Genomic DNA, 53,333 nt, shown 5'->3' on the forward strand with positions numbered 1-53,333 from the left:
AGGGTGATGAGAAGCACCTGGGGAGGGGGTGGGCGCGTCCGATCGCTACGCGCTCCTCTTGTCTCGGCGTCCGACGGCCGCCTGGGGTCCTACCCCCACCGGAGGGTGATGAGAAGCACCTGGGGAGGGGGTGGGCGCGTCCGATCGCTACGCGCTCCTCTTGTCTCGGCGTCCGACGGCCGCCTGGGGTCCTACCCGCACCAGAGGGTGATGAGAAGCACCTGGGGAGGGGAGATGACCCGGTGAAAGGGCTGGTCAGTGGTGGCGTTCGCGGTGGAGGTCGCGGAGGAGGGCGATCTCGGCTCCGTGGTGCAGTACCTCCTGGTTGACCCACCAGGCGATGTCGATGAAGGGTTCTTCCGCGTCGCTGCCGTGTGGGTAGGTGCAGTACCCCACGGTGTCGAGTGCGGCGTCGTCGACGCTCAGCAGTGCCTTCCGCCATGCGGCGGCTGCGGTGTCGAATGCGGCGACTGCCTCCTCCGCGTCCCCGGTGACGGGATAGTCGTCGCGGGTCCGCGTGCGGCTGCCGGCGGTGTGGTCGGCGCGCAGGGTCAGCATTTCGCTGAGGTGGCTGAGGCGCCACGCGATGGTGGTGAAGGGCGGCGGCCAGGGGTGCGGGTAAGTAGCCGCGTCACGGCCCCATTCGCCGGTACCGGCGAGGAGCGTGGCACGCGGGCCGGGCCCCTCAGTTCGCCGCCGCACCGACCAGCACCCCGCCACCGGCTCCCACAGGTATTCCTCGCCGGTCATGGGCCCGACCTTGGTGTCCGTCCCGTCGCCACTGTCCATGACCGGTCCTGACATGCGGTTGGTGAGGCGCTCACGCGCGAAGTCGAACTGCTGCACCAGCGGGACCAGACGGGGTGGGATCACAACTCACTCCTGCGACGAACTGCGGGGACTCCTGGCTAACGCGCCACCCTTTCAGAGCAGGTTCCGACACCGCGTGTCATTTTCCGCGAGCGTCAGTCGCCGTCAAAGAGGAGCGCGTAGCGATCTGATGCGCCCTACCGCCTTCCCAGGTGCTTCTCGTCGACTTCTGGTGCGGGTAGGACCCCGGACGGCCGCCGGACGCTGAGACCTGAGGAGCGCGTAGCGATCGGACGCGCAGGCAGCGCCCCGCCCCCGGCTTTCCGGCTGGCCCGGGTGGGGGTGGGCCACCCGCGACCAGGTCCTGGATCCCTGATGGCCCCTGCCCGTGATCGTGAACCAGTGGACCGTTCTTTTGGGGGCTTCCCGACAGTCCTTGGCTTTCCGGGGCGGGACGGCCTGTCAAGGGTGGAGCGCAGCGACATCGCGAAGCGACGCGACGAAGGAGCGCCCTTGACAGGCCGGCCCGACCCGGAGAGACAGTGGGACTGACGGGAAACCCCCAAACCCTCTCTGATGAGCCCCGAGGGAATCAGGCCCCCGAAGCCCCCGACCGCCCGCTCACCTCGCACCTCGCCCGGCCGTTCACTCCGCCCTCACCCACGCACCCGTAGGGTGACACCAGCACCAAATCGGTGCGTATCGCATCAAAGGACCCGGAGTGGACCACCAGCAGCCCAGCCCACCTACCCCCACACCTCCTCCCACACCACCCCCTTCCACGCCCCCTCCCTCTCCCCCTCCCACACCACCTCCCCCTCCCCCTTCCGCGCCGTTTCCGCCGCCCCGCCGTGCGGCCGACTGGATGTTCGGTGGGGTGTACGGGACGGTGCTGGCCAGTGGGCTGTTGGCCGCGCTGGACCAGGAGGGTGGGGACTACACCCCGTTCTACGACGCCAGCTGGGTGCTCGTCACCGCGGCCACCGCCGGGCTCGCGCACGGCTACTCGCACCACATGGCCACCCATCAGCAGGGCTCCGCAGGACACCGGTGGCGGCTGCTGCTCCGGGCCCTGTGGAACGAGTGGCCGATGATCGCGGCCACCCTTCCCACCGTGCTGCTCCTCGTCCTCGCCGGACTGGCCGGCTGGGACTCGTACGGCGTGACCGCCGTCGGTCTCGGCCTGAACACCGCCCTGCTGTTCGCCTGGGGCTCGTTCGTGGCCATCCGGGTCGGCTACCGGCTGCGCTCCTCGCTGCTCATCGGCCTGGCCGACGCCACGATCGGGCTGGCCATCATCGTGGCCAACGCCCTCATCAAATAGGGAAACGAAGCAGTAGGTAGAGGGGGAGCCCCACAGAGCAGCAGGGAACGAGAACCACCTCAATCCGGCAGCTGTGCCTCCGCCTCCGCCAGGATCTCCGTCACCCGGGCGCCGAACTCCGCGCCCCGCGGGTCCGGCACGCCCGTCCGGGCCGCGGTGAGCAGCGCGTCCAAGGCGCGCCCGTAGGCGCCCGGTACGTCGTTCCAGCCGGGCAGCGTGTGGATGCCCTCGGTCCCGCGCAGCTCCAGCCCCACCCCGGCCGCCGCTTTCGGCGCGCCCAGGCTGAGCACGGCGGTGCTGGCGGCGCCGGAGGCGTGCCGCAGGGCGAGCTGGACCACGTCGGAGGGGCCGCGGGTGGCACTGACCGAGGTGACTTCGCCGAGGATCGGGACCAGGACGGAGAGCGCGTGCGGGCCGACGTCCCACAGCCCGCCCTTGGCCTTGCGCCACGGCGAGGCGGCGTAGGCGCTGGGCGTGCCGTCGGGCGGGAAGACGGCGCCGAGCCAGTGGGCGGCCGCGGTGAACCAGCCGGGGCGGGCGGCCCGTTCCGCGACCCAGCCCGCGGTGGGCTCGGCGAAGCGGAGGGTGAAGAAGACCACGGAGGCGACCTGGTGCCGCGCAGCGGCGTCGGCGACGGCCCGGGCGTCCTCGACGGTCGTCGCGACGGGTTTGTCGAGCAGCAGGTGACAGCCGGCGGCGGCCGCGCGCACGGCGAGCGGGGCCTGGACGTCCGGTGGCAGGGCGAAGGCCACGGCGTCACAGTCGGCGAACAGCTCGTCGGGGTCTTCGTACACCTTCACCCCGTACTCCTGCGCCAGCTCGGCGGCGGCCTCGGGGCGGCGGCCCCATACTCCCGCGAACTCCGAGCCGGTGTGCGCGGCGAGCGCGGGGGCGTGGGTACGGTGCGCCCAGGGCCCGGTGCCCAGCAGTCCGACCCGGGGTCGGCGACCTGCGGCGGCACTCTCGGCGACACGCGCGGCCGGGCTCGCGGCCGGGCTCGCGGCCGGGCTCACGGCAGGCTCTCCGGCAGAGGTCACATCAGACAAAATGCTCACCCGCCCAGTCTGCCCCACTCGGACAGGTGTACCTCCCGCAACCCGCGACCCACCCGCACAACCCACTCGACCTGCGGCGCAAACCTCGGTAACACGGGGTTCACACATGGGCAACGGAAGGGAAATCGCGGGCGGGCACGCTGCGGTCATCACCGCAGCGATGAAGCAGCGACCAGCAGCACCCGCAGAGTCTGAGGATGGGGCCCGTGAGCTACAAGGCTGAGTACATCTGGATCGACGGCACCGAGCCGACGGCGAAGCTTCGCTCCAAGACGAAGATCCTGGCCGACGGCGACGCGCTGCCGATCTGGGGCTTCGACGGATCGAGCACGAACCAGGCCGAGGGCCACGCCTCCGACCGCGTCCTCCAGCCGGTCTTCTCCTGCCCGGACCCGATCCGCGGCGGGGACAACGTCCTCGTGCTGTGCGAGGTCATGAACATCGACATGACCCCGCACGAGTCGAACACCCGCGCCCTGCTGCGTCCCATCGCCGAGAAGTTCGCGGGGCAGGAGCCGATCTTCGGCATCGAGCAGGAGTACACCTTCTTCGACGGCACCCGCCCGCTCGGCTTCCCGGTCAACGGCTTCCCGGCCGCGCAGGGCGGCTACTACTGCGGCGTCGGCTCGGACGAGATCTTCGGCCGCGAGATCGTCGAGAAGCACCTGGACCACTGCCTGGCGGCGGGCCTGAGCATCTCCGGCATCAACGCCGAGGTCATGCCCGGCCAGTGGGAGTTCCAGGTCGGTCCCGTGGGCCCGCTGGAGGTCTCCGACCAGCTGTGGATCGCGCGCTGGCTGCTCTACCGCACCGCCGAGGACTTCAACGTCTCCGCGACGCTGAACCCGAAGCCGGTCAAGGGCGACTGGAACGGCGCGGGCGCGCACACCAACTTCTCCACGAAGGCGATGCGCGAGAGCTACCCCGCGATCATCTCCGCGTGCGAGGCGCTGGGCGAGGGCAGCAAGCCGCTCGACCACGTGAAGAACTACGGCGCCGGCATCGACGAGCGCCTGACGGGTCTGCACGAGACCGCCCCGTGGAACGAGTTCAGCTACGGCGTCTCGGACCGCGGCGCCTCGGTCCGCATCCCGTGGCAGGTGGAGAAGGACGGCAAGGGCTACATCGAGGACCGCCGCCCGAACGCCAACGTGGACCCGTACGTGGTGACCCGTCTCATCACGGACACCTGCTGCACGGGCCTGGAGAAGGACGGCCTGGTCTAGGCACAGGCCTCAGCCCCGCTTCACGCTCCAACTCACTACCTGCACGCTGTCGACGCCCGCCATGCCCCTCCAGGCCTGGCGGGCGTCGCCGCGTTATGTCCCTTGTTGAGGCGAGTCGCTGGAGGGAATATGGGATTCCACTCCATCAGGTGAGACGCGCCCTGCCCCCGGGCCGACGCGTCTGCTTGAATGGCACCATGGCCAGCCACTCGTACACCTCGTCAGGTCGCAGCGACCTCGAGCCGTTCTGGCCCTCCCGTCAGGACCACGATTTCGACCGGGTGTGTTGCCGCGCGAAGAACGCGCCGGCCCTCTAAAGCCTCCGGGATCTCCCAGCCGAGCTGCCCCAGGCCTTCGGTCTGCGCGGAACGACACCGATGACGTACGTACGCACGTCTCCTGCCGACTCCTCCGCGTGAAAGAGCTGACCACTCATGGCGAACACCCGCTCCCTGACCTCCGCTGCGACCGCCCCCGCCCACCTGACCTTCCCGCCCGGTCCGCGCCACCGGCTGCGGTCCGTGGACCGGGACGAAGCATCCCCGGTGGCGGACCTGCTTCCGCCCGGTGCCACCTGGCTGCCCGCGCCCCAGCACACGCTCCCGGCGCTGCCGGGCCGGCCGCCGATGGTCGGCTACCTGGTCCTGGTGCCTGCCGACCAGCAGCAGCCGCTCGCTTTCACCCCGCACGCCGTGGCCGCCCCGGCGGCGCCCGTCCCGTCCGTACCGCCCGTACCGTCCGTACCGCCCGTCCCGTCCCCACCGGACGGCGACGCCCTGGTCCGCATCGATGCGGCCCGGCGCACCGCCGAGGTCGACGGTCGGGTGCTCGACCTGACCTACCTGGAGTTCGAACTCCTGGCCCACCTGGTGAAGCACCCGCACCGGGTGCACAGCCGGGACCAGTTGGTCACCACGGTCTGGGGCTACGGCCATGTCGGCGACGGCCGGACCGTGGACGTCCACATCGCCCGCCTGCGCCGCAAGCTGGGTGCCGCGCACCGCGGTGCCATCCAGACCGTGCGCCGGGTGGGTTACAAGTACGCGCCCTGAGCTTGCGCGCCGGGCCCGTACTCCCGAGCGGAGTACGGGCCCGGCGGCCGTACGACGACGTACTACGCCGTTCTACCCGTACTACCCGTGCTACCCGGCCTTGGCCCGGCGCGCGGCGGCGAAGCCGAGCAGCAGGTCGAACGCCAGGAACACGAGCAGGCTGATCCCGAGCATCGGCACGAACCAGCCGACCACGGCGGTCACCGCGGCCAGCGGCAGCACCACGGTCACCGGCAGCTTCCGCCAGGCACCGCGCGGTTGGGCGCGGCCGACGGAGAGCCTGCGGTCCTTGGTCGGGCGGCGCAGCCACCACATCCGGTAGCCCCAGAAGACGAGGAACATCAGCCCGAGGGCGAGTGCGGCCAGCGCGATCTGGTTGGCGAGCCCGAAGGTCAGGCCCATGTGCAGGTCGATGCCGAAGCGGGTCATCTGGGCGAGCACGGGGTAGTCGGCGAAGCGCAGTTCGTCCATGACCCGGCCGTCGGCAGGGTCGACGGCGACCGCGTCCAGGTGTACGGGCACCTGCTTGTCCTGCTCCTTGACCACGTACCCCTTGCCCTTGGCGGGCAGGGTCACGCGGAGGCTCTCGGTGACCCCGGCGGCCCGGGCGGCCTCCACGGCCCGGTCGATGCCGATGTCCGCCGTGGGCGCGGGCGGGGGCATCTCGGTGCCCTCGGGCATGGTGTGCCCCGCATGCTCTCCCCCAGCTACCGCTGGGAGGTGCCCCGACGCGCCGCCCGTTTCCGCGCCCGGGTTCAGCTGGGCGGAGACGGCCGGGGTGGCCCCGCCGAGGGAGTCCTGGAGCTGCCCGATGTTCTCACCGGCGTACTTCGACCAGGTCAGGCCCGTGGCGGAGAGGACGACGAGTCCGGCGGCCGACCAGAGCCCGACGGCGCCGTGCCAGGACAGGGTCCGGCGCCGGCCGGAGGCCCTGCGGTCCGGGAGGACGAGTTCTGCCGTGCGCTTGCGGCGGCGGCCGATCCACAGGGCGAGTCCGCCGAGGGCGACCACCCACAGCCAGCTCGCGGCGAGTTCGCTGTAGTTCCGGCCGAACTCCCCGAGCTGGAGGCTGGCGTGGAACTCGCTCAGCCAGGCCCGCAGCGGCAGTGCGTCGCCGGAGGTGGCGAGCTGTCCGCGTACCTCGGCCGTATACGGGTCGACGAACACGGTGAGGGTCTCGCCCGCGGGGAGCCCCTCGCTCTCCATGATCACCCGGGTGGTCGCCTCGGCCTCGGGCGCGGGCCACACGGACACGATCTCGCCCTGGGGCGCGGCGCCCTTGGCCGCCTCCACCTGGGCGCTGAGCGGCAGGGCGCTCTCGCCGACGCGGGCGACGGTCAGCTCGTCGGCGTAGACGATCTTCTCGGCCTGCCACGAGGCGGCGTAGAGCAGGCCGGTGGCGGCGGTGAGGAACAGCAGCGGGGCGATCAGCAGGCCCGCGTAGAAGTGCACGCGCAGGAGCAGCGGCCGCAGGGCGGCCCAGCCGCCGCTGCGGCGCTTGGCGGCGTCGGCCGGGTCGGGCAGGTCAGCCGAGTCGGCCGGGTCGGGCGTGCCGACCGGTTCGGATGGGCCGGCCGCGGTCGATATCGCGGCCGGGTCGGTGGATGCGGCGTCCGGGGTCCGGACGTCCTGGGCGTCGTCAAGGGACATGGTGGTCCTCGGTGTTGGCGGAGGCATGGGGAGTCGACCCCGGGCCTCGCCCCCTCGCTCAGGCGCGGGCAGGACGGCCGGGGGCCGTGGTGCGGAAGGCTCGGTCCGCGGGCGGGCCGCGCCGCACCACGGCGTAGGCGTGCACGGCCCCGCGCAGGCTGCGCGGCCGCTCGTACGAGGGCCGGGGCGCGGGCGGGACCGGCGGGGCGGCGGCCGCGCTCGCCCCGGCCAGGGCGAGCGCGCGGGACAGCGGCCGGGCCGCGTGCAGTGCGGCGGCGCCCAGGGTCCGGGCCAGCCGGAAGACGGCGGCCTCGCCCCACGCCAGCCAGGCGGCGCAGAACAGTCCGGCCAGCGCGTGCGCGGCGATCATGCCGACTCCGCCGTGCCCGGCCATGCCGGCGATGTCGGCGATGCCGCCGGACGCTTCGGGAGCCGTCCCGCCCCCGTGCATGCCGGGCATACCGTGCATGCCGGTCATGTGGTGGTGCATCGCGCCGGGCGCGGGCTTCGCCGCCCGGCTCCCGGAGAAGAGGAGGTGCAGCAGTCCCTGGACGGTGAGCACCGCGGCGGCGATCCCGACCGGTCCGCGCCGGCGGCCGGCGGCGGCCCAGGCCAGTGCGCCGGTCACCGCGAAAGCACCCGGAAGCCCTGCCAAGGGAACATCGGTGCCGGACATGCACGAATGCCCCACCGCACCCAAAGCCGTACACACCGCCGCGAACATCGCGGCTCGCGTGGCGCGCATCGGCGCGGGGGGCTGGGACATGGCCGGAACATGCTCGCACGGGGCCCGGTGGTGTCCGCCAGAGGGCCGTATCCGATCATGGGCGGGTGAAGCCAATGCCACTGGGAGCCGTGTACGCGGGCGGGGTCCAGCTCGGGGCGTACGCGCTGGAGCGGCTGGGGCAGGAGGGGCGGGAGCGACTGCTCCGGGAGTGCTCGACGAATGTCGACAATCTCGCCGCCGGTCGCTGGGAGACGCTGCTGACCAGCGCTCTCGTCGTCGAAGAGCCCATGCCCCTGCCGTACGCGCTGCTGCTCGTCGCCGTCCTCGGATACGCCGAGTACGCGTACGGCGCCTGGTGGACGGCCGCGGTGTTCCTGTTCGGGCACGCCTCGGCGACCCTCCTCGTATACGGCGTCCTGCGCAGGACGACCGATCCGGGCACGCGACGCGCGCTGGACGTGGGGACGAGCTACGGGTTCAACGCCGTACTCGGTGCGCTGACCTCGGCCCTGCCGCGCGGGGTGGTCCGCACGACCGCCCGGGTCGGGCTGCTGGCGCTCGCCGCGGCGCCGGTCGTCACACGGGGGCGGACCTTCACGGACGCCGGGCATCTGGCGGCGCTCGGTATCGGCGTCGGGGTCTCACTGGCCCTCGATTGTCTTTCCGATGCGAAACATCTGAAAATTGCATGAACTGCATGAATCACCTGGAGCCACCACGATGACCGCCACCCCCACCCCCGCCGCCACCGTCGCCAACCTCCGCGACCTCGGCGGCACCCCGCTCTCCGGCGGCCGCACCGTCCGTCCCGGCCTGGTGCTGCGCTCCGGCCAGCTCGACCGGCTCGACCTCGGCGCGGACCCGGTGGTGGCCGCGCTGGGGCTGCGGACGGTCATCGACTTCCGCACCGACGCCGAGCGCGCCGACCGCCCCGACCGGGTGCCGGCCGGAGCCCGGCTCCTGGTCGCCGACGTGCTGGCGGACAAGGTGAACGCGGGCTCGGGCCGGATGCCCGCCGCCGCCCAGCTCAAGGACCTGCTGTCCGACCCGGTCGTCGCGGAGGAGCACCTGGGCGGCGGCAAGGCGCAGGTCCTGTTCGGCGACGTGTACCGCTCCTTCGTGCACTCGGCCTCCGCCCAGGCCGCGTACCGCCTGCTGCTCACGGAGGCCGCCGACCCGGCGGCCGGGCCGCTGCTCTTCCACTGCACGGCCGGCAAGGACCGCACCGGCTGGGGCGCCACGGTCATCCTGTCGCTGCTCGGCGCCGACGACGAGACGCTGATGGCCGAGTACCTGTCGGTGAATCCGGCGGTCAAGCAGGCCTTCGCCCCGATGATCGAGGGCTTCACGGCGGCCGGCGGGGACCCGGAGATCGCGCTCGCGCTGATCGGCGTCTTCCCCTCCTACCTGGAGGCCGCGCTGGCCGAGGTGGAGACGCGCTACGGCTCGATGGAGAAGTACGTGCGCGAGGGGCTCGGCGTCTCCGACGAGACGGTCGAGGCCCTGCGCGCCCGTCTGGTGTAGTCGCGGGAGGGCACACCGGGGAGGGCGCGTGCACAGGGCACGGGTGACCATCCGACGATTCGCTCGTTCTGCTGAACGTGACTGCGCCGGATACCGCCACCCTCGTCCCGTGTCCCGATGTCGAGCAGGCCGAGGCCGCCATCGTGGAGCACTATCCGCGGCTGGTGCGGCTCGCCTACCTGGTGCTGCCGCCCGCCTTCGGCCGCAACCGCCGGGTGCTCACCGCCCACTCGCTGGTCCAGCGGTCGCTGCCGCGCGGGCGGCGGGACGGGGCGGGGGCGGCCGCCGTGCGGGGCGGGGTCCCGGGCCAGCGCGGCGGCGAGGGTGAGGCGGGCTACGCGTACGTGCGGCTGCGCGTGCTGCGCGCCGCCCTGGAGGCCGGGGTTCCGCTGACCTTCCGGGCCCTGCCGCGGCGTGCGCAGCTGCCCCCGGTGCTGCCGCAGGTGTGGGGGCTGCGGCTGTTCCCCCGTTCCGGCGGGGCGGAGGAGCTGGCCCTCGACCAGTGGCTGGCCACCCTGGACGGTCCCGGCCGGGCCGCGTGCGTGCTGCGGGCGCTGGAGCGGCTGCCCGAGCCGGAGGTGCTGCGGGTGCTGGACGAGGCGGGGGTCGCGGACCCGGCGGCCGCGGTCGCGGAGTCCGGTGATCCGGCGAACGACGCCCTGTTCGCCTCCCCGGAGTTCGACCCGTGCGTGCTCCAGGCCCGGCCCACCGACCTGTTGCGGCGGCGCCGGCTCGCGCGTGCCGCGCTGGCCGCCGGGGTCGCCCTCGCGGCGTGCGGGGCGCTGCTCGCGCTGCCGGGCGGCGGCTGGGGCTCGGACGGGGCCGCCGCCCCCTTGTACTCGCGCAACGCGGCGGCCGAGCAGGCACTGGATCCCGGCAAGCTGGTACGGGCCGCGCCCGCGCTGTGGCGTACGTCCTCCCGTACGGACTTCTCCGCCTGGCCGGCCCGCGGCGACCGCGCCGGCGACTCCGCGCTGCTGCGCCGGGCGCTGGCCGTGTGGGCCCGCCCGGGCTCCTCCGTGGTCGTCTCGGCCACGCCGGGAACTCCGTCCGGGCCGCCGATGGGTCCGGCGCAGCTGCTGTTCGCGGGCGCGGTCGACCAGGCCGTCGTGGTCCTGCTGTACGACGGGCTGCGCGTGGTCCGGTACGCCGAGCCGCTCGCCGGGGCCACCGGCGCGGCCCTGGACTTCGCCCGGACCGACGGCGCCTCGGCGGACACCGCGACCGCCCTCGTGCTGAGCCGGGTCGACGGCAACGTCCGCTATCTGACGGCCCCTTGGGTGACCGGTGCGGCCCGGCGGGACCTGCTCAAGCCCGGCGAGCCCGCGGTGGCGCTGAAGCCGACTCCGGACGGGGTGACCCCGCCGGTGCCGAGCCCCGCTCCGGCGGGCAACTGCACCAGCTGGAACGCCCTCGCCCTGACCGGCGACGGTGCCACCCGGCTGATCACCGACCTCGGTGAGCTGACCCCGGCCCGGCTCACGTCGGGCGCGCCGGGCGCCGAACGCGATGTGACGGAGGGGGCGGAGCTGGGCGACTGGTCGCGGATCGCCTGCCTGCTGCCGTCGGTGCGCTCGCACGGGGTCCGTACGGTCAACGCGTGGACGTACGCCAAGCAGCCGCTGCCGGAGGGCGACGGGACGGCGACGTGGCTGTGCACGCGGGCCGAGACCTGGCAGGGCGCGGCGGACCGGGTGCAGGCGCAGTTCCTGGCGCCGGGCGCGCCGCTCGCCGCGCAGGCCGCCCGGTCGGAGGGTTCGCCGGCGTGCGGGCCGCGGGAGCCGCGGGTGCTGGCGGGCGTGCTGTGGAAGTCGCGTGCGGGCCAGTGGTACGTGCTGGCGGCGGGCAGTGCGCAGTTCGCCTCGCTGTCGGTGTCGGGCGGCGGGGTGAGCGGTTCGGCGAACGGGAACCGGCTGGCGGTCAAAGCCCCGGCCGGTGCGCAGGTCGATCTGTCGGGCAAACTGACGGACGGGACGAAGGCCGGGTCGCTGCGCTGAGAGAAGTCCGCGCCGAGGGGTTCTCCTCTCCGCTACCCATCAGTACATTGACGCCATGTCTAATACGCCGCTCGCGCCCGCCCCCGTGGCGTCGGAACACGTGGACCTGAGGCCCCGGAACGTGTCCTTCGGCTGGGAGGACACCCCGCTCCACTGGCTGCCGAACGATCCCTTCGCCGGGCACATGATCAATGTGCTGCATCTGCTGCTCCCCGCGGGTGAGCGGTGGTTCGTGCACGTCTACAAGCAGGTGCTCCCGTACATCAAGGACGAGCAACTGCGCGCGGACGTGGTGGGGTTCATCGGCCAGGAGGCCATGCACGCCGCCGCGCACGACGAGGTACTGCCCCACCTGAAGCGGCTGGGGCTGGACCCGACCCCCTACACGGCGCAGGTCGACTGGCTCTTCGAGAAGCTGCTGGGCGACAGGACCCTGCCGCCGGGCCGGGCCCGCCGCTGGTGGCTGATGGAGCGGGTCGCGATGATCGCCGCCATCGAGCACTACACGGCGTTCCTGGGCGACTGGGTGCTGAACGCGGAGGAGCTGGACCGGCGCGGCGCCGATCCGATGATGCTCGATCTGCTGCGCTGGCACGGGGCGGAGGAGGTCGAGCACCGCTCGGTGGCCTTCGACCTCTTCATGCACGTGGACGGCGGCTACCGGCGCCGCGCGCGGACCTGGGCGACCGCCTTCTCGGCGCTGGTCTTCCTGTGGCAGCGGGGGGTCCGCTTCTTCATGGAGAACGACCCGCACCTGGTGGACGGCAAGGCCTCCTTCGGGCAGTTCTTCCGGGCGGGGCAGCAGGGCGTCCTGCCGTCGACGGGCGCCATGCTGAAGTCCATACCGACGTACCTCGCCCGCACCTACCACCCCTCGCAGGAGGGATCGACGGCCCAGGCGGTGGCCTACCTCGCCACCTCCCCCGGCGCGAACGGCGGCGCGAACGGCGGCGTGAACGGCGGGGCGACCGGCAGCGTGAACGGCCGGGTGACGGCATGAGGCGCGCCCTCGCGGTCACCGCCGTGGCCGGCGCGGCCTGGGTGGCCAAGCGCGCCCTGAGCCGCCGCATCGCGGTCTCCCCGCTGTGGCCGCTGCCGGCCCTGGAGAACCCGGTCTCGGGGTACTCGCCGCGCCGCCCGCTGCGCGCGCTGATCACGTCCCGTACCGAACCGGCCGAGGGGGTGCTCCGGCTGACCCTGGAATCCCCGGAGCTCCCGGCCTGGACCCCGGGTGCGCACGTGGACGTCATCCTGCCCTCGGGCCTGGTCCGCCAGTACTCCCTGTGCGGCGACCCGGCGGACGCCGGTACGTACACGATCGCGATCCGGCTGATCGAGGACGGCCGCGGCGGCTCCCGCGAGGCGCACGCCCGGCTGGCCGAGGGCGCCGAGCTGGAACTGCGCGCGCCGCGCAACCGGTTCGAGCTGGTCCCGGCCCCCTCGTACGTGTTCGTCGCGGGCGGCATCGGCATCACCCCGATCCTGCCGATGCTGCGGGCGGCCACGGCGGCGGGCGCCGACTGGACCCTCCTCTACGGGGGCCGCTCCCGGGCCTCGATGCCGTTCCTGGCCGATCTGGCGGTCCACGGCGACCGGGTGAGCGTCGTCCCGGAGGACGAGGCGGGCCTGCCCGACCTGTCGTTCCTGTCCGCGGCCGGGCCCGGCACGCTGGTCTACTGCTGCGGTCCGGAGCCGCTGGTGCAGGCCGTCATGGCGGCGGCCGCGGACCCGGCGGCGGTGCGGGTGGAGCGCTTCGCCCCCTCGGCGCCCGGGCCCGCCCGGCCGTTCACGCTCGAACTGCGGCGCTCGGGGCGCACGGTGGAGGTGGGCGCGGCCGAGACCGCGCTCGCCGCGGTGCGCCGGGAGCTGCCGGACACCCCGTACTCCTGCGGGCAGGGGTTCTGCGGAACCTGCCAACACCGGGTGCTGGCGGGCGAGGTGGACCACCGCGACGAGCTCCTCACGGACGCCGAGCGCGAGGACTCGATGCTGCTGTGCGTATCGCGCGCGAAGGACGGCCACCTCGCCCTGGACCTGTGACCGGTCCGAAGTAGGGTGTTCCGCATGACAACCGGGGTGCGGCGCAGGATGGGTGTCGAGGAGCGGCGGCAGCAGCTGATCGGGGTTGCCCTGGAGCTGTTCAGCAACCGCTCCCCCGACGATGTGTCGATCGACGAGATCGCGGCGGCCGCGGGGATATCGCGGCCGCTCGTCTACCACTACTTTCCGGGCAAGCTCAGCCTGTACGAGGCCGCGCTGCGGCGGGCGGCCGACGAGCTGGCGCTGCGGTTCGTGGAGCCGCAGGAGGGGCCGCTCGGGGCCCGGCTGTTGCGCGTGATGGGGCGGTTCTTCGCCTTCGTCGACGAACACGGGCCGGGTTTCTCGGCGTTGATGCGCGGCGGCCCGGCGGTGGGGAGCAACCAGACCAACGCCATGATCGACGAGGTGCGGCAGGCGGCGTACGAGCAGATCCTCACGCATCTGGGCATCGGCCCCGCGGACCCGCCGGCGCGGCTGGAGCTGGTGGTGCGGTCCTGGGTGTCGCTCGCCGAGTCCACCGCGCTGATCTGGCTGGACGGGCGGAAGATCCCGCGGGCCGAGCTGGAGTTGCAGCTGGTGCACGATTTCGCGGCGCTGGCGGCGGTGAGCGCGGCGTACGACGCCGAGATGGCGGGGATCCTCGTACGGATCCTGGCCGGCGAACCCGCCGACGGGCCCTTCGGGGAGCTGGTCGGGAGGCTTGCGGCGCTGGTTCCGACCGGGGTGCCCGGCCCGGGTGATCTTGCTCGATAATGCCCGCGTGATCATTGACGACGGGATCTTGTTCCGGCAGGCCGAGGAGAAGGACGCCGGCCAGCTGGTGCGGCTGTACGACCAGGCCGCCCGCTGGATGCAGAAGCACGGGATCGAGCAGTGGAAGCCCGGTGACAAGGACGCCGCGCACTTCCGGACGAAGATGCGCGAGGGCGAGGTGTGGATCGCCGCCGACGCCGACGGACACGTCTGCGGGGCGTACGAACTGTGGTGGAGCGACGAGGAGGCCTGGGGGGTCCAGCCGCCGGTCGCGGGCTACGTGCACCGGCTGATGGTGGCCCGCGAGGCCGCGCCCGCCGGCGCCGGGCGCCGCCTGCTCGAACATGCCGAGCGGCGGATCGCCAGGACCGGGCGGGAGCGGGCGCGGCTGGACTGCGTCTCCACCAACCCCCGGTTGCTCGCCTACTACCAGGGGGCGGGCTACCGGGTGGTCGGGGAGTTCCCCCACAAGGAGGGGAAGGACGGCAGGATCTACGGGGTGATCCTGCTGGAGAAGCGGCTGGACCGGCTCAGCGTCGCGTGAAGACCGACACCGTGCGGCCGGGGACGGTGAACTCTCCTGTCGTCGTGTCGTACGTGGACTGCTTGACGGTGGCGTCGGAGCCGGCGGCCTGCACCGGGTGCAGGCCGTAGGCGCTGCCCGCGAGGGCGGGGACGCGCTGGGGACGGGCGGTGGGCGTGGCGTTGAAGACCACCACCAGGTCGCCGAGGACCATGGTGATCACCCCCGGGGTCTCCTGGGTGCCGGAGAGCGGGAACGACAGCCGGTCCTGGACCGCCTGCGCGGTGGTGAGGGCGAAGGCCCCTTCCGTCGTGCGGATCTTCAGCAGGTCGCGGTAGGCCGCCGAGGCACCGGTGATCTCGGCGCAGCCGGGGGCCGGGGCGGTCAGCAGGGGCTTCGCGTAGAGCCACTTCGAGGCGTTGTCGGCGGCCGGGGGCAGGCCGCGGCCGAAGCCGTTGCCGTCCCGGCAGTCCCAGTGGAGGGCGTTGAACCAGTCGCCGCTGTCGTAGGAGTTGCGGTCCAGGGACTTGGAGCGGAGCAGGTCCGTGCCCGCCTGGGAGAGGGCCGGGCCCTGGGAGAGGGCGGCCGTGGCCATGGCCAGGACCTGCATCCGGGCCTTGTCGGCGGCGCCGGTGGCCGGCGGGAGCTTGTAGGTCAGGGCGTCGGCGAGGGTCTCGTTGTCGTGGGCGTCCGCGTAGGCGAGGGCGTCGCCGGGGGCGGCCGCGTAGCCGGCCGGGGCGCCGTTGTAGTCCACCTCGGAGCCCTTCGCCCGGCGGCCGGTGGTGTCGGTGAAGGTGTAGGCGGCGAGGTTGCCGGACAGGCCCACCTTGATCAGGTCCTGGGCGTGCAGGAGGCGGGCCTTCTGCTCGGCCGGGGTGCCGTTGGCGGGTGATCCGTTGGGCTCGGTGAACAGGCCGGAGGCGAAGCCCTGGACGCGCGGGTCCTCGTCGAAGGGGCCGCCGCCGCGGACCGCGTCGCGGGCCCGGTCGGAGAAGGTGGCGATGCCGGTGCCGGCCATGTTCTGCTGGGTGGCCTGGACGAAGCGGGCGTCGTTCGCGACCTCGCCGAAGTTCCAGCCCTCCCCGTAGAGGACGATCTTCTTGCCGTCGACCCCGTCCTTGGCGACGGTGAGCTCGTCGAGGGCCTTGCGGACGGCGAGGATGTTGGCCTTCGGGTGGTGGCCCATCAGGTCGAAGCGGAAGCCGTCGACCTTGTACTCCTTCGCCCAGGTGACGATCGAGTCCACGACCAGGCGGCCCATCATCGCGTTCTCGGGAGCCGTGTTGGCGCAGCAGGTGGAGGTGGCCACGCTGCCGTCGGCGAGCAGGCGCTGGTAGTAGCCGGGGACGATGCGGTCCAGGACGGACTTGTCCGACTGCCCGGCGGCGACGGTGTGGTTGTAGACCACGTCCATCACGGTGCGCAGGCCGGCCCCGTTGAGGGACTGGACCATCCTGCGGAACTCGACCGTGCGGGCCGTGCCGTTCGGGTCGCTGGCGTAGCTGCCCTCGGGGACGGTGTAGTGCAGCGGGTCGTAGCCCCAGTTGTAGGCGTCCTTCGCCGCGGCGGCGGCCACGCAGGCCTGCTGCTCCTGCGCGTCGGGGGCGTAGGCCTTCAGGTCGCAGGCGGGCTCGGTGCGGTCCGCCGCCTTCTCGGGGATGGTGCCGATGTCGAAGGCCGGCAGGAGGTGGACGTAGGAGGTTCCGGCGTCGGCCAGGCCGCGCAGGTGGGTCATGCCCGCCGAGCCGGTGTCGGTGAAGGCCAGGTACTGGCCGGGGTGCTTCGAGGTGCGGTCCGCGACGGAGAAGTCACGGATGTGGAGCTCCTGGATCTGGGCGGAGGTGAAGGGTACGGGGGCGGGCTTGCGCAGGTCCTTCCAGCCGGGCGGGGCGAGCTTCGGGTCGGTGAGGTCCACGGCCAGGCTGTGCGTGGAGTCGGCGGTCAGGGCCGTGGAGTAGGGGTCGGTGACGAGGTTGCGGACCACCTGGCCGGTGGTCGGCGCCCAGACGGTCACGGCGTAGCGGTAGGGCTTCCCCGTCCAGGAGCGCTCGCCGCGCACCGACCAGACGCCGGTCGCGTCGTCGCGCCGCATGGCGACGGTGCGGCCGTCGAGTTCGAGGGAGACCTCCTGGGCGGTCGGGGCCCACACGGAGAGGGTGGGGCGGCCGTCCTTGAAGACGGGGCCGAGGGAGGCGGTCGTGGCGTACAGGTCGTCGAGGACCCCGGCGAGCTGCACGCCGGTGGCGGCGAGGACGGCGCCGTTCGCGGCGCGGGCGCTCGCGACGAGCTGGCCGCGCAGGGCTTCGCGTACGCGGTCGCGGTCGCGGGGGTCGACGGTGAAGGCGGAGTACGCGGCCAGGTGCGGGAACTTCTGCTTCTGGGCGGCGGTGAGCTCGGTGCGGTTCAGGCGCAGCCAGCGGGCCCCGCCCTCGTACAGGCGACCGTTGTCGGCCTTGACGGCGCCGTCGCGGGAGGCGAGGAGCTGGGCGGAGGCGGCGGCCGCGGGGGCGTTCCAGGCGAGGGTGTCGCGGTCGATCCAGACGGCCTGGGCCTTGGTGAGGTCCAGGGCGGCGCCCGAGCCCGCGGGCTGCGGCAGGAGGTACTTCTCCTTGCCGCCCAGCATCCACACCTCGTGGCCGGTGGCCTTCAGGTCCAGGGACTGGTCGGAGGGGAGGTCCTTCTCGTCGCCCTTGTGGAGGATGTAGCTGAGGCTGGTCGCCCCGGCCGCGAGCGGGACCTCGTACACGGCGCCGTAGGCGTCGGTGCGGGCGGGCAGCAGCGGCTTGGACCAGTCGGTGGGGGTGACGGCGCCGGTCCAGACGTGCAGGCCCCAGCCCTCGTAGGCGCCGTCGGGGCGCTGGTAGTGCAGGACGGCCTTGGAGGTGTCCTGCGGCGGGTAGGCGGGGCGGTCGGTGCGGGCGGGCTCCTTGCCCTGCTCCAGCCAGATCTCACCGGTGCGGGTCACGTCGATGGTGCGGTCGGCGGCGACGTCCTTGTTGCCGTCCTTGTCGATGACGAGGTAACCGACGGAGGAGGCACCGGGCTTGAGCTTGACGTACGCGAAGGCGCCGTACGCGTCGCGGCCGGTGAAGCCGTGTCCGGCGGGCCACGGTGTCGCCTCGCCCTCGGCGATGTCGCCCCAGGCGTAGAGGCGCCAGTCGGTGTAGTCGCCGTCGGGACGGTGGTAGTGGACGACGGCGTAGTCGCGCTGGGTGGCGGTCGGGACCTCCTTGGGCGGGACCTGCCCGGCGGCGGACTCGGCGAGCGCGCTCGCGGTGCGGCCGGCGGCGTCGACGGCGACGGCCTTGTAGCGCAGGGGGGTCGCGGGCGCTGCTGCGATGTGCTGGGTGACCTTGTACGGGGCGTGGTCGGCGGAGCCGAGGACCTGCCACGGGCCGTTGCCGGTCTGCGCGGCGAAGACGACCCTGTTCAGGCCGCCGCCGGTCACGTCGGCGGTGAGCTCGACGGTGCCGGTGGCGCCGGGGGCGGGGGCCTTGAGGGTGACGGCGGGCTTGGTGGCCGGGGCGGCGAGGGGGGCGGTGGCCTGGAGGACCACGGAGCCGAAGGCGGGGACGACGACGGTGAGCTTGCCGGCCGACGAGGCGCGGAGCAGCGCGCTGCCGCCGTACACGGTGCGGTACTGGGCGCCGGCCGGGGCGTCGATCTGTACGGACGTGGACTCGGCCGCGTTGTTGGCGGCGACCAGGTACTCGGTGCGGCTGCGCGGGTCGGTCCGGGCGAAGGCGTAGACGGAGCCGTCGGCGAGGCGCTCGCTCTGGACGCCGTCGCGCAGGGCCGGGTGGGCCTTGGTCAGCTTCGAGAGAGCACTGATCTGCCGGTAGAGCGGGTGCTCCGGATCGTAAGCGTCGCTCGCGTGGGTGCGCACCGTTCCGAGCTGGTCGTCGTCCAGATAGTCGGCGACCTGGGAGGCGAACAGCGTCTGCCGGGCGTCCTTGTCACCGCCGGCGCCCGTGAATCCCTGCTCGTCACCGGAGTAGACCACCGGGTTGCCGCGGGAGAGGAACATCAGCTCGTTGGCGAGCCGGTAGCGGTCCAGCAGCTCCTGCTCCCCCGCGCCCGGCCGGTCCTGCTTCAGGAAGGAGCCGAACCGTCCCATGTCGTGGTTGCCGAGGAAGGTCACCTGCTCGTAGGCGTTGGCCTTGTCGGTGGTGTACCGGTAGTCGTCCCCGAGGACGGCGGCCAGCCGGCCGGCTGCGGCGCCCTGGGCGGCGTACGAGCGGATCGCGTCCTGGAGCGGGAAGTCGAGGGTGGCATCGAGGCGTCCGCGCGTCACGTACGGGGAGGTGACGGCCGTGTCGGCGGAGTAGACCTCACCGAACATGAAGAAGTCGTCCCGGCCGCGCTTCGCCGCGTACGCGTCGAGCGCGGTGGCCCACTGGCTCCAGAACTCGAGGTTCACGTGCTTGACGGTGTCGATCCGGAACCCGTCGATATCGAATTCCTCGACCCACTTCTCGTAGATCTTCTCCATCCCGCTGACGACCTCGGGACGCTCGGTCCACAGGTCGTCGAGGCCGAAGAAGTCGCCCTGCTCGGAGGACTCGCCGGCGAAGGTGGAGTCGCCCCGGTTGTGGTACATCTGCGGGTCGTTGAGCCAGGCCGGCACCTTGAGGTTCTTCTTGGCGTCGGCGACGAAGGGGGTCCGTGGGAAGGACCCGCTCCCGGTCTTCGGGAACTTCCCCTTCCCGCCCGCGTAGTCCGTGTCGTCGAACGGCACCCCGTCCTTGGTCAGGTACGGGAAGGCGCCCTTGGACAGGTATCCGTACGAGCCCTCCCGGTAGTCGACGACATCGGCGGTGTGGTTGGTGATGACGTCGAAGAAGACCTTCATCCCCTTCCCGTGCGCCTTGTCGATCAGCCGCTCCAGATCGGCGTTGGTGCCGAAGTGCGGGTCGACCTGGGTGAAGTCGGTGATCCAGTAGCCGTGGTAGCCCGCCGAGACGTCGTCGCCCTTGCCCTGCACCGGCTGGTTCTTGAAGATCGGCGCCAGCCAGATGGCCGTGGTCCCCAGACCCTTGATGTAGTCGAGCCGGTCGGTGAGCCCCTTGAGGTCACCGCCCTGGTAGAAGCCCTTGTCCGTCGGGTCGAGGCCGGTCTCCAGGCGGGAGCCGGTGAGGCCGCCCCGGTCATTGCGCGGGTCGCCGTTCGCGAACCGGTCCGGGAGCACGAAGTAGAACTGCTCCCGGGTCAGGTCGTGCCGGGCCGGCTGGGCGGCGAGTTTCGCGTCCGAGGGCGGGGCGGGCGGCCGGGCCGTCGCGGCCGCGGCGGGGAGGGCGGGCAGGAGCGTCACGGCCAGTGCGGCGGCGAGGACTCCTGCGGCAGGGCGTATCAAGGCGGATCTCCTTGTGTACGGGTCGCATGGATGAGGGCCGCCCGGCAGTGGCGGGAACGGAGTGCCGGGCGGCCCTGTCTGGGGGGCGGGGGGGGAGGGGTCAGCTGCGCCAGGTGTCGTTCAGCGTGATCTTGCCGCTCGCGGGGACGGTGGCCGTGCGGTTGGCGCCGCTCTCCCAGGTGACGTTGCCGGAGGCGTCCTTGCGGACGTACTTGTAGGCGAAGGAGGTCCCGGCCGGGAGCGTGACGTCGAGCTTCCAGACGGGATAGGCGGCGGGGTCGAGCTTCGGGGCACTGCCGGTGTTCCAGGCGCCGAGCTCGGCCCGGTCGCCCACGACGTGGATGTTCTGGCCGGGGACGGTGGTGGCGTTGACGGCGAAGGAGGCGCCGGAGGCGGTCGGCGGCGGGGGCGTCGTACCGCCGGAGCAGGTACGGGCGCCGGCGTGCAGGGCGACGGCGGTCCCGGCGGCGAGGGTGGCGCTGAACTGCCCGCCGGAGCTCACGTTCACCGTCCGCCCGCTCTGCACGTCGCAGTAGTCGCCGCCGGGCAGGGAGGTCTGGAAGGTACGGGTCAGGGCGCTCGCCTCGTGGTTGATCGCCACGTACGCCTTGGAGCCGCGCCCGAAGGCGATCTGGTCGCCGCCGTTGTCCCACCAGTTGGTGACGGCCTGCCCGCGGGCCGCGTTGCGGAAGGCGACCATGGAGGAGATCTCCCGCCAGGCGTGCTGGCACTTCCAGCCGTCCGCGTAACAGGCGCCCACCGAGCCGCCGTTCGGCGGGCCGGCGTCCTTGTCGGTCCACTCGTAACCGGAGTGCACGTCGGGGGAGCCGTAGGGCCAGGCCAGCATGAACACGTTCGCAAGGGTGTAGTGCGCGCCGTCCTTGTAGCTGAGGGTGTCCCCTCCCCGCTCGGTGTCGTGGTTGTCGACGAAGACGGCGGACTGCCCGCCGGGCATGTACCCCCAGGCCTCCCCGAAGTTCTTCAGATAGGCCAGGTTCTCGTTCTGGAAGACCCTCTTCAGGTCCCGCGCGTACCGGAACTCCTGTACGTCCCCGCTCCCGAGGTACTCGGCGGGCGATACCGCCTCACCGGCCCCGTGGATGGCCTCCTGCTTCCAGTAGACCCCCGGATTGCTCAGCCGGGACTTGATGGCGGCCAGGTCGGCGGCGGGCATGTGCTTGGCGGCGTCGATCCGGAACCCGTCCACCCCCAGCGACAGCAGGTCGTTCAGATAGCCGGCGATCCGCCCCCGCACGTAGTCCTCGCCGGTGTCCAGATCGGCCAGCTGCACGAGCTCGCAGTTCTGCACATTGGCCTTGTCCTGGTAGTTGGAGATGGTCGCCCGGCAGTCGTCCATGTCGGAGCCGGAGTAGATCCCCGGATACCCGTACTTCGTGTACGAACTGCCCCCGGTCCCCGTCCCGTCCCCGGCGGCCATGTGGTTGATGACGGAGTCGGCGACGACCTTCACGCCGGCGGCGTGGCAGGAATCGACCATGGCCTTGAACGCGGCCCGGTCCCCCAGCCGACCGGCGATCTTGTAGCTGACGGGCTGGTAGGACGTCCACCACTGGGGGCCCTGGATGTGCTCCTGCGGCGGCGAGACCTGGACGTACCCGTATCCGGCGGGCCCGAGGCTCTCGCCGCAGGCCTTGGCCACGGAGTCGAACCGCCACTCGAACATCACGGCGGTGACGTCCCTGTCTCCGGGGGGTGCGGCCTGCGCCTGCGGGGCGTGCGCGGTGAGGGTCGCGACGCCGAGCGCGGCGGCGGCAGCGGCTGCCACCAGGGTTCTGCGGGTGCGGGGCATGTGGGGCCTCCTGGCGGAGAGGTGGGGATTGCACGCGACCGTATGGGCCGAAACCCGCCCCTGCAAGACCTTGCGCAAGAGATTGCAGAATTGTTTCTCCGACGTGTCCTCCCGGGGCCCCCGGCCGACGGGCCGGATAGTGTCCCCCGGGCAACCGACGCCGGAGGAGGGCCCCGATGCCGACGGACATCGTGATCGCACAGACCACCATCGACAGCGAGCACCGCGCGACCGAGCTGGCACGAGGCGCGGTGGAGGCCCGCCTGGCCGCCTGCGCCCACATCGACGCCCCGTTCACGGCCGTCTACCGCTGGAAGGGCACGGTCGAGACGGCCACCGAATGGCGCGTCTCCTACAAGACGACCCGCCAACGCCTGCCCGCCCTGGGCGCATGGGTCGCCCAGGAGCACCACTACGAGGTACCGCAATGGATCGTCCTCCAGGCCGACGCCGGCTCCGACCCCTACCTGTGGTGGGTCGCCGAGGAGACGACCCCGGAGTAGCCGGCGGCCACAACTGCCCGGCCGGTCGGCGGCTTTACCATCGGAGGCATGGTCTCTGAGCGCGGCCCGTCAGGGCCGCGTGCGTGGCCACGCAGGTGGGCGGCAGTGCGGCGCAGCTCGCCTAGGGCCTGTTCACCGACGCCGGTACTGTCCATTGAGGCAAACCGACACAGCAGGAGGACCGCCATGGCGACCGACGTCGTGATCGCACAGACCACCATCGACAGCGAACACAGGGCGAGCGAGTTGGCGCGAGGCGCGGTGGAGGCCCGACTGGCAGCCTGTGCGCACATCGACGCCCCGTTCACTGCCGTCTACCGGTGGAAAGGGACCATCGAGACGGCTACCGAGTGGCGCATATCGTTCAAGACGACACGAGACCGTCTGCCTGCCTTGGGCGCGTGGGTCGTGCAGGAACACAGTTACGAGGTACCGGAGTGGATCGTACTTCCGGTAGAAGGCGGCTCAGATGCCTACCTCGCATGGGTCGCAGACGAGACCGCCCCCGAGTAGCCGGAAAGGTCAGGTGGCGCAGGCCCGGAGCTGCGCGGCCAGTTCGCGCTCGCGGTCGGGAAGCCGGTCGACAACGTTGAGTGCACGCGCGCGGCCCATCGTGTTCGGGCGGGCCTCAGCCGCCGCCGCGAACCGACGGGCAACATGCACGCCCTGATCGGTGTCGCCACCCGCAAGAAGAGCAGCGGCCAGGTCACCGAGGACGACGACGCCCGCGTCGGACAGCTCGCTGCCCAATCGCCGCGTGGCGGAATCGGCCGCCTCGGCGAGCTCGGGGTGAGCAAGCTGCCCGTAGACGGAAAGCACAAGGGAGTCCATGCGCGCCGGGGTCATGAACTGCACCCATTCCTGTTCTGCCGTGTGGTCGGCGTACTCGTAAGCGGTGCGGGCACGATCGAGTGCGCGCAGGGATGCAGTCACGTCGCCGATGGAAGCCGCCTCTTCAGCGTGCCGGGCGTGAATCCACGCTGCGGCGGTGGCATTCCCACGGCCGCGAACCTGCGTGGCTGCCTGAGCCAGGAGTTCAAGCCTGCGGACGGGACTGGCCGCCCCGTAGCTCGCATACGTCAAGGCAAGGGCGCTCAGCGGCGGATGGCCCACGGCGTCAGCACAATCGGCGGTGACTCGATAGTACGAGCGGGCCGCCGCGTGGTCGCCCAGGTCCCAGGCGATCCACCCGGCCAGAGCCGCGGTCTCGCCGGCTGCGATGCCGAGATCCCTTTCGTGATCAAGGGCATAAGGCAGGGCAGAAGTGATCGCATCAAGATGCCCCTCGACGGGCCGTCGAAGTTGTCGTGCCGTCAGGCGGTGCTCACTGGTGTGGAGCGCGCCGGCCCGTTGCACCAGCGCGCCGGCCGCGTGGGCGTCGATGCGCCGACCCTTGACGAGGGCGTAGGCCAGCCGCGCCCATGGCTCACTGGTGACAGCAGCGCCGATGGCGCCCCCAATCAGTTTGCGCCGCTCCACGTCGTCCCGCTCCTGTTCTTCCCGATCTACCAGGTTCCTGCGTCGTGCGCGAGCGGCGGCAGCCTCCCGCTGAAGCTGCTCCGCCGGCAGGCCGAAGGCCACCGCGATGTGAGCGAGGGTGTGGGTGGTCGGAACGTTCTCGCCGTTCTCATAGCGGCTGATCTCACGGCGCGTCATGGTGTCCCGGCCTGAGACCGTGTTGATCGCGGCGGCCTGCTGCTCCTGAGTACGTCCGGCCTCCATGCGCAGCCGGAGCAGCAGTTGGCCGAACGGGTCTGCGGACATGAGTGTGACCCCTGTCGGTCGGCGTGGCCCCCATGATGACCGCTGCGTTCCCCGCAAGTTCCCCCTTGACAAGTTTTTCCCCCGAAGGTTTCCCCTGGGAAGAGGGCTGGCCGGGCGGTGTCATCGATCCATGACCGCATATCGAAGGGGCATCGCGGAACTCCCCACCATGACTCTCGACGTCCCCGAAACGCCGGACGACCCCTGGCCAAGCCCGGAAGCCAGGCCCGGGCTCAGCCAGGAGCTTCTCGACCGCGCTCGCGTCGGCTGGGAGCGTTTCCTCTCGTCCATGGAGGAGGCGTCCTATGAGTGAGCGGTACGAGTACGTGCCGCATCGGCTCCTGCGGCGCCGTGTCCGCGATATCGCCTCCGGCACCGAGGGGGAGCTGATGGCCGTGATCAACGAGAACGTCTCTGACTCGCCCCTCCACGACCATTGGGTGGAACTGGCGTACATCCGGGTCGCGTCCGGCCGCGAGTTCACGACCGCAGTCGACAACCTCGAACCCGCCGATGGCCTGCCACAGACGGACCGCAGACGCCGAGACGTGAGAAACGCGTAGCGATCTGGCGCGCGGGCAGCGCCTCGGCTTCGGTTTCCGGCTGGCCCGGCCGGGGGCATGCCGGCCAGAGGCCGGGCCCAGTCCTGCGGCCCCGGTCCAGCCGTCTCCCGCCCCAGCACGGGGGCGGCGCCGGAGCCCCGTGGTGGGGCCCCGGCGCCGGGCGGGGTCTCGGGGGGAACCCCGAGTTCGGAGGGAGCGGTCAGACGGACCGGGCCGGCGGGGCCGAGGTCGAGCCGCGGACGACCAGCTCCGGCTGGAAGACGTACTCCGTGCGCTGGACCGGGGTGCCGGCCACCGCCTCGAGCAGCGCGCCCACCGCCGCCGTCGCCATCGCGCGGACCGGCTGGCGGACCGTCGTCAGCGGCGGGTCCGTGAAGGCGATCAGCGGCGAGTCGTCGAAGCCGACCACCGACACGTCCTCCGGGACCCGCAGCCCCCGTTCGCGGGCCGCCCGTATGACGCCGAGCGCCATCGGGTCGCTCCCGCACACCACCCCCGTGCAGCCGCGGTCCAGCAGCGCGCCGCCCGCGGCGTGGCCGCCCTCCACCGTGAACAGGGTCCGCTGGATCAGGCCCTCCGACTCGGCGGACGGACAGGCGGCCACGAACCCCTGCTCCTTGCGGGCCGACGGCACGTACCGCGTCGGCCCGATCGCCAGGCCGATCCTGCGGTGCCCCAGGTCCTCCAGGTGCCGCACCGCCATGTCCGCCGCCGCCCGGTCGTCCGGGGAGATGAACGGCGCGTTGACCTGCTCGTTGAAGCCGTTGATCAGGACGAAGGGGGTACCGCGCGCCGCGAGGCGCTGGTAGCGCGACGGGTCGGCGTGGGCATCCGCGTGCAGGCCCGACAGGAACACGATCCCCGTGACCCCGCGTTCCTCCAGCTGCTCCACCAGCTCGTCCTCGGTGGCCCCGCCCGGGGTCTGCGTGCACAGCACGGGCGTGTACCCGTGCCCGGCCAGCGCCTGCTCGATGACCTGCGCGAACGCCGGGAAGATGGGGTTGGTCAGCTCCGGGATCAGCAGTCCCACCAGGCCGTTGCTGCGCCGCTTCAGCCGTACCGGCCGCTCGTAGCCCAGCAGGTCGAGCGCGGCCAGCACCTTGTGCCGGGTGCCGGCCGCGACGCCCGCCTTGCCGTTGAGCACACGGCTGACGGTCGCCTCGCTGACCTGGGCCTGCGCGGCGATGTCCGTGAGCCGGAGCGGGGAGGTCACCCCTTCCACCACACCGCCGTGTCGGCGGGCAGCACGTCCGGCTCGGCGAGCGGGCCGCTCGCCAGGAGCACCGTTCCCGGCGCGGGCATGCGGACGTCCTGGCCCGTGGTGTTCGCCGTGCACACGAAGCCGCCGCGCCGGAAGGCGAGCACCCCTTCGGGGGCCGCCAGCCACTCCACGGAGTCGCCCGCGCCCAGGTCCGGGTCCTCCCGGCGGATCCGCAGCGCCGTCCGGTACATCTCCAGGGTGGATGCCGGGTCCCCGGTCTGCGCCTCCACGCTCAGGCCCGCCCACTCGGCCGGCTGCGGCAGCCAGCTGCCCCCGCTGCCGAAGCCGTACGGGGCCTGCTCGCCGGACCACGGGATCGGCACCCGGCAGCCGTCGCGCAGCCCGTCCTGGCCGTTCGCCTTGAAGAAGGAGGGGTCCTGGCGGACCTCGTCGGGGAGGTCGGTGACCTCCGGCAGGCCCAGCTCCTCGCCCTGGTAGACGTACGCCGAGCCGGGCAGGGCCAGCATCAGCAGGGCCGCGGCCCGTGCCCGCTCCAGGCTGCCGAAGCGGGTCCGGTGGCGTACGACGTCGTGGTTGGACAGCACCCAGGTGGTGGGGGCGCCCACCGGCCGCATCGAGTCGAGCGAGTCGTCGATGGCGGAGCGCAGCGCTTCCGCGTCCCAGCCGGTGCTCAGGTAGTGGAAGTTGAAGGCCTGGTGCAGCTCGTCGGGGCGCAGGTAGAGCGCGGTGCGGTCGGCGCTCGGCGTCCACGCCTCGGCGACGCCGATGCGGTCGCCGGCGTACTCGTCGAGGACCCGGCGCCAGGAGCGGTAGATCTCGTGGACCCCGTCCTGGTCGAAGAAGGGCAGCACCTGGTTGCCGAGCAGCTTGAGCTGCTCGTCGCGGCCGAGGTCCGGCAGGCCGGGGGCCTTGACCAGGCCGTGGGCGACGTCGATGCGGAAGCCGTCGGCGCCGAGGTCGAGCCAGAACCGCAGGATGGAGCGGAACTCGTCCTGGACGGCGGGGTGTTCCCAGTTGAAGTCGGGCTGTTCGGGGGCGAAGAGGTGCAGGTACCACTCGCCGGGGGTGCCATCGGGGTTCGCGACCCGGGTCCAGGCGGGCCCGCCGAAGATGGACTCCCAGTCGTTCGGGGGCTCGGACCCGTCGGCGCCCCGTCCCGGCCGGAAGTGGAAGCGCTCGCGCAGCGGCGTGCCGGGGCCTTCCCGCAGGGCCTGCTTGAACCATTCGTGCTGGTCGGAGCAGTGGTTGGGAACGAGGTCCACGATGATGCGCAGGCCGAGTTCGTGGGCCTCGCGGATCACGGCGTCGGCGTCGTGCAGGGTGCCGAACATCGGGTCGATGGCCCGGTAGTCGGCGACGTCGTAGCCCGCGTCGGCCTGCGGGGAGGCGTAGAAGGGGCTCAGCCAGACGGCGTCGACCCCCAGTTCCTTGAGGTAGGGCAGGCGGCTGCGGATGCCTTCGAGGTCCCCCATGCCGTCCCCGTTGGAGTCGGCGAAGCTGCGCGGATAGACCTGGTAGATCACCGCTTCTCTCCACCAGCCGGGCAGGGTGCCGGTGGAGGTGGGAAGTGCGTCGGCGAGGTGCTGGGTCATGTCGTCCTTGGAGAGATCGGGCCGGGGGTGAGAGGGGGCAGGCAGCACGGGTGGGAGGGGGGTGTCTTCCGGGTCAGGCCGGATCAGCGAGCGACGTCTGGTGCCGTGCATCGCAAGGCCGAGGAAGGAGCCCATGCGGAGCATCGGCGACTGACGAGAACGCCGCGAGGCGCGGCACCAGGCGTCGCTCGCCCGGCATGACCCGGAAGACACCCCCCTAGCCCTTGGTGGCGCCTGCCGTCATCCCGGCGACGAGGTGACGCTGGGCGAAAACGAAGAAGATCGCCGCGGGGATCGCGATGAGGACCGAAGCGGCGCTCATCGCACCCCAGTTGGAGGTGTACTGGGTGACGAAGGTCTGGAGGCCGCCGGCCAGGGTGAGGTTCTCCTCGCCGACCATGAAGGCGGAGGCGTACGCGACTTCGCCCCAGGCGGTGATGAAGGCGTAGAAGCCGGTGACGGCGAGGCCGGGCTTGGCGAGCGGCAGGATCAGCCGCCAGAAGGTGCCGAAGGGGTTGAGCCCGTCGACGCGGCCGGATTCGTCGATCTCCACCGGGATGGTGTCGAAGAAGCCCTTCATCATCCAGGCGCAGAACGGCACGGCGATCGTGAGGTAGGTGATGATCAGGCCGACCGGCTGGTTGAGCAGGCCGAGGTCGCCCATCAGGTTGTAGAGCGGCACGATGAGGATGGCCATGGGGAACATCTGCGTGATGAGCAGGGTCCACATGAGCGGCTTCATGCCGGGGAACTTGAAGCGGCTGACCGCGTATCCGGTGGTGGCGGCGATGAACACACCGAGGACGGTGGTGACGCCGGCGACCAGGACGGAGTTCGCGAACCAGCTGAGGAAGTGGCTCGACTCCAGCAGGTACTGGTAGTTGCCGAAGGTGGGTTCCTTGACGAAGTCCGTCGTGATGGCGTGCTGTGCGGGCTTGAGCGAGGTCAGCAGGATCCACAGCACCGGGAAGACGGCGATGACGGACGCGACGACCAGGGTCGCGTGCAGGCCGACGGAGGCGAGCGGGGAGCGGCTGCCCCGGGTACGAGAGCTGGTCACGGTCACCACACCTCTCCCTGCTTGCGCAGCGAGCGCCGGTAGACCAGCGCGAAGATCATGAGCAGGGCGAGGATCAGTACGCCCCAGGTCGCGGAGCCGGCGAAGTCGCGCGGGCTCGCCACGAACGCCTCGCGGAAGGCCTGGGTCACCAGGATCTCCGTGGAGTCTCCCGGTCCGCCCCGGGTGAGCAGGAAGATCACCGGGAACATGTTGAAGGTCCAGATGGTGGAGAGCAGGATCACGGTCATGCTCACCGCGCGCAGTCCGGGGAGCGTGATGTGCCGGAACCGCTGCCAGGCGCTCGCGCCGTCCATCTCGGCGGCTTCGTACAGTTCGCCGGGGATGGACTGCAGTCCGCCGAGCAGGGCGACCATCATGAACGGCACGCCGAGCCAGACGTTGACGGCGACGACCGAGAACTTGGCCCAGGTCGGGTCGTCGAGCCACGGGATGGCCGCGATGCCGCCGCCCTCGAGGAGCTTGTTGAGGATGCCGCTGTCGCGGTTGAAGAGGAACCGCCAGGCGAAGACGGAGACGAAGCCGGGGACGGCCCACGGCAGGATGAGCGCCATCCGGTAGGCGGCGCGGCCGCGGAAGTTCCGGTTGAGCATGTTGGCCAGCACCAGGCCGAGCGTGAAGGTGATGGACACGCAGGCGACGGTCCACGCCACCGTCCACACCAGCCGCTGCAGGAACACCGGGTCGCCGAGCACGGCCGCGTAGTTGTCGAGTCCGACGAACTCGTACGTGGCTTCGATGTGCCGGGCGCCGATGGTGCGCGAGACGTTGCGCTCGTTGGCGTCGGTCAGCGAGAGGTAGACGCCCCGGACCAGCGGCCAGCCGATGATCACGCCGAGGACGAGCACCACCGGGGCGACCATGGCCCAGGCGTACCAGTGGGTGGCGAGGGCGCGCCTCAGTCCACCGCGGTTCCTGCCGTCAGTCCTGCGGCTCGGGCCGCGGGCGACGTCGGTGTTCCCGATGTCGTCACCCGCGGCCTTCGCCACCGACTGGCTGGTGTGAGCAGCCATCTTTATCTACTACTTCCAACCCTTGAGGATCTTGCGGAATTCGACGCCGGCCGCCTTGGCCGCGTCCTCCGGGCTCGAGGCCCCCGTGATCGCCTTGGTGTATTCGACCTTCAGCGGTTCGAAGAGGGAGCCGTTCTCCGGGATCCAGGCGCGCTCGACGGCCTTGTCCACGGCGGGCTTGAAGAACTGCACCATCTCGCTGGACTTCACGTCCGGCTGCTCGTAGGCGGCGGTGCGGGTGGGGAGCAGGCTCAGCTCCTTGGCCGACTGCACCTGGACCTCCTGCGAGGTCATGTACTCGACGAAGGCGTGGGCCGCGTCGCGGTTCTTCGAACCGGCGTAGACGCCGAGGTCGTGGCCGCCCTGCGGGGCACCGGCCTTGACCGAGCCGGCCGGGACGGCGGCGACGCCGAGGTTGGCCTTGTCCTTGAACTGGTCGCCGGCGTAGGTGTCGGCGACGGCCCAGGGACCGTTGATCATCATGGCGGCCTCGCCGGACTTGAAGGCCGTCTGCATGTTGGTCCAGCCGTCGGTGGCGTTGGTGATCGCAGCGCCCGAGGTGACCAGGTCGCGGGCGGTCTTGAACGCCTTGACGCCGGCCGCGTTGTCGACGGTGACCGTCTTGTTCTTCGCGTCGACCAGGTCGCCGCCCTCGCCGTAGATCAGCGGGAGGAACCAGTAGGAGTCGTCGCCGCGCAGGTAGAGGCCGGCCTTGCCGGTCTTCGCCTTGATGGCGGCGGCGGCGGACTTCAGCTCCTCGAGCGTCTTGGGGGGCTGGACCCCGGCGTCGGCGAGCATCTTCTTGTTGTAGAAGAGGCCGAGGGTGTCGATGACCTGCGGCACCGCGTAGGTCTTGCCCTCGTACTTGCCGCTGGCCGCGGCCTGCGGCAGGAATTCGGCGTCGATCTTCTTCGCGGTCTCGGCCGGGACCTCGTCGAGGTAGCCCAGCGAGGCGAAGTCGGCGACCCAGCCCACGTCGGCGCGGATCACGTCGGGGGCGTCGGAGCCGCTGCTGAAGGCGTTCTTGACCTTGTTCTGCGCGTCGCCGTAGGGAACGTTGACGTACTTGACGGTCACCTTCGGGTGCTTCGCCGTGAACGCCTCGGCGATCTTCTGGAAGCTGGCCTTCTCGGCGTCGTTCGACGTGTCCCACCAGGTGACGGTGCCGGACAGCTCGCCACCGGCCTTCGTCTCGCCGCTGTCGTCCTTGGTGTCACCACCGCAAGCCGTCGCCGCGAGCGCCAGGGCCGCGACCAGCGCGGTGGCCGCTATGCCACGCCGCATATGAACTCCTTCGATGATCCCGGACGCGCCCTCGCGGTCCCGAGTTGCCAGGAACGTAACAAGGCTGAAAGAAGACCGAAAGGGCTTGCCGCAATTTTCTGCAAGAAGGGCTGATCGTTACATCCGTGTGTCCGTACGGTTGCCGCAGCTTGCTGTTGGTTCGGTGCAGCTTCGGCTGCACCGGCCCGCAACCAGGGGGCGTGTACCCGCGTTGACCCCGGTATGACGCACGAGTCGACTGCCGTCCAGCTTGCAAGCGCTTCCAGCAATGCCACCGCGAGCAGCGGCTGGTGGCGTGATGCCGTCATCTATCAGGTGTACGTCCGGTCCTTCGCCGACAGCGACGGAGACGGCGTCGGGGACCTGCGCGGGGTGCGCGAGCGGCTCCCGCACCTGGCCCGCCTGGGGGTCGACGCCGTGTGGCTCACCCCCTTCTACGTCTCCCCACAGGCCGACGGCGGCTACGACGTGGCCGACTACCGGGCCGTCGATCCGCTCTTCGGGGACCTCTCCGACGCCGACGACCTCGTACGGGCCGCGCACGCGCTGGGGCTGCGGGTCATCGTGGACGTGGTGCCGAACCACACCTCCGAGCAGCACCCCTGGTTCCGGGCCGCCCGCGCCGGGGATCCGGCGGCCCGGGCGCGCTACCACTTCCGGCCCGGCCGGGGGCCCGGCGGCGCCCAGCCCCCCAACGACTGGGAGTCCGTCTTCGGCGGCCCGGCCTGGACCCGGGTCGAGGACGGTTCCTGGTACCTGCACCTCTTCGCCCCCGAGCAGCCCGACCTGGACTGGGAGCATCCGGAGGTCGCCGCCGAGTTCGCCTCCGTACTGCGCTTCTGGCTGGACCTGGGCGTCGACGGCTTCCGCGTGGACGTGGCCCACGGCATGGTCAAGGCCGCCGGCCTGCCCGACATCGGCCACGGCGCCCAGGCCACCCTCATCGGCACGCAGCCGCTCCCCTTCTTCGACCAGGACGGGGTCCACGCGATCCACCGCTCCTGGCGCCGGCTCCTCGACTCCTACGAGGGCCCGCGCATCGGGGTCGCCGAGGCCTGGGCGCCGACCTCCGAGCGCCTCGCCCTCTACGTCCGCCCCGACGAACTGCACCAGGCCTTCAACTTCCGCTTCCTGAACTGCCCGTGGGACACCGTCGCCATGCGGACCGTCATCGACGAGTCCCTGGCCGCCACCGGCTCGGTGGGGGCGCCCACCACCTGGGTGCTGTCCAACCACGACGTCGTACGCCACCGGACCCGCTTCGGCAGCCTGGAGCGGGCACGGGCCGCAGCCCTGCTGATGCTGGCCCTGCCCGGCTCGGCGTACGTCTACCAGGGCGAGGAGCTGGGCCTGCCGGAGGTCACCGACCTCCCGCCCGCGGTCCGCCGGGACCCGGCCTTCCTGCGCACCGCGGGACAGGACGGGCTGCGCGACGGCTGCCGGGTCCCGCTGCCCTGGTCCGGTGCGGAGCCCCCGTACGGGTTCGGGCCCTCGGATGCCTGGCTTCCGCAGCCGGCCGGCTGGGGCGGCCTCAGCGTCGCCGCCCAGACCGGCGATCCGCACTCCACCCTGGAGCTGTACCGCGCCGCCCTGGAGCTGCGCCGGGCCCTGCCCGGCCTCGGCTCCCCGGACGCGGGCCCGATGACCTGGCTGCCCGCACCGGAGGGCGTCCTGCTCTTCTCCCGACCCGGCTTCGCCTGCACCTTCAACAGCCGGTCCGCGGCCGTCGAACTCCCCGCACCGGGACGCCCCGTCCTGTCCAGCGCGCCCGTGGAGACGGACGGCCGCACCGTGCTGCTTCCGGCGGACTCGTGCACGTGGTGGGCAATCTGAACGTGCGACCGGTACAGTCCAATCCCGTGACCGCACGGCTAGCCGACATCGCAGCCCAGGCGGGGGTCAGCGAAGCCACAGTCAGCCGCGTGCTCAACGGCAAGCCCGGTGTGGCCGCCGGCACCCGTGAGTCCGTGCTGGCCGCGCTCGACGTGCTCGGCTACGAACGGCCGGTCCGGCTGCGCCAGCGCAGCGCGGGCCTCGTCGGGCTGATAACCCCCGAGCTGGACAACCCCATCTTCCCGGCGCTCGCCCAGGTCATCGGGCAGGCGCTGACCCGGCAGGGCTACACGCCCGTGCTCGCCACGCAGACGCCCGGCGGATCCACCGAGGACGAGCTGACCGAGATGCTCGTCGACCGCGGGGTCTCCGGCATCATCTTCGTCTCCGGCCTGCACGCCGACACCACCGCCGACATGGGCCGCTACGACCAACTGCGCGGCCAGGGCGTCCCGTACGTCCTGATCAACGGGTTCTCCGACAAGGTGCAGGCGCCCTTCGTCTCCCCCGACGACCGTGCGGCGATGCAGCTCGCGGTCACGCACCTGACGGCACTGGGGCACACCCGGATCGGGCTCGCCGTCGGACCGAAGCGCTTCGTGCCGGTGGTCCGCAAGATCGAGGGCTTCCGGCTCGGGATGAAGGAGCGGCTCGGGCTCGACGAGGCCGAGACCGAGGAGCTGATCCAGCACTCCCTGTACTCCCTGGAAGGCGGCCAGGCGGCCGCGGCCGCGCTGATCGCGCGGGGCTGCACGGCGGTGGTGTGCGCGAGCGACATGATGGCGCTCGGCGCGATCCGGGCCGCCCGCCAGCAAGGCCTGCGGGTGCCCCAGGACGTGTCGGTGGTCGGCTTCGACGACTCCCCGCTCATAGCGTTCACCGATCCGCCGCTCACCACCATCCGGCAGCCGGTGCAGGCCATGGGGCAGGCGGCCGTCCGTACGCTGCTGGAGGAGATCGGCGGTACGCCCGCCCCGCACAGCGAGTTCGTCTTCCTGCCCGAGCTGGTGGTCCGGGGCTCCACCGCCTCCGGCCCCGGGCAGGCTCGGGGCCGTGGTCGTCCGTAGTCGTCCGTAGTCGTCCGTAGGTCGGAGCGCAGGCGCCGAAGACCGTCCCGAGGGATGATCGGAGGCGAGATCGTATCTGGCAGACTCTCTCCCCATGGGTGAAGCGAGCGTGAAGACACTGGAAACTCCCCCAGCCACTGCCGGGGGCACCGCCAGCACGGACGTCTTGTCACCCGTCGTGACCGAGAGCGGGGTCCGGGCGGGGTCCGAGCGCTCCCTGCTGACCCGGTTGCGCAGTCCGCGCCGGCCGCGGATCTGGTTCGAGATCCTGCTCATCGCGGTCAGCTACTGGACGTACTCGCTGATCCGCAACGCCGTGCCCGAGCAGAAGGCGGCCGCCCTCGCGAACGCCGACTGGATCTGGAACGCCGAGCGGGCCCTGGGCATCGCCGTGGAGCAGACGGTCAACCACGCGGTGAACTCCGTGACGTGGCTGATCGTGGGCATGAACTACTACTACGCCACGCTGCACTTCATCGTGACCATCGGCGTGCTCGTGTGGATCTACCGTTTCCATCCCGGCCGTTACGCGGCCACCCGCCTGGTGCTCTTCGCCACCACGGGCGTCGCCCTGGTCGGCTACTACCTCTACCCGCTGGCGCCGCCCCGGCTGATGAACGGGCAGAACTTCGTCGACACCGTGCTGGTCCACCACACCTGGGGCTCCATGGCCTCCGGGAACCTCAAGAACATGTCGAACCAGTACGCTGCGATGCCGTCCATGCACATAGGGTGGTCGCTCTGGTGCGGGCTGACGATCTTCGCGGTCGCCACGGCCCCCTGGGCCCGGATCCTGGGCCTGCTCTACCCGGCGGCGACCCTCGTCGTGATCGTGGCCACCGCCAACCACTTCTGGCTCGACGCCGTGGGCGGCCTGCTCTGCCTGGCCTTCGGCTACACCGCCTCGCGGGCCTGGTTCGGCTCGCTCCCGCACCGGCTGCCGCGCCACCCCCTGCACACGGGTCCGCACCCGGCCGCGGAGCTGTTGAACCGTTTCCGGCGGGCCTAGCTCCCGCTCCCCCGGTGGGTGATCCGCCCGCCGGACATCGTGAGGCGGACCGGGGCCTCGGCCAGCTCGTCCACCCCGGCCGTGACCGGGTCGAGGGCGAAGGCCGTCAGATCCGCCCGCGCCCCGACCGCGATCCGGCCCGCCACCTCCTGCTCCCCCGCCGCGAGCGCCGCGTGCGAGGTCATGCCCTCCAGTGCCATCAGCCCCGTCAGGGCGGGTCCGGCCGCTGCCGCGCCGAGAGGGCTGCGGGCGGTGACGAGGACCCGGCGGGCGTCGTACGGGGCGACCGGCCAGTCGGAGCCGAGCGCGAGGACGGCTCCCGCGTCCCGCAGGTCCCGGCAGCGCCAGGCGCGCCCGGCCCGGTCCTCCCCCAGCCGCCTGGACCACTCGTCGGTGTGGTCGGCGCGGGTGTACGCGGTGTGCGGGGGCTGCATCGAGGCGATGACGCCGAGTTCCGCGAACCGCTTGAGCTGGTCGTCGGGCACGGTCTCGATGTGTTCGATCCGGTGCCGCATCCGGGCCTGCCCGCCGAGCGCGGCGACGGTGTCGAGGACGTGGCGGACCGCCGCGTCGCCGATGGCGTGGGTGGCGGTGCGCACCCCGGCCGCGTCCAGGATCCGTACGGCGCGGGCGTAGGCCCGCGGGTCGGGCCAGAAGGCGTCGGTGCCCTGGCCGTGGCAGTCGGCGTGCTCCAGCCAGGCGGTGCCGCCCTCGACGGTGCCGTCCATGAAGAACTTGACGCCGCCGACCTGCCAGTGGCGGCCGGCGAGGCCCTGGAGCTCGATCAGCCCGGCGAGTTCCTCGTCGTCGGCCCCCGGCATGCACCAGGGGGCCAGGCGCAGCCGCAGGGGCAGGTGGCCCTCGTACTCGACGGTTGCGAGGAGCGCCGGTACGTCTCCGTCGCCGAGGTCCATGACGTGGGCGCCGGTCAGGCCGGTGGCCGCCATGGCGTCGAGGAGGGCGACGAGCCGCGTGCGGCGTTCGGCGGGGGTGGGCTGGGGGAGCAGGGCTCCGACCAGCGCCATCGCGGCGTGCTCGACGAGGTGCCCGGTGGGACGGCCGGCCGCGTCGCAGACGACGGCGGAGCGCTGGGCGAAGGTGCGGGGGCCGGTGATCCCGGCGGCGGCCAGGGCCGCACCGCTGGCGAGGGCGGAGTGGCCGTCGTACAGGCGCAGGAAGGCCGGGGCGCCGTCGAGGACGTCCTCGATCAGGGCGCGGTCGACGGGCTGTCCACCGAAGGCGTTGTGGTCGAGGCCGTGGCCGACGACCCAGCCGCCGGTGCGCTCGGCGCCGCGCAGGGCGGCCCGCAGCTGCTCGGGGTCCCGTACGCCGGAGAGGTCGGTGCCGGTGGCCATCTCGATGCCCCAGACGGGATGGCTGTGCGCGTCGGTGAGGCCGGGGGTGAGGGTGGCGCCCCCGAGGTCGACCACCTCGGTGCCGGGGCCGCGCCAGTCCCGTACGTCGGCCTCGTCCCCCACGGCGACGACCAGCCCGCCGCGCACCGCGACCGCCCGAGCCTCGGGCCGGCCGGGGTCGAGGGTCCGGACGCGGGCTCCGGCGAGGACGGTGTCGGCAGCGGGCACGGCTCTGCTCCTTCGGGACGGGCGGGCGTCAGCCTGCGGCGTACCGCACGAAGCCGGTCCAGGCGTCGGGGCCCACGGCCAGCCGGCCGCCGTCCACGTCCTTGGAGTCCCGCACCAGGACCGCCTCGGGCACCACCGCGACCTCGACGCACTCGTTGCTGTCGCTGGCGCTGTAGCTGCTCTTCGTCCAGGCGACTTCGACGCAGTCGTTGCTGTTGCTGGCGCTGTAGCTGCTCTTGACCCACTCCAGTGCGGAAAGGTCGCCGACCGAGGGCTTGATGCTCATGTCTCTCCCAGCACTTTCTCGATGAAGGCTCTCGACTGCCGTGGGCTGAGGGCCTGTGAACGGATGATCCCATACCGCAGTTCGAGGATCTGGATGTCCTTGGCGTCGGTGATCTGGCGGCTCATCAGCTGCGCCTCGACGTATCCGACCGTCGAGCCGTCCTTCAATTTCAGCACCTGGATGTCGCCCGCCATCCCGGCGTGATCCTCGCAGTCCGTCGGCATCACCTGGATCTCGACGTTGCGCAGTCGTCCGATGTCGAGCAGGTGCTCCAACTGCCTGCGGAGTACGTCCCGTCCCCCGATCGTTCGCTCCAACGTGACCTGCTCCAGCACGAAGGTCAGCGCCGGTGACGGCTGCCGGTGGAACATCTTCTGCCGCGCCACGCGGGCGGCGACGTACCGGTCCACCTCGTCCGGTGAGAAGGCCGGCCGCCGCATCTCGTACAGCGCACGCGCGTACTCCTCGGTCTGGAGCAGACCGTGCAGGCTGTGGTTCCCGTACGCGCCCAGCTCAACCGTCTCGGACTCCAACTTGGCCAGAGCGCGCACCTTCTTGGGATGACGGGCCTTCTCCACGTCGTCCTTCATCGCGGCGATTTTGCCGCCCGCCGCGAGGATCTCGTCCGCCTTGTCCAAGAACTCCGGGCGCGGGATTCGGGTGCCGCGCTCGATCTTGTAGATCAGGTTCTGGCCGTAACCCATGCGCGCACCGAACTTCACGCGATCAAGCCCGGCGGCCTCCCGCCACATTTTCAACTGGCGGCCGACGGTGGCGATAACCGCCCCTGATTCATCCTCCGGATCCAGTTCCCAACTCGACTCACTCGATTCGCTCGACTCTTCGGCGCCGTCTGCGTTCATTTCCACCTCCGAGGGACAGGCGGGACAGGGCTGGACACCCTGGGACAGCCGCCGTACACGGCGGCCTCAGCCCTGTTCAGGTTACGCACGGCTCGCCACGCTGAGTCACGTGAATCAGGAAATCGCCTTCGTCGCCACCCTCCCCGCCACCCCGCACGGCGCCCGCTCCGCACGGCAGCTCGCTGCCGCCCAACTGGCGGACTGGGGGCTTCCGTTCGCTGATGCCGCCCTTGTGGTCGCCGAGCTCGCGAACAACGCCGTCACGCACGGACGCGTCCCCGGGCGGGGGTTCCGGCTGCAGATCGCCGTCACCGGCACCACGCTCCGTATCGAGGTGAGCGACACCCGCAGCGAGTGCGCGCCCCCGTCCAGCGCGGAAATCCCCGCCCTCGCGGCGGAATCCGGCCGGGGCTTGATCCTCGTCGGGGCACTCGCCGACAAGTGGGGGATCACCCTCGGCCCCGTACCGCTGAAAACGGTCTGGGCGGAAATCGCGCTGCCGGCACCCGGATCACCGGGTCTGGGTTTCCGCGTTCCGGTGGGCCGTGGGGCGGTTCGGCACGACGTAAACCGCTGTGAAGACCTAGGGAAATGACCCTTCCCAACCAAACCCGGCCCGCTCACCCGGTCGGGTGAATGCGGCCAACCTGGCTGGCGCATATGCCGGTTGAGGATGCAGGCTCAGCCTCGACAACCCTATAAACGCGAACGGCCCCCGACGGGACGGCAATCCCGGCCGAGGGCCTCACCGCTGAGGAAGTTAGGAGCTTCCCGTGGCTGAGCAGCACCTTAGCGCGCCCTTGCGCGCTCCGCATGACCTTCCCACGATGGGTGTCGGGCACGACAACCGCCGCCACCGCGAGCGCTTCGTCGTCATCGGCAACCACCTCGCCCAGCACCGAGAGCTGAGCTTGACCGCGATCGGTCTGTCCACGCACATCCAGTCCCTGCCCACCGGCGCCAAGGTGTCCATCAAGGCCTTGTCGGAGCGGTTCGCCGAGGGGGAGACGCGCATCGCCTCGGCCCTGCGCGAACTGGAAGCGCACGGCTACCTGTCACGCACCCGGGAGCGGCTTCCGTCCGGGCGGGTGGTCACCCGGACGGTGTCGTACAACAACCCGCCCGCCATGCGGCGGCTGGACGGACACGCGCCGGAGCACCTCGAACAGGCCCCTGAACCGGCGGTTCCCGAACCGGACCCCGACCCCGAACCGGCGCCGCCGCCCACCCCTCGGGCCGCCCCTGGGGACCACGAGGAGGCTGCCGACCTGCTCGCCCGCCTCCGCCTGCGCGACCCCCGGCTGCTGCTCTCGGAACGTGACGTGGCGCGGCTCGCGCCCAGCGTCGCCGGCTGGCTGGAGTGCGGCCTGAGCCCCGCCGCCGTCAGCGGCACCCTGGCGGGCTGCCTCCCGGCGGAGCCGATCCGCTCGCCCGCCGCGTTCCTGGCCCACCGGCTCACGGCGCTCCGGCCGCCCCTTCTCGCGGAGCGTCCGTCGGGCCCACGTCCCCCAGACCGGCAGGTTCACCCGTTCCAGACCTGCGACGGCTGCGAACGCGCCTTCCGCGCCTCCTCCCCGGGCCACTGCGCCGCCTGCGCCACAGCCACAGCCACAGCGGCCCGACCCGAAGCCGCTTAGAGACCCCAGCCGCGCTCGACCGACTGGCGACATCGGCCGGGTTCGTCTCCTGCGCTGGTGAACAGTGCGGCCAGCATGGGCACGCCGTACGTGAGTGCCTGCTGCGACAGGGGGCCCGTGGCCACGAGTGAGGCGAGTCCGTGGCCGATGGTCCAGCTTTGGGTGGCCAGTTCCAGCGGATCGACCTCGTCACGGAAGCGGCCGTTCGCCTTGGCCCGTTCGATGGCACGGACGAGGCGGTCCAGGGTTTCGTCCGCGGCGCCGGTGTCTTCGAGGTCGAAGCCCGCGTCGAACATGACGCGGTAGAGATCGGGATTCTCCAAGGCGTTGGCCAGGTAGGCGGCGCCCAGGGCGGCGAGGTCTCGTACCGGGTCCGCAGACGTTTTGACGCCTGCCAGTCGGGCGGCCAGGCGCGTGAAGCCTTCTTGCCGCAACGCCTTCCACAGGCCGTCCATACCGCCGAAGTAGGTGTAGACGGCCATCGTCGACACCCCGGTTCCGGCGACCAGGGTGCGGAGGGTGACCGGCTGCCTCGTCCGCAGCATGTGTGCGGCCCGGCCGAGCAGCAGGGAGCGGACCGCTGGATCTTTCGTCCTCGCCATGGCTCCACAATACATAGCATCGCTATGCTTTCATGGGCGCTGATCCTGCTGCTCCCACGCCAAGAGGAAGAGGCCGTTCATGTCCGTCACGCTGGTCAATCCCGAGGGGTTGCCGAAGCCCGAGGTCTACCGGCAGCTGTCGGTCGCCACCGGATCGAAGCTGGTGTTCCTGGCGGGGCAGGTCGCCCGCGACGCCGACGGCCGGCCCGTGGGCGACGGAGACTTCGCCGCCCAGGTCGAGCAGTGCTATCTCAACGTGGCCACCGCTCTGGCCGGGGTCGGCGGCTCCTTCGACGACGTGGCGAAGCTGACCATCTACGTCGTCGACTGGAGCCCCGAGAAGATGCCGCTGCTGGGTGAGGGCGTGGGCCGGGCGGCGGCGAAGCTCGGCATCGATCCGGTCAAGCCGATCACGCTCCTGGGCGTGGCGGCACTGGGGGAACCCGACCTCCTGGTCGAGGTCGAAGCCACCGCGGTCATCGAGTAGCCGTATCACTGCCATTTCCGGCGCCGGGCAACCGAATCCGAGCGGATGGTGGTCAAGGGGGCGAAGGGGGTGCCGATGCAGGCCGAGCAAGAAGCTCATTTCCAGTCGTTCGTGGCCGCGCGCTGGAGTCATCTGGTGCGGACCGCGTACCTGCTGACCGGCGATCCGCACGATGCGGAGGACGTGACCCAGAGCGCGCTCGCGAAGGCGTACCGGTCGTGGCGGCGCGTGTCGCGCATGGACAGTCCCGAGGCGTACGTGCGCCGGATGCTGGTCACGTGCAACAGCGACCGGTTCCGCAAGCGCCGGGTCGCCGAGCGGCTGACCGACGCCGTGCCGGACACCTCGGTGCGCGACAACGCCGTGGCGTGGGCCGACGAGCGCAGCGTGCTGATGGAGGCGCTGGCCCAACTGCCCGCCCGGCAGCGGGCGGTCGTGGTCATGCGGTATTGGGAGGACCTCTCCGAAGCGGAGACCGCCGACGTCCTGGGCTGCTCGCCCGGCACCGTCAAGAGCCAGGCGTCCAAGGCCCTGGCGAAACTGCGCGCCTGGCCCGGGCTGGGACAGGTCACCACCACGAACGAGACGAATGCGGGGGCGCTCCGGTGAACGGGCGAGACGACGAGCGGACGGGACGCGACGGGCAGGGTCGGGACGGGCAGGACGGGCAGGACGGGCGGGTCAGGCAGGACGGGCAGGGTGGTTTCGAGTCCGACCTGCGGGTGCGGATCGCTCAGGGCGCGACGGGCGTGCGGCCCGCTCCCGCCCCCTACCAGGCGATCGTCCGCCAGGGCCGCCTGGAGCAGCGGCGGCGCAGGCTGGCCGTGGCGGGTGCGGCCCTGGTCGCGCTGGCCGTCGTACCGGTCACGGCCATGGCCCTCACGCGGACCGACGGCGGCGGGCCCTCGGCCCACGTGTCCGTCGCGGGTGGCGGCCCGACATCGAGCGCGCGGCCGCAGTCGCCCGCGCCGCCCGCCGGGCCGGCCGCTCCGGCGACCCCCGGGCAGCTCGCCGACGGCATCACCATGAAGGACGCGGCCACGGGGCTGGAGCAGTGCCTGGCCTCCGACTTCGCCCGCACCAACGGGCCGGGTTCCCCGCGGAACGACCTGGGCAAGGCCGCCGACTACCGGATCCTGCTCGCGCACCGCAGCACCGGCAACGACAACTCCCCGGGCGACGGCCGGTACATCGTCGCCGTCAGGGACGCTCCGGTGCTCACCCGGATCATCTGCAGCATCAAGGACGGGCAGGCGAACGGCGTGAACATCTCGATGGGCGGCACGGCGTCGGAGCCCGGGGCCGGGCCCGTCTTCCCCGACATGAACGCGGGCAAGCTCTACCTCCAGCGCCTGAGCACCGAGGGCCCCTGGAAGCTGCCCTACCGCTGGGGCAGCATCGGCACCGTCGACGCCCGCATCGCCAAGGTCACCGTCAGCTACGGGGGCGCCACGGTCGAAGCCGCCGTCGACCGCGGCTGGTTCGCCGCCACCGGCATGCTGGAGCGGGCCGTCACCAAGGCGCCGCGGATCAAGGGCTACGACGCCCAGGGCACCCAGGTCTACGACTCCGACCAGGACAAGTACTACGACAAGCCCATCCCGTAGGCCCTGGGACCCGCGGCCCCGCGGCCCCGCGGCCCCGCGTACAAGGACCTCGCCGCCGCACAGGGGTCGGCGGCGAGGTCCTGCCCTGCGTGGCTACGCCCCGTAGAACAGCTCGTCCACGACCGCGCGGGCCCGGCGCGTGATGCGCCGGTAGTCGTCCAGCATCTCGCCGACCGTCCCCTCCGCGTAGCCGAGGTAGCGGCCCACCGCCGCCAGTTCCCGGGCTTCGGAGGGGAAGGTGTCCCCGGCGCGGCCGCGGACCAGCATCACCGCGTTGCGCACGCGGGTGGCCAGCACCCAGGCCTCGTCCAGGATCTGCGCCTCCTCGGTCGGGATCAGCCCGGCCGCCTGCGCGGCGGCCAGGGCCCGGCGGGTGCGGGTCGTACGCAGGCCCGGCTCGGCCCAGGCGTGCTGCATCTGGATCAGCTGGACGGTCCACTCGACGTCGCTGAGGCCGCCGCGGCCGAGTTTGGTGTGCAGGGTCGGGTCGGCGCCGCGCGGCAGCCGCTCCGATTCCATCCGGGCCTTGAGCCGGCGGATCTCCCGTACGGCGTCCTCGCCGAGGCCCTCCACCGGGTAGCGCAGCGGGTCGATCAGGTCGATGAAGCGCCGGCCCAGGTCGGCGTCGCCCGCGACCGGTTCCGCACGCAGCAGGGCCTGGCTCTCCCAGGTCAGCGCCCAGCGCCGGTAGTACGCGGCGTACGAGGCCAGGGTGCGCACGAGCGGGCCGGAGCGGCCCTCGGGGCGCAGGTCGGCGTCGATGAGCAGCGGCGGGTCGGCGGTGGGCAGTTGGAGCAGGCGGCGCATCTCGGCGATGACGGTCTGGGCGGCCTTGGCGGCTTCCTGCTCGTCGACGCCCTCGCGGGGTTCGTGGACGAACAGGACGTCGGCGTCGGAGCCGTAGCCCAGTTCGTGGCCGCCGAAACGGCCGACGCCGATGACCGCGAAACGGGTGGGCAGGGTGTCGCCCCATTGGGACCCGACGGCGGCGCGCAGGGCGCCCGCGACGGTGGCCGCGGTGAGGTCGGAGACGGCCCCGCCGACCAGGTCGACGAGGGCCCCGTGGTCCTCCTCGGCCGGGCTGTCCTCCGTACCGTACGAGCGGATGATGTCGGCGGCGGCGGTACGGAAGAGCTCGCGGCGGCGGACCCCGCGGGCGGCGGCGACGGCGGCCTCGGGGGTATCGGCGCGGCCGACGGCGGCGAGGACCTCCTGCTCCAAGGCCTCGTGGGTGCGGGGCTGGAGCCCTTCGGGGTCGCCGAGCAGGGCGACGGCCTCGGGGGCGCGCATCAGCAGGTCGGGGGCGAGGCGGCCGGCGGACAGCACGCGGGCGAGGTTTTCGGCGGCGGCCCCCTCGTCGCGCAGCAGCCGCAGGTACCAAGGGGTCTTGCCGAGGGCGTCGGACACCTTGCGGAAGTTCAGCAGGCCGGCGTCGGGGTCGGCGGAGTCGGCGAACCAGCCGAGCATGACCGGCAGCAGGGTGCGCTGGATGGCGGCCTTGCGGGTGACGCCGGAGGCGAGGGCTTCGAGGTGACGCAGGGCCGCGGCCGGGTCGTGGTACCCGAGGGCTTCGAGGCGCTGTCCGGCGGCGCGCGGGGAGAGCCGGGTCTCGCCCGGGGCGAGCTGGGCGACGGCGTCGAGGAGCGGCCGGTAGAAGAGCTTCTCGTGCAGGCGGCGCACGACGGAGGCGTGACGGCGCCAGGCCTTGGTGAGTTCGGCGACGGGTTCGGTGCGCAGGCCCATGGAGCGGCCCAGGCGCCGCAGGTCCTGCTCGTCCTCGGGGACGAGGTGGGTGCGGCGCAGCCGGTACAGCTGGATGCGGTGCTCCATGGTGCGCAGGAAGCGGTACGCGTCGTGCAGCTGGGCGGCGTCGGCGCGGCCGACGTAGCCGCCGGAGGCGAGGGCGTGCAGGGCGTCGAGGGTGGTGCCGGAGTGCAGGGTGTGGTCGCTGCGGCCGTGGACGAGCTGGAGCAGCTGGACGGCGAACTCGACGTCGCGCAGGCCGCCGGGACCGAGCTTCAGCTCGCGGTCGACGTGGGCGACGGGGATGTTGTCGACGACGCGGCGGCGCATCTTCTGGACGTCGGCGACGAAGTTCTCGCGCTCGGCGGCCTGCCAGACCAGGGGGCTTATGGCCTGGATGTACTGCGCGCCGAGGTCGGGATCCCCGGCGACGGCGCGGGCCTTGAGAAGGGCCTGGAACTCCCAGGTCTTGGCCCAGCGCTGGTAGTAGGCCAGGTGGGAGGAGAGGGTCCGGACGAGCGGACCGTTCCTGCCCTCGGGGCGGAGGTTGGCGTCGACGGGCCAGATGGTGCCTTCGACGGTGGTCTCCGAGCAGATCCGCATGAGGTGGGAGGCCAGGCGGGTGGCGGCCTGGACGCCCTTGCCCTCGTCGGTTCCGGCGGCGGCCTCGCCGACGAAGATGACGTCGACGTCGGACACGTAGTTCAGCTCGTTGCCGCCGCACTTGCCCATCGCGATGACGGCGAGGCGGCACTGGGCGGCGTCCTGGGGGGCGGCGGCGCTCGCGATGCGCAGGGCCGCGCGGAGGGTGGCGGTGGCGAGGTCGGCGAGCTCGGCGGCGGTCTGGGCGATGTCTATGGTGCCGCAGACGTCGCGGGCGGCGATGGAGAGCAGGCAGCGGCGGTAGGCGACGCGCAGGCCGACGGGGTCGTGGGCGTCGGCGAGGCCGCGTTCGAACTCGGGGAGCCCGGGGTGCAGGTCGGCGGCCTCGTAGGTGACGAGGGCGTGCCAGTCGCGGGGGTGGCGGGCGAGGTGGTCGCCGAGCGCCTCGGAGGCGCCGAGCACACCGAGCAGGCGGTCGCGCAGCGGCTTGGCGCTGACCAGGGTGTCGAGGAGCAGGGACAGTTCCTCGGGCGGCTGCGCCTCGGCGAGCCGGACGAGCCCGAGCAGGGCGAGGTCGGGGTCGGCGGTGGCGCCGAGGGCGTCGAGGAGCACGGGATCGGCGCGTACGGAAGCCAGCGCGTCGGCGTCCAGCAGCCGGGCGGCGGCCGAGGGGTCGGTGAACCCGCTGCGGAGCAGCCGGATGAAGGTGCTGCTCCTGCGTCCCGGGACTGTCATCCCGCCGCCTCCCGCGGTCGTCGCTGCCACTGCCGCCGCCGCCGCTGCGCTGGCGTACCTGTGGCTGAGCCTAGCGCGGTGACCGGCGAGGTTCACCGGGTCACGGCGCTGCCCGGCGCGGCCGGACCACGCGGTACGTCCCTTGCGTTGCCCGCCCACCGGAGCAGGTGCTCGCCCCACCGGCACGTACCATGAGGGCGATTATCGGATTATCCGAAGACTTATGACGTGATGGGGCTCACTCCCCGCCGACCGGCCGCGAGGAGCCTCATGTCCGACGGACGCCCCTACCCCGGCTCCGCCTGGCCCGGCCCGGAACCCATACCGGGGGCGGAGGCCCCGCCCACCCCGCCTCCGGCGCCATGGCACCCAACCCACCCGACCAAGGCTGCGCCGACTCCGCCCCCAGCCGCATGGCACTCCGCCCACGCACCCGAGGCTCCGCCCGCAGCCGCGTGGCACTCCGCTCACGCGCCCGAGGCTCCGCCCGCAGCCGCGTGGCACCCGCCCCACACGACCGAGGCTTCGCCGACTCCGCCCGCAGCCGCGTGGCGTCCGGCCCACCCGGCCGGGCCTGCGCCGACTTCGCCCGCAGCCGCACGGCACTCCGCCCACGCCACCGAGGCCCGGCCCGCAGCCGCGTGGCACCCGGCCCACCCCACCGAGGCTGCGCCCGCGACCGCATGGCACCCGTCCCACCCGACCGAGGCCGTGCCGGCTCCGCCCGCAGCCGCATGGCACCCGGCCCACGCGCCCGAGGCCCCGCCCGCGGCCTCATGGCACCCGGCCCACCCCACCGAGGCTGCGCCCGCGACCGCATGGCACCCGTCCCACCCGACCGAGGCCGTGCCGACTCCGCCCGCAGCCGCACAACAACCGGCCCACGCGCCCGAGGCTGCGCCCGCGACCGCATGGCACCCGGCCAGCCCGACCGAGGCTCCGCCGACTTCGCCCGCGGCCACTGCTCACCCCGCCCCCACGGCCGAGGCCCCGCAGCCGGATGTCCGGCGCGGTGGCCGCAAGTCCGCGCGGATGGCTCGCGAAGCCGAACGTACCGGCGGCCGGGCCACGCACACGAAGGCCCCCGCCGCACCGGAGACCAAGCACGGCCGCCGCCGCACCGGGTCCCCCAACCCGGCCGGAGCCCCCGCCCCAGCTGGCTCGCCCGCCTCATCGGAAACGCACGGCCGCCGCCGCAGCGGGTCCCCCAACCCGGCCGGAGCCCCCGCCCCCGCTGGCTCGCCCACCTCATCGGAAACGCACGGCCGCCGCCGCACCGGGTCCCCCAACCCGGCCGGAGCTCCCGCCCCCACTGGTTCGCCCGGCGCGGGCTCGCCCGCCACCGCCCCCGCCGCGCCGGAAGGCAGACGCGGCCGCCGCCAGGCGAGGACCCGCGCCCCCGGCTCGGCCCGCGGCACGGCAACGGCCCCCGCCAAGCCCTCCTCCCCCACCCGGCCGGAGGCCCTCGTCAAGGTCGTCGCCGTCTGCGCGGCCGCCGCCGCCGGCAGCATGCTCATGTTCCGCGGCAGCGAGGCCCTCGAGCGACTGGCCACCCCCGTGGTCCCCGACAGCAGGGCCACCGCCCCCGCGGCCCCCGCCGACGCGCCGGACCCGGGCCGGGTGCTCCAGATCATCGCGCATCCCGATGACGATCTTTACTTCATGAATCCGGACCTGCGCTATTCCATATCCGCCGGACTGCCCGTCACCTCCGTCTACCTGACCTCCGGTGAAGCCGACGGCATCAACGCCCGCTCCGCCAAGCAGGCCGGCACCGCGCCCAACAAGCCCGCCTACGCCGAGGCCCGCCAGAACGGCATCCGCGCCGCCTACGCCAAGATGGCCACCGGCGACCGCGGCAGCGCCTGGAAGCGCACCGTCGTCCCGACCAAGGGCGGCGGCCACGCCGAGGTCGACGTCCTCGTCGCCAAGCCCCAGGTCCACCTGGTCTGGCTGCAGCTGCGCGAGGCCGGCAACGTCTACGCCGACGTCCCCGACAGCCTGCACGGCCTGTGGGACGGCAAGGTCCCCCGCCTGGGGTCGATGCTCGCCTCCGGAACCCCCGTCAAGCAGGGGTTCACGTACACGAAGGAGCAGGTCGTCCAGACCCTGGTCGGCATCCTGGAGCAGTACAAGCCGACCACCGTCCGCTCCCAGGACCCCACCCCCGGCCGGCACCCCGACACCAAGCGCTACACCGACCACCAGGACCACTTCTACGGCGCCCGCTTCGTGCAACTGGCCACCGCCGCGTACGCGAAGGACGTCAAGGACCGCCCGCACTTCGTGCTGCAGAACTACCTCGGCTACTTCAACGGCTCCCTGCCCAGCGCCCTGGACCCGGACGAGGCCAAGGAGAAGCTGGACATCCTGGACACCTATGCCTGGCTCGACCAGCAGAACCACTGCGGCAGCGACGCCGGCTGCGGCGACCTCAAGGTCGCCGACCACCCGGCGGGCAACCGCTGGTCGGACTCCATCAACTACGCCCGCGGCACCAGCACCTCCTGGCTGGCCTCCGACGCGGAGCACGGGCTGTGGGCCTTCAAGGTGCTCGACGGCCAGGTCGCCGTCTGGCACCGGCCGGGCCCGATCGGCCGCTGGAGCGGCCCGAACCTGCTGCCCGGCACCGGCATGGACCCGGGTGTGTCCACCGTTACCCTGCGGGACGGCCGGATCGCCGCCTTCGGCACCCGCACCTCCTTCGGCGCGAAGCCCGCGGACTACCGGCGCGAGGTCGTGTACGCGGTCCAGAAGACCCCCGGCTCCGAGGAGTTCGGCGCGTGGCAGTCGCTCGGCACTCCGGAGGCCGCCGACGAGAACTGGACCTCCGACATCAGCGCCCCGGCCGTCTCGGTCGACGGCACCGGGCAGCTGGCCGCGTACGTGCGCGACGGCGCGTACACCCTGCGCGGCAGGGTGCAGCAGGCGGACGGCAGCTGGGGCCCGTGGGAGAAGTACGGCGGCTCCGACCTGCACGGCACCCCGGCCACCGCGACCGACGGCGCCGGGCGGCGCATGGTGTTCTCGGCGACCTCCAAGACGGTGGTGGGCTGGGTGCAGCCGAAGCCGGGCGCGCCCCTGGGCCCGGTCACCGCCACCGGGCTGCCGGAGACCACGCTCCCGGTGACCGCGGCGGGCCGCGAGGGCGGGGTGCGGCTGTGGTTCCGCAAGCCCGGCTCCGGCAACGTCCGTACCGCCCTCATGACGGGTGACGGCGAGTTGAAAGTGAACAATCTCACCGACCTCGGCGGCCTCAAGGGCTTCGGCTCGGTGACGGCGAGCGGGCACGTCCTGGCGGGCCGGGCGGCGGGCGGACAGCTGGGTTCGGACGTCGGATGGGGCCGGCCGTGGGAGCGGTCGCCGCTGATGTTCGTCGGCGCCCCGTCCTCGACGATGACGGGAAAGAACCTGGTCAGCCTGGCCGTGGTGGGGCTCGACGCACGGCTGTACGTGACCTCGTCGGCAGACGCGCCGGACGCTCACCTGGCGCCGTGGCAGCCGGTGGGCCCGCGCAACACGGGCCCCTAGCGCGCCCCGCACCCCACCGACCATCCGGACATAAGCGGCAAGTCTCGTAAAACGCAGCAATCGGCGACTAACACCCCACATGGGTGCGCCGGTTGATCCAAGGCGCGGACGAACAGCGTCCACATCTCGGTCACATATCCGGATCAAAATCTCCACAGGGCACAATCACGTCCGGTCATTTCCGGAAAGCAGGAGTCATCGCCGAAACCGGTGAACCAAGTTCCCCGTAATGGCCTCTCTCTGACTGCTCAGCGGTTTTCCCGCCCGGACGATCGACCCTAGGCGTGCCCGATGCCCATGACCCGCCGCCGCTTCGCGGCTCTGCTCGGTGTGCTCACCGCCGGTACCACCGGTGTGCTCGCCGTCGCCTCCGGCCAGCAGACATCGGCCGAGGCCACCCAGGAGAAGAGCGCCGCCTCCCTCCTGCCCGCGAGCGTCACGGCCGGGTCGGTCGTCCAGGTCGTCGCGCACCCCGATGACGACCTGTTCTTCATGAACCCCGACCTCAGCCGCTCGCTGCTGACCGGGGTCCCCGTCACCACCGCCTACCTCACCTCCGGCGAGGCCGACGGCCGCAACGAGGCCCGCGGCGCGAGCGTCCGGGACCCGGAGCAGCCCGCCGACCGCACCCACTACGCGGAGGCCCGGCAGAACGGCATCCGCTCCGCCTACGCGCAGATGGCCACCGGCGACCGGACCAGCGCGTGGAAGCGCACCGTCATACCCACCGCGGGCGGCGGCCAGGCCGAGCTCGACATCCTCATGGCCAAGCCGCACGTGAACCTGGTCTGGTTCCAGCTGCGCGAGGCCCGCAGCACCGCCGCCGACAACCCGGACAGCCTGCGCGGCCTGTGGAACGGGCGAATACCGGCGCTGGGCGCCCAGCTGACCTCCGGCACCCCGGTCAAGCAGCAGTTCACGTACACGAAGGACCAGCTGATACAGGCGATAGCCGGCGTCCTGGCGCGCTACAAGCCGACGACGATACGCATGCAGGACCCGACGCCGGGCCGGTACGGGGAGACCGGCCGGTACACCGACCACCAGGACCACATGTACGGCGCACGCTTCGTGCAGGCCGCGTCGGCCGCCTACGCCGCGCAGTACACGGACCGCCCGCGGTTCTCGGTCCAGAGCTACCTCGGCTACCACAACAGCACCCTCCCGCACGCGCTGGACCCGCAGACCGCCGAGACGAAGACCGGCTTCCTGCGGACGTACGCCTGGCAGGACCGCAAGGACTACTGCGGGTCCCCCTCCGGCTGCGGGGACCGCAAGGTCGCGGGCAACCCGACCGGCCGCAACTGGGCCCAGTCGCTGCGCTACACCCGCGCCGACCACACCTCCTGGCTGGTCGAGGGCACGCCCGGCAGGCTCTGGGCGTTCGCCACGCTGGACGGGCAGACCGCGTACTGGACGCGGACCCCCGGCGGCGACTGGGCGGGCCCGTCCCTCCTCCCGGGCACCGGCATCGACCCGGGGGCGACCACCGCCCGCCTGCCGGACGGGCGGATCGCGGTCCTCGCCACCCGCACCCTGTTCGGCGCACGGCCCGAGGACTACCGGCGCGAGGTCGTGTACGCCGTCCAGTCCGCGCCCGACGGGCCGTTCGGGCCCTGGCAGTCGCTCGGCACCCCCGAGCGGGCCGACGAGGACGGCACCTCGTCGATCAGCGCACCGGCCGCCGCCGTGGACGCGGAGGGCCGGCTCACCGTCTACCTGCGCGACTCCCGCCGCACCCTGCGCGCCACCGCCCAGCAGCCGGACGGCGGCTTCTCCCCCTGGCGGCGGCTGGGCGGCGAGGACCTGCAGAGCGACCCGGTCACGGCCGTCGACTCCGCCGGGCGCCGCCACGTGTACGCGACCACCACGAACTCCGTGCTGGCCTGGACCCAGGCCGCCCCGGGCGCCCCCCTGGTCGGACCGCAGCCGACGGGCCTGCCCGCCACGACGGTCCCGCTGTCGGCGGTCCCGGACGGCGCGGGCGTCCGGCTGTACTTCCGCCGCCCGGACTCGGGAGTCGTGCGCTCCGCCCTGGTCACGGCGGGCCCGGACAAGCCCCAGGTCTCCAGCGTCTCCGAGGCGGGCGGCCGGGCCGGTTACGGCGCGGTCGGCGTCGCGGGCCGCCACCTCTCGGGCCGCGCGGACAGCGGCACCATCGGCACGACGGGCCTGGGCGGCCCGCCCGCCTGGACGGAGTCCGGGATGCTGTACGCGGGCGCCCCGGCGGCCGTGGTCGAACCGGCGGGCTCGACGATGGCGGTCGTGGGCCTGGACGCGCAGCTCCACACGACCACGGCGGCCGCGGCCCCCGGCCGGCCCACGTGGCGCCGCGCGGTGCGCTGACCGGCCCGGACGTACGTCGTCGTCAGCCGGCGAGGGGGTACATCGACCCCCGCCGGCCCTCCGGCGAGGTCAGCCACTCCAGCTTCTCCGCCGTCTCGGTGCCCGGCAGCGGCGTGTGCAGCACGATGGCCAGGTCGGGGCGGGCCGGGACGCGCAGCTGCGTGGACTCCACGGACAGCCTGCCGACGACCGGATGCTCCACCTGCTTCTGGAGCTGCCCGCCGGGCTCGACGTCCCGCCGCTCCCACAAGCCGGCGAACTCCGCGCTCAGCTCGCACGCCTCCTCGACCACGGCCCGGAACCCCTCGTCGTGGGGGTGTTCCGAGCAGGCCGCCCGGAACTGGGCCACCACCTGGCAGGCGACCTGCTCCCACTGCGGGGAGCGGGCCCGGTAGATGGGGTCGGTGAAGAAGGCGATCAGGCAGTTCTGCACGATCTCCGGGCGCATGCCGAAGACCAGCGCGGCCGCGTCGTTGTACATCACCGTGTTCCAGTACCGGTCCATGATGTGCGCGGGGAACGGCATCCACGCGTCGATCAGCCGGCGCAGGCCCTGACACATGTCCCGGTGGCCGGGGGCGACTTCGAGGGCGGGCGGATTGAGCCCGGCGAGTACGTACAGGTGCCGCCGTTCGGCGCTGGTGAGCTTCAGCACCCGGCCCACCGCGTCCAGTACCTGCGCGGACACCGTGATGTCGCGGCCCTGTTCCAGCCACTGGTACCAGGACGCCCCGACTCCGGCGAGCACCGCGACCTCTTCCCGGCGCAGGCCGGGGGTGCGGCGGCGGGCGCCGCCGTCCGGCAGGCCCGCCTCGGCCGGGGTGACGCGGGCCCGTCTGCTCATGAGGAACTCGCGCAGTTCGGCCCGGCGGTGCTCGTCGGACGGTGTGGCCACGAAATCCCCCTGGTCGGCTGCCTGGTAGTACTGCCACCAGGATAAGTTCCCACTCTGCACGGGCATTCCCGGGCCGCGAGGGTGATGGCCATGGCGATCAACACACAGCTTCCCGGGGATCCCGGGACCACCACCACCCAGCTGTCGGGCCGGGCCCGACTGGTCCTCTTCGTACTCTGCGCCGCCCAGTTCATGGTGGCGCTCGACTTCTCCGTACTCAACGTGGCACTGCCGGCGCTCGGCGAGGACCTGGGGCTGAGCCGGTCCGGCCTCCAGTGGGCGGTCACAGCGTTCGCGCTGCCGTCCGGCGGCTTCCTGCTCCTGTTCGGCCGGATCGCGGACCTGTTCGGCCGCAAGAAGCTGTTCCTGACCGGCCTCGCGGTCTTCGGCGCGGCCTCGCTGCTCGCCACCGTCGCCTGGGACCCGGCGTCCTTCCTGGCCGGGCGGGCGCTGCAGGGCCTGGGCGCGGCGGTCATCGTGCCGACCGGGATGTCCCTGCTGACCACGACCTTCCCGGAGGGCCCGCTGCGCGACAAGGCGCTCGGCATCTCCGGCACCCTGCTCTCCCTCGGCTTCACCGTGGGCATGCTGCTCGGCGGTGTCATGACCGACACCCTGGGCTGGCGCTCCACCATGGGCCTGCTCGCGGTCGCCTCGGTGGTCGTGCTGCTCCTCGCGCCGGGGCTGCTGCCGGAGTCGCGTACGCCCGAGCGGCCGCGGCTGGACGTGCCCGGCGCGGTCACCGTCACCGGCGGTCTGCTCGCGCTGATCTACGCCCTGTCGACGGCGGCCCAGCGCGGCTTCGGCGGCGCGGACGTGTGGGGCACGCTGCTCGCCGGACTCGCCCTGCTCTCCGCGTTCGTGGTGGTGGAGTCCAAGTCCCCGGCCCCGCTGGTCTCCTTGCCGATGCTGGGGCGGCGTACGGTCGCCTGGGGCAATGTGGGCGGCCTGGTGACGTTCTCGATGATGTCGACGGTCATCTTCGTCCTCACCCTCTACCTCCAGGACACGCTCGGCCTGTCGTCCTTCCGCACCGGCCTGGTGTTCGGCATCCAGGGCGTGGCCTCCGTGGTGGCCGGTTCGTACGCCCCGCGGGTCATCGGCCGCTTCGGCGCCCGCCGCACGCTGGTCGCCTCGCTGGCCGGCCAGGGCGTACTGACCGCCGCGCTGCTCGGTGCGGGCGCGGACTCGGGCGCCGTGGCGGCGACCGTGGCCGTCTCGCTGGCCAGCATGTGCCACCTCGGCGCGATCGTCTCGTACGGCCTGGTGGTGACGAGCGGCGTGCCCGACGGGGAACAGGGCCTGGCGACCGGCCTGGTCACCACCACCCAGCAGGTCGGCCTGACCATCGGCATCCCGCTCCTCGGCGTACTGGCGACGACCCAGGCCGCGCTCTTCGACGGGGTCCGCACGGTCCTCGCGATCGACGCGGCGATCGTCCTCGCAACGGCCCTCCTGGTGGCGGCGGGGCTGCGCCGCCGCGCCGGCCACATCACCGGGGCGGCATGAGCAAGGCGGGCCCTCGACGCGGCGGGCGGCGTCACGACCGCGCAGCGCCGGCGAAACGGCCCCGGGGGGGGGGGGGGGGGGGAAAAAAAAAAAAAAAAAAAACACCCCCCCCAAGAAAACACACTCCACTCCCC

42 protein-coding genes are annotated in these 53,333 nt (G+C 72.3%); 24 read left to right on the plus strand and 18 right to left on the minus strand.

The window, feature by feature from the left end:
* Nucleotides 1-255 precede the first annotated feature (255 nt).
* Entirely contained in the window at nt 256-873 is a 618-nt protein-coding gene (locus ACZ6I1_RS14545; RefSeq protein ID WP_469286976.1) for a DinB family protein, read from the minus strand.
* An 814-nt stretch (nt 874-1,687) separates the two neighbouring features.
* Between ACZ6I1_RS14545 and ACZ6I1_RS14550 the strand changes: the two genes are divergently transcribed.
* Nucleotides 1,688-2,134, plus strand: a complete 447-nt coding sequence (locus ACZ6I1_RS14550; protein ID WP_469286978.1) for a hypothetical protein — start codon at nt 1,688-1,690, stop codon at nt 2,132-2,134.
* 59 nt (nt 2,135-2,193) lie between these two features.
* On the opposite strand, the gene ACZ6I1_RS14555 is transcribed toward ACZ6I1_RS14550, so the two are convergent.
* Nucleotides 2,194-3,063, minus strand: coding sequence for a Gfo/Idh/MocA family protein (locus ACZ6I1_RS14555; RefSeq protein WP_469287068.1), 870 nt, complete (start codon nt 3,061-3,063; stop codon nt 2,194-2,196).
* Nucleotides 3,064-3,395: 332 nt separating this feature from the next.
* On the opposite strand from ACZ6I1_RS14555, the gene glnII reads away from it, so the two are divergent.
* Together glnII and ACZ6I1_RS14565 are read left to right on the plus strand one after the other, a co-directional pair.
* Nucleotides 3,396-4,415 carry a glutamine synthetase gene (gene glnII / locus ACZ6I1_RS14560; protein ID WP_469286980.1) on the plus strand — a complete coding sequence of 340 codons (1,020 nt, stop codon included), beginning with the start codon at nt 3,396-3,398 and terminating at the stop codon, nt 4,413-4,415.
* Between the two features lie 434 nt (nt 4,416-4,849).
* Nucleotides 4,850-5,467 carry a winged helix-turn-helix domain-containing protein gene (locus ACZ6I1_RS14565; RefSeq protein ID WP_469286982.1) on the plus strand — a complete coding sequence of 206 codons (618 nt, stop codon included), beginning with the start codon at nt 4,850-4,852 and terminating at the stop codon, nt 5,465-5,467.
* A 90-nt stretch (nt 5,468-5,557) separates the two neighbouring features.
* Here the strand turns inward: ACZ6I1_RS14565 and ACZ6I1_RS14570 are convergent, their stop codons facing one another.
* Both ACZ6I1_RS14570 and ACZ6I1_RS14575 read right to left on the minus strand, forming a co-directional pair.
* Nucleotides 5,558-7,117, minus strand: coding sequence for a PepSY-associated TM helix domain-containing protein (locus ACZ6I1_RS14570; RefSeq protein WP_469286984.1), 1,560 nt, complete (start codon nt 7,115-7,117; stop codon nt 5,558-5,560).
* 58 nt (nt 7,118-7,175) lie between these two features.
* Complete coding sequence (locus tag ACZ6I1_RS14575; protein WP_469286986.1) at nt 7,176-7,745, minus strand: hypothetical protein; 570 nt, start codon at nt 7,743-7,745, stop codon at nt 7,176-7,178.
* 212 nt (nt 7,746-7,957) lie between these two features.
* Between ACZ6I1_RS14575 and ACZ6I1_RS14580 the strand changes: the two genes are divergently transcribed.
* The 7 genes from ACZ6I1_RS14580 to ACZ6I1_RS14610 all read left to right on the plus strand — a co-directional run bounded on the left by ACZ6I1_RS14580 (nt 7,958) and on the right by ACZ6I1_RS14610 (nt 14,702).
* A complete protein-coding gene (locus tag ACZ6I1_RS14580) occupies nt 7,958-8,536 on the plus strand; it encodes a rhomboid-like protein (RefSeq protein WP_469287070.1) in 579 nt (192 codons plus the stop codon).
* Nucleotides 8,537-8,564: 28 nt separating this feature from the next.
* Nucleotides 8,565-9,368 carry a tyrosine-protein phosphatase gene (locus ACZ6I1_RS14585; protein ID WP_469286988.1) on the plus strand — a complete coding sequence of 268 codons (804 nt, stop codon included), beginning with the start codon at nt 8,565-8,567 and terminating at the stop codon, nt 9,366-9,368.
* A gap of 68 nt (nt 9,369-9,436) precedes the next feature.
* Nucleotides 9,437-11,365, plus strand: a complete 1,929-nt coding sequence (locus ACZ6I1_RS14590) for a hypothetical protein (protein WP_469287072.1) — start codon at nt 9,437-9,439, stop codon at nt 11,363-11,365.
* Between the two features lie 55 nt (nt 11,366-11,420).
* A complete protein-coding gene (locus ACZ6I1_RS14595) occupies nt 11,421-12,365 on the plus strand; it encodes a metal-dependent hydrolase (protein WP_469286990.1) in 945 nt (314 codons plus the stop codon).
* Nucleotides 12,362-13,405 (plus strand): PDR/VanB family oxidoreductase, encoded by a 1,044-nt coding sequence (locus ACZ6I1_RS14600; protein ID WP_469286992.1) that lies wholly within the window; start codon nt 12,362-12,364, stop codon nt 13,403-13,405. The genes ACZ6I1_RS14595 and ACZ6I1_RS14600 overlap by 4 nt, the downstream gene beginning before the upstream one ends.
* Before the next feature lie 24 nt (nt 13,406-13,429).
* Nucleotides 13,430-14,158: a TetR/AcrR family transcriptional regulator gene (locus ACZ6I1_RS14605; RefSeq protein ID WP_469286994.1), complete on the plus strand. Its 729-nt coding sequence runs from the start codon at nt 13,430-13,432 to the stop codon at nt 14,156-14,158.
* Between the two features lie 7 nt (nt 14,159-14,165).
* A complete protein-coding gene (locus ACZ6I1_RS14610) occupies nt 14,166-14,702 on the plus strand; it encodes a GNAT family N-acetyltransferase (RefSeq protein WP_469286996.1) in 537 nt (178 codons plus the stop codon).
* Here ACZ6I1_RS14610 and pulA read toward each other — a convergent pair.
* The gene (pulA, locus tag ACZ6I1_RS14615; RefSeq protein ID WP_469286998.1) at nt 14,689-20,034 is read right to left on the minus strand and encodes a pullulanase-type alpha-1,6-glucosidase; all 5,346 of its coding nucleotides are present in this window, start codon (nt 20,032-20,034) and stop codon (nt 14,689-14,691) included. The genes ACZ6I1_RS14610 and pulA overlap by 14 nt on opposite strands.
* A gap of 100 nt (nt 20,035-20,134) precedes the next feature.
* The gene (locus ACZ6I1_RS14620) at nt 20,135-21,844 is read right to left on the minus strand and encodes a carbohydrate-binding module family 20 domain-containing protein (RefSeq protein WP_469287000.1); all 1,710 of its coding nucleotides are present in this window, start codon (nt 21,842-21,844) and stop codon (nt 20,135-20,137) included.
* 176 nt (nt 21,845-22,020) lie between these two features.
* Here ACZ6I1_RS14620 and cutA (ACZ6I1_RS14625) point away from each other — a divergent pair, with 176 nt between their 5' ends.
* Complete coding sequence (cutA, locus tag ACZ6I1_RS14625) at nt 22,021-22,347, plus strand: divalent-cation tolerance protein CutA (protein ID WP_469287002.1); 327 nt, start codon at nt 22,021-22,023, stop codon at nt 22,345-22,347.
* Between the two features lie 186 nt (nt 22,348-22,533).
* Complete coding sequence (gene cutA / locus ACZ6I1_RS14630; protein ID WP_469287004.1) at nt 22,534-22,860, plus strand: divalent-cation tolerance protein CutA; 327 nt, start codon at nt 22,534-22,536, stop codon at nt 22,858-22,860.
* Nucleotides 22,861-22,869: 9 nt separating this feature from the next.
* On the opposite strand, the gene ACZ6I1_RS14635 is transcribed toward cutA (ACZ6I1_RS14630), so the two are convergent.
* Entirely contained in the window at nt 22,870-24,111 is a 1,242-nt protein-coding gene (locus tag ACZ6I1_RS14635; protein ID WP_469287006.1) for a helix-turn-helix domain-containing protein, read from the minus strand.
* 305 nt (nt 24,112-24,416) lie between these two features.
* Between ACZ6I1_RS14635 and ACZ6I1_RS14640 the strand changes: the two genes are divergently transcribed.
* The gene (locus ACZ6I1_RS14640) at nt 24,417-24,674 is read left to right on the plus strand and encodes a hypothetical protein (RefSeq protein WP_469287008.1); all 258 of its coding nucleotides are present in this window, start codon (nt 24,417-24,419) and stop codon (nt 24,672-24,674) included.
* 199 nt (nt 24,675-24,873) lie between these two features.
* Here ACZ6I1_RS14640 and ACZ6I1_RS14645 read toward each other — a convergent pair whose 3' ends face one another.
* From ACZ6I1_RS14645 to ACZ6I1_RS14665, 5 genes are all read right to left on the minus strand, one after another.
* A complete protein-coding gene (locus tag ACZ6I1_RS14645; RefSeq protein WP_469287010.1) occupies nt 24,874-25,896 on the minus strand; it encodes a LacI family DNA-binding transcriptional regulator in 1,023 nt (340 codons plus the stop codon).
* Nucleotides 25,884-27,488: a glycoside hydrolase family 13 protein gene (locus ACZ6I1_RS14650; RefSeq protein ID WP_469287012.1), complete on the minus strand. Its 1,605-nt coding sequence runs from the start codon at nt 27,486-27,488 to the stop codon at nt 25,884-25,886. The genes ACZ6I1_RS14645 and ACZ6I1_RS14650 overlap by 13 nt, the downstream gene beginning before the upstream one ends.
* Nucleotides 27,489-27,705: 217 nt before the next feature.
* Nucleotides 27,706-28,548: a sugar ABC transporter permease gene (locus ACZ6I1_RS14655; protein ID WP_469287013.1), complete on the minus strand. Its 843-nt coding sequence runs from the start codon at nt 28,546-28,548 to the stop codon at nt 27,706-27,708.
* A gap of 2 nt (nt 28,549-28,550) precedes the next feature.
* Nucleotides 28,551-29,579, minus strand: a complete 1,029-nt coding sequence (locus tag ACZ6I1_RS14660) for a carbohydrate ABC transporter permease (protein ID WP_469287015.1) — start codon at nt 29,577-29,579, stop codon at nt 28,551-28,553.
* 9 nt (nt 29,580-29,588) lie between these two features.
* Nucleotides 29,589-30,863, minus strand: a complete 1,275-nt coding sequence (locus ACZ6I1_RS14665; protein ID WP_469287017.1) for an extracellular solute-binding protein — start codon at nt 30,861-30,863, stop codon at nt 29,589-29,591.
* A gap of 222 nt (nt 30,864-31,085) precedes the next feature.
* On the opposite strand from ACZ6I1_RS14665, the gene ACZ6I1_RS14670 reads away from it, so the two are divergent.
* The 3 genes from ACZ6I1_RS14670 (at nt 31,086) to ACZ6I1_RS14680 (ending at nt 34,772) form a co-directional block, all read left to right on the plus strand.
* Nucleotides 31,086-32,696 (plus strand): glycoside hydrolase family 13 protein, encoded by a 1,611-nt coding sequence (locus ACZ6I1_RS14670; RefSeq protein WP_469287019.1) that lies wholly within the window; start codon nt 31,086-31,088, stop codon nt 32,694-32,696.
* A gap of 26 nt (nt 32,697-32,722) precedes the next feature.
* Entirely contained in the window at nt 32,723-33,763 is a 1,041-nt protein-coding gene (locus ACZ6I1_RS14675) for a LacI family DNA-binding transcriptional regulator (protein ID WP_469287021.1), read from the plus strand.
* A 94-nt stretch (nt 33,764-33,857) separates the two neighbouring features.
* Nucleotides 33,858-34,772: a phosphatase PAP2 family protein gene (locus tag ACZ6I1_RS14680; protein ID WP_469287023.1), complete on the plus strand. Its 915-nt coding sequence runs from the start codon at nt 33,858-33,860 to the stop codon at nt 34,770-34,772.
* Here the strand turns inward: ACZ6I1_RS14680 and ACZ6I1_RS14685 are convergent.
* Genes ACZ6I1_RS14685 through ACZ6I1_RS14695 form a run of 3 tightly spaced genes read right to left on the minus strand, consistent with a single transcriptional unit; the run spans nt 34,769 to nt 37,504 of the window.
* Nucleotides 34,769-36,355 (minus strand): amidohydrolase, encoded by a 1,587-nt coding sequence (locus ACZ6I1_RS14685; protein WP_469287026.1) that lies wholly within the window; start codon nt 36,353-36,355, stop codon nt 34,769-34,771. The two genes, ACZ6I1_RS14680 and ACZ6I1_RS14685, sit on opposite strands and share 4 nt — an antisense overlap.
* A gap of 28 nt (nt 36,356-36,383) precedes the next feature.
* The gene (locus ACZ6I1_RS14690; RefSeq protein ID WP_469287028.1) at nt 36,384-36,641 is read right to left on the minus strand and encodes a DUF397 domain-containing protein; all 258 of its coding nucleotides are present in this window, start codon (nt 36,639-36,641) and stop codon (nt 36,384-36,386) included.
* Nucleotides 36,638-37,504: a helix-turn-helix domain-containing protein gene (locus tag ACZ6I1_RS14695; RefSeq protein WP_469287029.1), complete on the minus strand. Its 867-nt coding sequence runs from the start codon at nt 37,502-37,504 to the stop codon at nt 36,638-36,640. Before ACZ6I1_RS14695 ends, ACZ6I1_RS14690 begins: the two co-directional genes overlap by 4 nt.
* A gap of 109 nt (nt 37,505-37,613) precedes the next feature.
* Between ACZ6I1_RS14695 and ACZ6I1_RS14700 the strand changes: the two genes are divergently transcribed.
* Nucleotides 37,614-38,099 (plus strand): ATP-binding protein, encoded by a 486-nt coding sequence (locus tag ACZ6I1_RS14700; RefSeq protein WP_469287031.1) that lies wholly within the window; start codon nt 37,614-37,616, stop codon nt 38,097-38,099.
* 232 nt (nt 38,100-38,331) lie between these two features.
* Nucleotides 38,332-39,141 carry a helix-turn-helix domain-containing protein gene (locus ACZ6I1_RS14705; RefSeq protein WP_469287033.1) on the plus strand — a complete coding sequence of 270 codons (810 nt, stop codon included), beginning with the start codon at nt 38,332-38,334 and terminating at the stop codon, nt 39,139-39,141.
* Here the strand turns inward: ACZ6I1_RS14705 and ACZ6I1_RS14710 are convergent.
* Nucleotides 39,138-39,743, minus strand: a complete 606-nt coding sequence (locus ACZ6I1_RS14710; protein WP_469287035.1) for a TetR/AcrR family transcriptional regulator — start codon at nt 39,741-39,743, stop codon at nt 39,138-39,140. The genes ACZ6I1_RS14705 and ACZ6I1_RS14710 overlap by 4 nt on opposite strands.
* Nucleotides 39,744-39,822: 79 nt before the next feature.
* On the opposite strand from ACZ6I1_RS14710, the gene ACZ6I1_RS14715 reads away from it, so the two are divergent.
* From ACZ6I1_RS14715 to ACZ6I1_RS14725, 3 genes are all read left to right on the plus strand, one after another.
* Nucleotides 39,823-40,230, plus strand: coding sequence for a RidA family protein (locus ACZ6I1_RS14715; RefSeq protein ID WP_469287037.1), 408 nt, complete (start codon nt 39,823-39,825; stop codon nt 40,228-40,230).
* Nucleotides 40,231-40,305: 75 nt separating this feature from the next.
* The gene (locus ACZ6I1_RS14720; protein WP_469287039.1) at nt 40,306-40,839 is read left to right on the plus strand and encodes a SigE family RNA polymerase sigma factor; all 534 of its coding nucleotides are present in this window, start codon (nt 40,306-40,308) and stop codon (nt 40,837-40,839) included.
* Complete coding sequence (locus tag ACZ6I1_RS14725) at nt 40,836-41,837, plus strand: hypothetical protein (RefSeq protein WP_469287041.1); 1,002 nt, start codon at nt 40,836-40,838, stop codon at nt 41,835-41,837. Before ACZ6I1_RS14720 ends, ACZ6I1_RS14725 begins: the two co-directional genes overlap by 4 nt.
* Before the next feature lie 93 nt (nt 41,838-41,930).
* Here the strand turns inward: ACZ6I1_RS14725 and ACZ6I1_RS14730 are convergent, their stop codons facing one another.
* Complete coding sequence (locus ACZ6I1_RS14730; protein ID WP_469287043.1) at nt 41,931-44,918, minus strand: bifunctional [glutamine synthetase] adenylyltransferase/[glutamine synthetase]-adenylyl-L-tyrosine phosphorylase; 2,988 nt, start codon at nt 44,916-44,918, stop codon at nt 41,931-41,933.
* Nucleotides 44,919-45,950: 1,032 nt separating this feature from the next.
* On the opposite strand from ACZ6I1_RS14730, the gene ACZ6I1_RS14735 reads away from it, so the two are divergent.
* Together ACZ6I1_RS14735 and ACZ6I1_RS14740 are read left to right on the plus strand one after the other, a co-directional pair.
* Nucleotides 45,951-48,449: a PIG-L family deacetylase gene (locus ACZ6I1_RS14735; protein ID WP_469287045.1), complete on the plus strand. Its 2,499-nt coding sequence runs from the start codon at nt 45,951-45,953 to the stop codon at nt 48,447-48,449.
* 291 nt (nt 48,450-48,740) lie between these two features.
* On the plus strand, nt 48,741-50,795 hold the full coding sequence (locus tag ACZ6I1_RS14740; RefSeq protein ID WP_469287047.1) for a PIG-L family deacetylase: 2,055 nt from the start codon (nt 48,741-48,743) through the stop codon (nt 50,793-50,795).
* 22 nt (nt 50,796-50,817) lie between these two features.
* Here the strand turns inward: ACZ6I1_RS14740 and ACZ6I1_RS14745 are convergent, their stop codons facing one another.
* Nucleotides 50,818-51,639, minus strand: coding sequence for a helix-turn-helix transcriptional regulator (locus ACZ6I1_RS14745; RefSeq protein ID WP_469287074.1), 822 nt, complete (start codon nt 51,637-51,639; stop codon nt 50,818-50,820).
* A 141-nt stretch (nt 51,640-51,780) separates the two neighbouring features.
* Here ACZ6I1_RS14745 and ACZ6I1_RS14750 point away from each other — a divergent pair, with 141 nt between their 5' ends.
* Nucleotides 51,781-53,199, plus strand: a complete 1,419-nt coding sequence (locus tag ACZ6I1_RS14750; protein WP_469287049.1) for an MFS transporter — start codon at nt 51,781-51,783, stop codon at nt 53,197-53,199.
* Nucleotides 53,200-53,333 lie beyond the last annotated feature (134 nt).

This window comes from Streptomyces sp. NPDC046303 (assembly GCF_055588085.1).

Bases quoted from the DNA above. Each gene is read 5' to 3' on its own strand.
- ACZ6I1_RS14705 (WP_469287033.1), top strand. From the start codon at position 38,332: ATGGGTGTCGGGCACGACAACCGCCGCCACCGCGAGCGCTTCGTCGTC.
- ACZ6I1_RS14665 (WP_469287017.1), bottom strand. From the start codon at position 30,863: ATGCGGCGTGGCATAGCGGCCACCGCGCTGGTCGCGGCCCTGGCGCTC.
- ACZ6I1_RS14600 (WP_469286992.1), top strand. From the start codon at position 12,362: ATGAGGCGCGCCCTCGCGGTCACCGCCGTGGCCGGCGCGGCCTGGGTG.
- ACZ6I1_RS14605 (WP_469286994.1), top strand. From the start codon at position 13,430: ATGACAACCGGGGTGCGGCGCAGGATGGGTGTCGAGGAGCGGCGGCAG.
- ACZ6I1_RS14635 (WP_469287006.1), bottom strand. From the start codon at position 24,111: ATGTCCGCAGACCCGTTCGGCCAACTGCTGCTCCGGCTGCGCATGGAG.
- ACZ6I1_RS14680 (WP_469287023.1), top strand. From the start codon at position 33,858: ATGGGTGAAGCGAGCGTGAAGACACTGGAAACTCCCCCAGCCACTGCC.
- ACZ6I1_RS14715 (WP_469287037.1), top strand. From the start codon at position 39,823: ATGTCCGTCACGCTGGTCAATCCCGAGGGGTTGCCGAAGCCCGAGGTC.
- ACZ6I1_RS14660 (WP_469287015.1), bottom strand. From the start codon at position 29,579: ATGGCTGCTCACACCAGCCAGTCGGTGGCGAAGGCCGCGGGTGACGAC.
- ACZ6I1_RS14720 (WP_469287039.1), top strand. From the start codon at position 40,306: ATGCAGGCCGAGCAAGAAGCTCATTTCCAGTCGTTCGTGGCCGCGCGC.
- ACZ6I1_RS14690 (WP_469287028.1), bottom strand. From the start codon at position 36,641: ATGAGCATCAAGCCCTCGGTCGGCGACCTTTCCGCACTGGAGTGGGTC.
- ACZ6I1_RS14730 (WP_469287043.1), bottom strand. From the start codon at position 44,918: ATGACAGTCCCGGGACGCAGGAGCAGCACCTTCATCCGGCTGCTCCGC.
- ACZ6I1_RS14585 (WP_469286988.1), top strand. From the start codon at position 8,565: ATGACCGCCACCCCCACCCCCGCCGCCACCGTCGCCAACCTCCGCGAC.
- cutA (WP_469287004.1), top strand. From the start codon at position 22,534: ATGGCGACCGACGTCGTGATCGCACAGACCACCATCGACAGCGAACAC.
- ACZ6I1_RS14595 (WP_469286990.1), top strand. From the start codon at position 11,421: ATGTCTAATACGCCGCTCGCGCCCGCCCCCGTGGCGTCGGAACACGTG.
- ACZ6I1_RS14710 (WP_469287035.1), bottom strand. From the start codon at position 39,743: ATGGCGAGGACGAAAGATCCAGCGGTCCGCTCCCTGCTGCTCGGCCGG.
- ACZ6I1_RS14745 (WP_469287074.1), bottom strand. From the start codon at position 51,639: ATGAGCAGACGGGCCCGCGTCACCCCGGCCGAGGCGGGCCTGCCGGAC.
- ACZ6I1_RS14740 (WP_469287047.1), top strand. From the start codon at position 48,741: ATGCCCATGACCCGCCGCCGCTTCGCGGCTCTGCTCGGTGTGCTCACC.
- ACZ6I1_RS14640 (WP_469287008.1), top strand. From the start codon at position 24,417: ATGAGTGAGCGGTACGAGTACGTGCCGCATCGGCTCCTGCGGCGCCGT.
- ACZ6I1_RS14750 (WP_469287049.1), top strand. From the start codon at position 51,781: ATGGCGATCAACACACAGCTTCCCGGGGATCCCGGGACCACCACCACC.
- ACZ6I1_RS14735 (WP_469287045.1), top strand. From the start codon at position 45,951: ATGGCTCGCGAAGCCGAACGTACCGGCGGCCGGGCCACGCACACGAAG.
- cutA (WP_469287002.1), top strand. From the start codon at position 22,021: ATGCCGACGGACATCGTGATCGCACAGACCACCATCGACAGCGAGCAC.
- ACZ6I1_RS14670 (WP_469287019.1), top strand. From the start codon at position 31,086: ATGACGCACGAGTCGACTGCCGTCCAGCTTGCAAGCGCTTCCAGCAAT.
- ACZ6I1_RS14580 (WP_469287070.1), top strand. From the start codon at position 7,958: ATGCCACTGGGAGCCGTGTACGCGGGCGGGGTCCAGCTCGGGGCGTAC.
- ACZ6I1_RS14620 (WP_469287000.1), bottom strand. From the start codon at position 21,844: ATGCCCCGCACCCGCAGAACCCTGGTGGCAGCCGCTGCCGCCGCCGCG.
- ACZ6I1_RS14570 (WP_469286984.1), bottom strand. From the start codon at position 7,117: ATGTCCCTTGACGACGCCCAGGACGTCCGGACCCCGGACGCCGCATCC.
- ACZ6I1_RS14650 (WP_469287012.1), bottom strand. From the start codon at position 27,488: ATGACCCAGCACCTCGCCGACGCACTTCCCACCTCCACCGGCACCCTG.
- ACZ6I1_RS14565 (WP_469286982.1), top strand. From the start codon at position 4,850: ATGGCGAACACCCGCTCCCTGACCTCCGCTGCGACCGCCCCCGCCCAC.
- ACZ6I1_RS14695 (WP_469287029.1), bottom strand. From the start codon at position 37,504: ATGAACGCAGACGGCGCCGAAGAGTCGAGCGAATCGAGTGAGTCGAGT.